Source organism: Yersinia intermedia (genome assembly GCF_900635455.1).
GTDB lineage: Bacteria > Pseudomonadota > Gammaproteobacteria > Enterobacterales > Enterobacteriaceae > Yersinia > Yersinia intermedia.
Map to the genome: position 1 here is coordinate 1,903,159 of NZ_LR134116.1, position 57,671 is coordinate 1,960,829.

Here is a 57,671-nt window from a genome sequence, read left to right on the forward strand (position 1 = left end):
TTTCATTTCACCATAACGCTGCCTCTGCCTTCTTATACCAATTTAGTTATTAATAATGAAAAACCCGATACTCTGGCAGCCAGAGCGCATGCGTTGAACAATTTGCGTGTCTTGGTTGTTGATGATAATCCGACGGCCTGTGACCTGATCAAACAAATGGGGGAATCGCTAAAATGGACCGTTGATGTAGCTACCAGTGGCAATGAAGCACTGCAACTGATGAGACAGCAGCATGATAGTGGTATTACCTACGGGGCGCTATTTATTGACTGGCAAATGCCTGGCTTAGATGGTTGGCAGACCAGCAAATATGTGCGTGAACTGATGCCAGTAGACAACGGTCCTATGATTGTCATGATAACCGCCCATGATCGTGAAATGTTATTACAACGCAGCGAAGAAGATCAGGCATTACTGGACGGTTATCTGGTTAAACCGATCACGGCATCGATGTTGTTGGATTCAGTGATCGATGCATTAAGTGAGCGTAAACAACCTGATATTACGAAACAGGTAATAACTGAACCATCACATCGACTGTCTGGTATAAGACTATTAATTGTCGAAGATAACTTGAATAATCAGCAAATAGCCCGTGAGTTACTTGAGGATGAGGGGGCTGATGTCAGAATTGCCAACCATGGCAAAGAGGCGATTGAGATATTAGAACATCATCCGTCTTTATTTGATCTGGTATTGATGGATTTACAAATGCCGGTGATGGATGGCTACAATGCGACGAAATATATTCGGAAAAGTCTCGGATTAAAGAATTTACCTATTATCGCTATGACAGCCAACGCGATGGCTTCTGATCGTGATGCCTGCCTTGCTGCAGGTATGAATGACCATATTGGTAAACCTTTTGACTTGAACAATTTAATCCAGGTTATACGAAAATACAGTGGAAAAACCGATGTTGCTGCCACGGTTAGCCATATAACCCCTTGCTTGTTATCTGCTGAATTAAAAAATGTTGCGGCAACGGCAGGCATTGATGTGGATTCCGCCATGAATCGATTAGGGGGCGATGTAAAATTATACCAAAAAATGCTATCGCTGCTCAGTGATGATTTGGCTAATTTCCCTACCCAGTTGGAGACATTATTGACTGAAGGCGATTTTATGTCGGCATCTCGTCTGCTACATACTATCAAGGGACTTGCTGCGCAACTGGGGGCAACGGAACTCTCGTTGAGTGCGGGGCAAGGGGAGAAGTTATTTAGCCAGGGTGCGGTACCTACGCCAGATACGATTAATCAATTATTGAGCGAGATGCGAAGTAAAGTATCTGTTATACAATCAGGGTTAATGGTCTTAACTCCAATGCTATCGAATGATAACGCTAATAATGTCGCGGTAGAGGCATTTGATATTCAATCTATTGAGTTAGAAATAAATCGTTTGATACTGCTATTACAAAATTCAGATATGGCTGCGTTAGAGGTGATGAATAAATTAATGATGACGGTTGATAAGCAACTTCATGGACAATTATCTCCCCTTAATGATGCAATAAGCCAACTAGATTTTGCCAACGCTATCAAGTTATGCCAAACCTTGATGGTGAATCTTCCTACTCAGCGAGATAAGAAGATATGACTATAATCCATTCTTTTTCCCAAGATTTGACCTTGAGTTTACCCGGCGCGGGGAAGCCTAAGATCCTTATTGTTGATGATCATCCGATAAATATTCAGATGCTCTATCAAGCATTCTCTTCCGATTATCATGTGTGTATGGCTACCAATGGTAAACAGGCACTCGACGTCTGTATCAGTCAGCATCCAGATCTGATTCTATTGGATATCGAAATGCCCGGTATGAGTGGTTTTGAGGTTTGTGCCAGACTCAAGGCATCGCCAGACACTCAGGATATTCCGGTTATCTTTGTCACTGCGCATATTGATGAAGAAACCGAAACTCGCTGCTTTAGCGAAGGTGCTGTGGATTTTATCAGCAAACCTATTAACAGGAACACTGTTCGGGCTAGAGTGAAAACACACTTATTGCTTAAAGCTCAATCTGACCTATTACGCCAATTAGTTTATTTAGATGGGTTAACCGAAGTACATAACCGGCGTTACTTTGATAAGCAGTTAGATCTGGAGTGGAAACTCTCAAATCGTAACCAAACTCCACTTAGTATGATCATGATTGATGTCGATTTTTTCAAAAAATATAATGACTTATATGGACATCAGGGCGGGGATGATTGCTTGCGGAATATTGCAAAAGTTATCCGGGATGCTCTTCGACGCCCTGCGGATCTGGTGGCCCGCTACGGCGGCGAAGAGTTTGTCTGTTTGCTCCCTGACACTGAATTAGCTGGCGCAATGGAGCTTGCGGAAACTATCAGATTGCAAATTCTTGAGCAGAAAATTCTTCATGCTGGTTCCACTGTTTATCCCTTTGTCAGCATTAGCTTGGGGGTCTGTTGCAAAGAGACTAACAGCACCTGCGCGCCTGAGGATTTGCTGCTGCAAGCTGATTCACAACTGTACCAGGCAAAGAAAAATGGTAGGAATCAAACTTGCGGCGAATTTTTAATGGAATGACAGAAAATTTTTCCCGTAGCCTGAAAGCTGAAAGGGTTAATTACCTACAGAGATAGACTCTCTTCTGTAGGGGGCGAGACTTAGCATCATCGCCTGCGAGTGAGTCTAATCAGCCGAAAAAGGAGGATCTGTTTTACTTTTTCGGTTTCACTGGGCCTATTAAGTCTATTTATTTTGAGGGTATAGCGAATATATGTTCGGGGTGAAGCCGGTGACTAATTCGTCCTGTGCCTGGAATAGTGCAATGATACTTTTTACGACCTCACCACATCGATGGGAGGACCATGCCAGTGACAGTATTGATGGCTGGCGCTCATGGTACACCTGTTTTTGTATCAGTTGCCCATTAGCAAGATACTGCTGGCAAATACTTAGCGGCAGGAATCCAATCCCCGTTCCTCGTAGTTGACATGCCAGTTTGCAACGCATGTCAGGGACAACAATTTCCTGTTGGCCAGCGAGCTTCCAGGCAATCCGTTTTGCTAAATGGCGTGCGGTGTCCTGCACGTTGATTGCTGGATATTGTCGCAACAACCCATCGGGCAGCGGTTGTGTTGCATTAGCGAGTGGATGGTGGGGGGCAATAGCAAATATCCAATCTATTTTACCGATTGGTAGCACATTAATTGTGTTTTCCAATGCTTCACTACCGTTAGCCCCGATCGCTAAATGGCAATCTTCATTCAGCAACGCATCCCACACTCCCATGAATACCTGACGAGATATATGGAATTGGGTAAAAGGGTACTGTGCTTTCAAATGACCTAGCAGGTCAGCGACCACGATAGGGTCGTACAGTAGATTGTTAATAACAATGTTCACCCGATGCTCTGCACCTTGGCTTATCTGGCGTAGTTCATCAGGCATTGAACCCAGCCAATCGTGCCACTGACGGCAACGTTCTAGCAAATATTCTCCGGCAGGTGTCAGGTTTACGCTGCGAGTAGTGCGGATAAACAGTTGCGTACCGATACTATCTTCTAACGTTTTTATGCGGTAGCTAATGGTCGCCGTTGTTTTATGTAGCTTTTCAGCCGCACGAGAAAAACTTTGACATTCAGCTACTTCGATAAATGAGCGGATAGTTTCTTGATCTAGCATGGACTTCCTCTTGTTTAATATAACTAGCAGCGTGTGAGCACGACATTCTGAATAGGTTTTTACCGTTAAAAAAACGAATCGTTTAAAAGTTGTTAACTGATTGTTTGCTTACTTGTCTTTTTTTCTTATCTTACCTATCTATTGATTTAATTGTATTTTATTTTATTCCCCTAAAGAAAATGTGCGTTTGATCTTGTCTTGGAAAATTTTTCCAAAAATTAACTAGAAAATATATTGTGGCTTGATTAAGGTATCTGCATTGAAGACAGAAATTGAATTGGCTCAGTCTGGTTGAGTAACTAAGAATTAAGAATGGGGTAAGCATGGAGTTAAGATTAGAACAACTGACGGCTGAAGCATTTGCACCTTATGGTGATGTGATACAGGTCGAAGGCAATGATTTTTTTCATATTAATAATGGTAAGACCGAACGATATCATGATTTGGCCAAAGTAGAAGTCACTGATGGACGGAGGGTATTGGTCAGTATTAATCGCTCACAACCCTGTGAGATGCCGCTGATCTTTTCCGTGTTAGAAAAACACCCACTGTCATCACAGGCTTTTATACCGATGAACGGGGAACGCTTTATTACTATTGTCGCACTAGGCGGAGATGAGATCCCACTCAATAGTCTGCGTGCTTTTATTACTAATGGGCGGCAAGGCGTGAGTTATCACTGTAATGTTTGGCATCATCCGTTATTTGCCTATGAAAAAGTAACTGATTTTCTAACGATAGATCGCGGTGGAGCAGATAACTGTATCGTTGGGCAATTACCTGAACCGTATCGGATTATATTTTAGGTTGTATCAGTTCTACTATCTGAGCGATATAACCAGATAATTGGGAATACAGGTTAATAACGCTAGTAGGAAATGTCTGACCATGATTATTATAAGGAGGATTAAATCGTAAGCTGCATGATGAAGGATGTTAGGAATGACTGAATTACGCAGAAAGGGCAGGCCGTTGCAAGCTGATACCAGTGCTACTAAAGGAGCACAAGCATTGGATCGGGGGCTTGAAATTTTGCAGTATCTGGCAATCTCGGGTGGTAGTGCGACCGTTTCCATCTTGTCTGACAAACTGGCGCTACCGCTTTCGACCACATTCAGGTTATTGAAGGTTCTTGAGAAGTCGGAGTTCGTATTTCAAGATCCGCAGCTTGGTTGGTGGCACATTGGCATTCAGTCTTTCACTGTCGGATCAGCTTATATGAATGACCTTGATGTGGTGTCAATAGCCGGGCCGTACATGCGACGCCTGATGCGCTTATCAGGTGAAACCGCTAATTTGGCGATCCGTAATAATATGGATGCAGTACTTATTCGGCAGTGCGAATGCCAGGCGATGGTGCGAATGTGTGCTCCACTAGGGAGTCGCCTACCACTGCATGCCTCCGGCGCTGGTAAGGCACTATTGTATCCGCTAGCGGAAGATGAACGGCTGGATCTTATTGTGAATGCGGGCTTGCAGTCTTATACGCCCAAAACGATTACTAGCCTGAATATGTTGGAAAAAGATCTGCTATTGGCGCGTGAGAATGGGTATACCGTTGATGATGAAGAGCACGCTTTAGGGCTGAACTGTGTCGCTTCAGCAATCTTTGATCGTAACAACGATGTGATTGCGGCCATTTCAATTTCAGGGCCAAGTTCGCGGATGAGTGAGGATAGATTTACGGAGTTAGGTGAGCTAGTACGCGATGTTGCTAACGACATCAGCGCTGCTCTTGGAGAGTCACGCAAGAAGGCTTAGTGCTACAGGCTCTCCGTTTTCCTCTTCCTACTCTGAAATCTGAAAAGTTGATGTAAAAGTCCCGTTTATTCAAACGGGATTTTTTAGATTTAATTTTAAGTTGGAAAATTTTTCCATAAAAATTGGAGAGTAAAAATGACGATTATGCGGGCCGTGGATGCAGCTATGTATGTTCTTGAGAAAGAAGGGGTAGATACTGCTTTTGGTGTGCCGGGTGCGGCAATTAATCCCTTCTACAACGCGATGCGAAAGCACGGGAAGATCAAACATTTCTTGGCTCGGCATGTGGAAGGGGCGTCTCATATGGCCGAAGGCTATACTCGCGCCAAAGCGGGTAATATAGGGGTATGTCTGGGGACGTCTGGCCCGGCGGGTACCGACATGATTACTGCCCTGTATTCCGCTTCTGCGGACTCCATTCCAATTCTCTGTATTACTGGCCAGGCACCGCGGGCAAGGCTCCATAAGGAAGATTTCCAGGCGGTGGATATAGAGTCTATTGCTAAGCCGGTGACTAAAATGGCGGTTACCGTACTGGAACCCGCACTGGTGCCACGTGTATTGCAACAAGCATTCCACTTGATGCGCTCAGGCCGCCCTGGTCCAGTGCTGGTGGACCTACCTTACGATGTACAGATGGCAGAGATTGAGTTTGATCCTGATACCTATGCCTCACTGCCGGCGTATAAACCTGCGGCAACTCAGGCCCAGATCGACAAAGCTCTGGATATGCTATGTGCTGCCAAGAAGCCGCTGATTATTGCGGGGGGGGGCATTCATAATGCCGACGCGGCTGATTTGCTCCAGCAATTAGCCGAAATCTGTAATGTTCCCGTGATCCCTACCCTGATGGGATGGGGAGCAATCCCAGATGATCACCCGTTGATGGCAGGTATGGCTGGCCTACAAACTTCTCACCGTTATGGCAATGCTAATTTATTAGATTCCGACTTGGTATTCGGTATTGGTAATCGCTGGGCAAATCGGCATACCGGCTCGGTGGATAAATACACTGAGGGTCGAAAAGTCATCCACATTGATATCGAACCGACGCAATTAGGCCGAGTGATTTGCCCGGATTTGGGGATCGTTTCTGATGCCAAAGTGGCGTTACAAATGTTGGTAGATAGTGCACGTAGGCGCTTTAGTCTGGGAACATTGCCAAATTGGGACGAATGGGGAGCGACGTGCTTGCACCGCAAAAAAACCATGCTGCGTAAGACTCACTTTGACAATGTGCCGGTTAAACCGCAACGGGTATACGAGGAGATGAATCGTATTTTTGGCCGGGATACTTGCTATGTCACGACCATTGGCCTGTCGCAAATTGCTGCGGCGCAAATGCTGCATGTGTTTAAACCACGGCATTGGATTAACGCCGGCCAAGCTGGGCCATTAGGCTGGACTATTCCTTCGGCTCTGGGTGTTTGTGCCGCAGATCCTCAACGCAAAGTTGTGGCGCTATCAGGCGATTACGATTTCCAATTCATGATCGAAGAATTGGCAGTGGGTGCTCAGTTTAAGCTGCCGTATATCCACGTATTGGTGAATAACGCTTACCTCGGATTAATTCGCCAATCACAACGTGGATTCGATATGGATTATTGCGTCCAGCTGTCATTTGAAAATATTAATAATCAAGAAATCGGTGAATATGGCGTCGATCACGTGAAAGTGGTTGAAGGTCTGGGTTGTAAAGCGATCCGTGTATTTAAGCCTGAAGATATCGCCCCGGCATTCGTACAAGCGCAGGAGTTAATGCGTCTACACCGTGTACCGGTTGTGGTTGAAATTATTCTTGAGCGTGTGACCAACATTTCAATGGGGACGGAGTTGGATAACGTCAATGAATTCGAACCTGTTGCTCAGACGCCTGAAGATGCGCCCACGGCAATTGCGCATTTTGATTACCGTTGAGGAGAAATACGATGCCTAAATTTTCGGCAAATTTATCTATGTTATTCAATGAAGTTGATTTTATTCAACGCTTCCGAGCTGCTCGCCAGCAAGGGTTTAGTGCTGTTGAGTATATGTTCCCCTATGGCTATGCCATCGATACGTTGCGTAATGAACTGGCGGAAAATCAGTTAGTGCAGGTACTTCATAATTTACCTGCCGGGAACTGGGAAGCCGGTGAACGTGGTATCGCTTGCTTGCCAGGAAGAGAGGCTGAATTCCGTGATGGTGTTGGGTTAGCGATCGAATATGCCAGAGCGCTCGGTTGTCAGCAAATAAACTGCTTGATTGGTAACCCTGATAGCCGGGTTGATGCAGACATAACGGATTCGCTGGTGGTAACTAACCTTAGCTATGCAGCTAAGGAAATGGCTAAAGAAAATATCCGTTTACTGGTTGAACCTATCAACAAGTATGACATGCCGGCGTTTTATTTAAAGAATACCCATCAAGCACTGGAGTTAATGACTCGTGTCGGCAGCCCGAATCTTTATTTGCAATATGATATTTACCATATGCAGCGCATGGAAGGGGAATTGATTCAAACCATGCAAAGATTACAGGACAAAATTGCCCATATTCAGGTTGCTGATAATCCAGGGCGTAATGAGCCGGGTACGGGTGAAATAAATTATGATGTTATTTTCAACGCACTGGACAACATGGGCTATAGCGGTTGGATCGGCTGTGAATATAAACCAGCCACAACAACGGTAGCGGGTTTGTCTTGGGTGAAAAAATATCAACACTGAGGGAGTTAACATGAAAGTAGGATTTATCGGTCTTGGCATTATGGGAACACCTATGGCGGAAAAATTGATCGCCGGTGGCCATCAGTTGTATGCCAATACCCTAAGTGAAGTGCCAGCGTCATTGTTGGATCAGGGTGCGATTCCCTGTGCTACACCCAAGCAAGTGGTCGATCAAGCTGAGATAATCTTCATTATGGTGCCAGATACGCCTCAAGTTGAAGAGGTATTATTTGGCCCTAACGGCTGCGCCGAAGGCCAGTTGAAGGGGAAGGTACTGGTGGACATGAGTTCGATTGCGCCATTAGAAACCAAAGCTTTTGCCCAACGAGTCAACACCCTTGGAGCCTCTTATCTGGATGCACCGGTTTCTGGTGGTGAGGTGGGCGCTCAGCAGGGTACCTTAACTATCATGGTTGGTGGTGATGAGGCGACTTTTGAACGTGTGAAGCCGCTGCTGATGCTGATGGGTAAAAACATTACCTTAGTTGGTGGTAATGGTGATGGTCAGACATGCAAAGTCGCTAATCAAATCATTGTTGCACTGACTATTGAAGCCGTTTCTGAGGCATTGGTTTTTGCTGCGAAAGCGGGGGCCGATCCGGCACGAGTGCGTGAGGCATTGATGGGGGGATTTGCTGCTTCGCGTATTTTGGAAGTACATGGCGAGCGAATGATTAAACGTACCTTTGCTCCCGGTTTTCGTATTTCTCTGCACCAAAAAGACCTGAATCTAGCGCTACAGGGAGCCAAAGCATTATCACTAAGCTTGCCGAATACTGCGACTTGTCAGGAGTTATTCAATTTGTGTGCTGCTAATGGTGCCAAGGATCTGGATCATTCTGCACTTGTACAAGCATTAGAACTGATGGCGAACCATAAAGTTGCGGGTTAATTAATATCTGACTCTTGCCTGGCACCAACCATATTGGTAAGGCAAGAGTCAGAATAAAGAATGGAGGATATATTAGATTAATTAATATTTTTTAAAAGTGAGTTATTGAAAGTATCGCCGTAATTGACATGCCAGACTCCTCTATCCTCTTGGCTGCATGTCAAAAGTAAATACAGTAGTGGAAAATAAAAAGCATTATTAATAACCAATATTTTTACTTTTCAAATCCGGCTGGGTACGCATGTCCCCTACATGATTTTATATGGCTATTAATAATAAATATTTACATAGCTTATTTAAAATGGATATTAAAAATGAATGATATAGAGGAAAATAAAAGGGAAGTATATCGCAGTAGAGGGTATCCAGAAGATCTGCTTCCTAAAACAAAAGATAAAAAGAACTGGCGGGCGTTTAATTATTTTACATTATGGATGGGATCGGTACATAACGTTCCTAATTACGTCGCGGTAGGCGGGTTCTTCATTCTTGGCCTCTCTACTGTGAGCATTATGGCTGCAATTATTTTAAGTGCATTGATAATTGCATTTGTTATGGTTATGAACGGCGCTGCGGGCTCAAAATATGGTATTCCATTCGCTATGATCCTGCGCGCTTCTTATGGTGTTCGTGGTGCATTATTCCCAGGAATATTGAGGGGGTGCGTGGCGGCTATTATGTGGTTTGGCCTGCAATGTTATGCCGGCTCTCTGGCCTTTCTGATCTTAATTGGCAAATTGTGGCCGGAATTCCTTACCTTAGGCGGGGATTTCAATATTCTAGGTTTGTCGCTACCAGGGCTGATTGCTTTCATTATCTTTTGGGCCGTCAATGTCGCGATTGGTTTGGGTGGTGGTAGTATTTTGAATAAGTTTACCGCCGTACTGAATCCCTGCATTTACATCGTCTTCGGCGGGATGGCGATATGGGCCATATCACTGGCAGGTTTCGATAATATTATCAGTTATGTCCCTGCGAACGTTGTGATGGCTGAGCACAGTGGTTTTATGTTCCTGGTGGTAATTAATGCGGTGGTAGCCGTTTGGGCTGCACCGGCAGTGAGTGCATCTGATTTCACACAGAATGCCAGCAGCTTCCGTCAACAGGCATTCGGGCAAACGGCCGGATTGGTCGTGGCTTATATCCTGTTTGCCGTGGCAAGCGTATGTATTCTGGCTGGAGCCAGTATTCACTATGGTGTGGATACCTGGAATGTGCTGGATATCGTGCAAAAATGGGACAGTCTTTTTGCTTCTGTGTTTGCTGTACTGGTGATATTAATGACGACAATCTCAACTAATGCTACAGGTAATATTATTCCAGCAGGTTATCAGATTGCGGCAATTGCACCTAAAAAACTGACCTATAAAAATGGCGTTATTATTGCCAGCCTGATTAGCCTTATTATTTGTCCGTGGAAATTAATGGAGAATCAGGAAAGTATTTATTTATTCCTGGATGTTATTGGCGGTATTCTTGGCCCTGTTATTGGTGTAATGATGGCGCATTATTTTGTTATTATGCGTCGGGATATCGATCTGGATACGCTGTATACCGAAGATGGAAATTATAAATATTACGATAATGGGTTCAATACTACAGCGTTTGTCGTGACATTGATTTCCGTCATTCTGTCTCTGGGCGGGAAGTTTATCCCACTGTTAGAACCATTATCACGCATTTCTTGGTTTGTTGGCGTTATTACTGCGTTCGTACTCTATGTTTTAATTAAACGCAGAACTATCGCCAATAAAACCGAATATGCCTGATGGAAATAACCGTTATTGTAAGTAAATGAAAATAATATCTTACCTTACCTAGGAGAATAACTATGTCTTTCGATATGATTATTAAAAACGGAACCGTAGTATTAGAAAATGAAGCATTAGTAACCGACATTGCTATTAAAGATGGCAAGATTGCGGCTATTGGCTCGGGGTTAACAGGGAGTCGCGACGTTGTTGACGCCAGCGGTATGGTCGTTGCACCAGGGATGATAGATGCTCACTCGCATATGTCTGAACCCGGTCGCACACATTGGGAAGGCTATGAAACGGGGACTCGCGCATCGGCCAAAGGTGGCATCACAACCATGGTCGAAATGCCGCTCAATCAGTTACCGGCGACAGTAGATCGCGCCACGATAGAAATGAAGTTTTCTGCCGCCGAAGGCAAGTTAACTATCGATGCCGCGCAGTTCGGTGGGTTAGTGTCCTATAACCTTGACCGTTTGCACGAACTGGATGAAGTGGGTGTTGTGGCGTTTAAATGTTTTGTGGCTACCTGTGGCGATCGCAGTGTCAGCAACGACTTTCGTGATGTGAACGACTTCGAATATTTCAGAGGATTACAAACACTGGCGAAGTTGGATCAACTGGTCGCGGTGCATGCAGAAAACGCATTGATCTGCGATGAACTCGGTAGGGAAGCCAAGGCTGCTGGCAAAGTAACGGCACATGATTATGTCGCATCACGGCCTGTATTCACTGAAGTAGAAGCCATTCGCCGCGTGTTGTATCTGGCAAAAGTAGCAGGTTGTCGTTTACATATTTGCCACATCAGTAGCCCGGAAGGGGTGGCAGAGGTTACTCGTGCTCGTCAGGAAGGCCAGCAGGTCACCTGTGAGTCTTGCCCTCACTACTTTGTATTGGATACTGACCAGTTCGAAAAAATTGGCACATTGGCGAAATGCTCACCGCCTATTCGTGATGCAGAAAATCAGCGCGGGCTATGGGATAAGCTCTTCAATGGCGAGATTGACTGTTTGGTCTCCGACCATTCACCGTGCCCGCCAGATATGAAAGCCGGTAACATTATGCAGGCATGGGGTGGTATTGCCGGATTGCAAAACTGTGTCGACATCATGTATGACGAAGCGGTGCAAAAACGCGGACTGCCATTAACCACTTTCGCCAAGCTGATGGCCACCAACGCGGCGGATATTTTCGGTCTGAAGCACAAAGGGCGTATTGCCCCAGGGAAAGATGCCGATCTGGTATTTATTCAGCCCAATAGCAGCTATACCCTGCAGGCAGAAGATCTTGAGTACCGTCATAAGGTCAGCCCTTACATTGGCCGTAAAATCAATGCACGAGTAGCGAAAACTATCTTACGCGGCAAAGTGATTTACGATATTGAAACCGGTGTATCGACGTCTCCTACCGGGAAATTTATTCTGAAACACCAGCAATAATCTCCCCGCTAATCGCCCCTAATATTTTGGGGGCGATTAGTTATGTCGTTTTATAAGGATAGTGTTTTCATGCGCTCAGATGAACGAGAACGTGGCCATTGGCTGTCTGGTTTTCAGTGGTTCTTCTTTATTTTTTGTAACACTGTAGTTGTACCACCTACATTGCAATCGGCTTTCAATTTATCACCTGAAACAACTTTCTGCATTACCCAGTACACCTTTATTGTTACCGCGATTGCCTGCCTGAGTCAGGCATTGTGGGGCCACCGGCGTGCAATTATGGAAGGTCCAACCGGGCTATGGTGGATAACTATTTTAACCCTAACATTGGGTGAGTCAGCTAACGGGACTTCGTTGGTAGAGATTGGTGGCAATCTGGCTGTGGGTATTATGATTTCAGGCGTGGTGACTATTATCATTGGTATCAGTGGATTAGGGCATCGTTTGGCCTCATGGTTTCGCCCCGGCGTGATGGCTGTGTTTATGTTTTTACTCGGCGCGCAACTGATTAATGTATTTATGAAAGGCATGCTAGGTATGCCATTTGGTATTTACAGCGGTCCCGTGACTATCAATCCCGCCACTTTTTCATTGGCGCTGGGGGTCATGATGCTGATGGTAGTGATGATCGTGTTACTCCCCCCCAAACTCGGCAAATATACCTTATTGATTGGCACCATGGTGGGTTGGGCACTGTATTTGCTGTTCTTTACACCTACAGTATTTATTCCTGATGGACAAGGCTGGCTGCTGTTTCCTCTTGGCGAACCCGGCAACCTACACCCAGGAATTATCATCACCACGGTACTGACCGGGGTGGTAAATATCTCCAATAATTTTGGTGCAATTCGCGGTACCGACCAATTCTATCCGAATGAGCAGTCAGAAACGGCGATGTATCGTCGTAGTTTTATCGTATCCGGGTTGATGACTATGGGCGCTGCACCCTTAGGAATTGTGCCATTTTCACCTTTTGTCTCGTCAATTGGTCTACTGACACAAACTCAGGACAGCCGCTTACGTTCTTTCATCATCGGTTGCCTGCTATTTCTGACGATGGGTTCATTTGCTTGGTTGACCCGCATTTTCTGTAGCATCCCATTGACTATCAGTAGCGCAGTCATGCTGGTGTCCTACTTACCACTACTCTATTCAGCCGTTCTGTTTATCAAACAGATGTCGCTGAATGCCAGAAACATATATCGCCTGGCTATTCCCTTATTTTTCGGTGTTTTCTTTATGAGTATACCGACCTCATTTCTTCAAGCTATGCCTGTCCTCATTCGTCCTTTAGTCAGCAATGGCTTGTTGATGGGCATCTTGATTGCATTGTTAGTGGAAAACTTGATTCCGTGGGATCGCATTAAATAACCTGATTAAGGATAAAAGATGAGAATTGTCATCGCGCCGGATTCGTTTAAAGAAAGTATGAGTGCTGAGCTGGCTGCTGCTGCCGTTGAGCGGGGGTTTCGCGAAGTTTTCCCTTTGGTCGAATGTTTGCGCCTGCCGATTGCCGATGGTGGTGAAGGAACTGTTGATGCCCTGATCGATGCTACTGGTGGTCACAAGGTATACGTACTGGTCACTGGGCCGTTAGGGCAAAAAGTGAACGCTTGCTACGGTGTGATCGGCGATGGGGATACCGCAGTGATCGAAATGGCGGCAGCCAGTGGGTTGATGTTGGTTCCTGCGGATAAGCGCAATCCGTTGCAAGCGACCAGTTATGGTACTGGTGAGCTGATACGTCATGCTCTGGATCAGGGGATCCGCCATATTATTTTGGGTATTGGTGGTAGTGCTACGGTCGATGGTGGCATTGGTATGGTGCAAGCATTGGGTGGACATTTCCAACATCGTGATGGCCATGAGTTGCCGTTCGGCGGTGGTGAAATGGCGCAACTGGTCGCAATCGATCTCCACAATTTAGATCCCCGTCTGGCGCAATGCCGATTGGAAGTGGCTTGTGATGTAGATAACCCCTTGGTTGGCTCGCGCGGTGCGGCGGCGGTATTTGGCCCGCAGAAAGGTGCAACACCGGAGATGGTGGCGCAGCTTGAGCAAGGGTTGAATCAATTGGCTGAAGTTATTAAAGCATCAATGGGCCAAGATATTCGGGCGCTGCCGGGCGGCGGTGCCGCTGGTGGTATGGGGATTGCGACAACGGTATTATTAAAAGGTGAATTGAAACCGGGGATTGATATCATCATGGATGCGGTGCAACTAAGGTCGGCATTTGCCACCGCAGACTTGGTTATCACGGGTGAAGGGCGTATGGACAGTCAAACGGCGGGGGGGAAAGCGCCCACCGGGGTTGCGATGTTGGCTAAAGAGTTCCAACTGCCCGTAATCGCACTTGCCGGGGTGCTGGGGGAGGGGGTGGAAGCAGTATATGAGCAGGGTATTGATGCGGTGTTCAGTATTTTGCCACGGTTGGACTCTTTAGACCGTGTACTGGCCCAAGGAGAAGTAAATCTGCAACAATGTGCGCGCAATGTTGCCCAGGCCATTAAAATTGGTCAAAAGTTAGTCAATTAAATAAGTGAAAAGGCCACGCATTTTGGCGTGGCCCACTGATGACATCAAACTTCCACTTATTATATTTCTACGTCGCGGTTACAGTCTTTTGAATAAATATAGCTAAACTCTTCTTTGCCAACGGCATAACCGGCTTGCGGTACATAAGCTGCCATAAAGATGTAATCCCCTTGCTTCACAGGTACCCAGGTATTATCCAGGTTATACACCCCCGCACCGCTGAGAATATAGGCTCCATGCTCTTGTACATGGGTTTCGATATAGCCATGGCTAGCCCCTGGCTTGAACGACAGAATATGCATGTTCATATCAAAACCGATATCTTTTGGTAGCAAATCCTGCAAGATGACGTCGTCCATACCTTCGTAGTGGATCTTTTCCAGATTATTAATGTTATCGCACACAACATGTGCCTGGTAACCATCAATGCGTTGATAGCGACGTTTATAGAGAAAAACTTTACTGCTCTTGCCAGCATTATTATTCGCCAACCGTAACATTACCCCTGCTGGGCAATAGAGATAGCCACCTTGAGTAAGTTCATGTGCCGTGGTATCAGCACTGGCGGTGACACCGCCCTCGATTACATAGACAAAGGTTTCGACCTCATCACCACCAAAACCCTGCTTGTTACCACCGTCATGATGCAGAGTCACCAGATAATCGACAAAACTGGCCCCGAGTTTTGGCGTTGAAAGAATAGTAATATCACAATTGTCAAAACCCGGAATAATATTGCGTACCAAACCCTCTGGCGGGATCAGTGCATAATTATCACGCTTGATAATGGAGCGGGACGAAAGAATATCAGCCGGATAGCCAATCTGGTTAGTAAAGTAGCCCACGGTCATTCTCCTGATTTAACTTTATATAAGGGTGTGCGCCGAACATCGGCGACACCGACTTGCTCAGTGCCAGTCCGGCTGTTCCAGATAGGCTAATTGATAAAGGGTATGCGCCAGAATTTTAACGCCTTCGCATAAATCGCTGGTGGCAGTTCGTTCTGCTGGATTATGGCTAATACCGTCGATGCTTGGCACGAATAGCATTACGGTTGGTACTTGTGGTGCGAAAATTTGCGAGTCATGACCGGCACCGCTGTGCATCAGCCGGGCATTAAACTGATGTGTTTTACACAGTTGTGTCACCCCATTGACTAATGTAGGGTCCATGGGAATAGGGGCTTCATCCATCCACAAATCAATTTCAGCTTTAATACTCATCTCATCACAGATACGGTATATATCGGCTTCCAACTGATGGGTGAAACGTTGTAGTACCTGACTGTCGGTGTGGCGGCAATCGATAGTAAATTGTGTCATTCCCGGTACGACGTTAACAGTGTTCGGTCTAGGGGTGACTTTACCAAAGGTCAGTACGAGCGGATCACCTTCTGCACGGGCCTTAGCGAGAGATTCACAGCAAATACGGCTGAATGCTTCCACGGTGTCTTTACGATAACTCATCGGCGTGGTGCCCGCGTGGTTGGCTTCGCCGATCAGAGTGACATCATAGCGACGTTGACCGACAATGCTGGTGACCACGCCAATAGTTTGGCCTTCAGTTTCTAATACTTTCCCTTGCTCGATATGTAGCTCGACAAAAGCAGCGATGTCACGGCGCGGTGGCTGGCATTCATCCGTGACTGTAAAGCCAGCATCATGCATGGCATCAATAAAATTGATCCCATTGGCATCGCTAAGGGTAGCCACGTCAGTTTTTTTTGCCTGTCCGAGCACATTCTTGCTGCCCCAGAATACATAGGGGAAGCGGCTGCCTTCTTCTTCTGCCAGTGAAATGACTTCCAGGGTACGCAAAGGTTTGCCGTAAGTGGCGTGCAGATAATTAATGGCGATAAATGCTGCTTCAATGCCCCACTGACCATCAAGATTACCGCCATTCACCACGGTATCTATATGCGAGCCGGACATAATGATTTCATCGGGGTATTTGCTTCCTTTAAGCTGGCCGGAGAGATTACCGATACCGTCAAAATGGGCAGTAAGTCCGGCGGTCTCAAATGCAGTTTTTAATGCTTTCTGGGCGGCTACCCACTCAGGGCTGTAAAGTAAGCGCGTCATGCCACCACTGGGGTCAGCACCAAATGCGGATAACCATTGTGATGAAGCCGTTATTTCTTGTTCAAACCGTTTCATTTTTCGTGGTTCCATAAAATAAATGCTTGGTAAGCTGCTCAGGAAATAATTATTTTTTAAGTCAATAATTATTAGCTAAGATTAGCTGGCAAAGGGACTTTTATTATCATAAGAACGCTGATAGATATCGGAAGAAATAAGGTATTGATAAATTTCATCTACAATATCGATACCATTTTTTTCACTTAATAACTCACGGTTACGACTGTTTTGACCTGGATAACAAACCTGTTTAACACCTGGAGCCGGTGTGATTGCATTCAGTTCCTGCATCACCTGGCTGATATTTTTACGGAATACAGCTTCATCGGTAAAATAAGCAGGGTTAAGCACAATATGTAATTGCCCTAATTCTCTGCCTTTGCTGAGATCGTGATACATAGAGCTGACATGTTTACCAAACGGTAGCCCCAACAGCACGCCGGAAAGAATATCCACCATCATCATCAAACCATACCCTTTTGGCCCTGCGATCGGCAATAGCCCGCTAACGGCAAAGGGGTCAGTGGTATTTTTGCCTTCTTTGTCTACCGCCCAAGTATCAGGGATAGGGACATTACGCGAACGCGCATCTAGCACTTTACCCCAAGCCTGTACCGTGGTTGCCATATCGAAGGTTACGATGTCCTCACCCTCAGCGGGAGCCGCAAAGGCGATAGGATTGGTGCCATAATAGACTTCAGCACCACCATAAGGGACGACCATTGGATCTGATTGACATAATGAAATACCAATCATGCCCGCGTGTGCTGCCTGCTGCACAAAATAGGATAATGCACCGCTGTGACCGATACGGCGGACACCCACGACGGCTACGCCAGCAGACTTCGCCATTTCAATGGCATGATCCATGCTCATTTTAGCCGCAACGTGGCCCGCACCATTGTCACCATCAAAGACTGCGCTGCAAGGGCCTGTTGGTGTGAAGGTGAAATTAGGGTGGTTGTTGATCCCACCTTTACTGATGCGCTCAGCGTAGTATTCCACTCGTACCGCACCGTGGGAGTGAATCCCCCTGGCATCGGCGTGTGCTAACACATCGGCGACAATTGCAGCATGGTCTTGACTCAATCCAGCAGCATGAATTTTATTTTGTATAAGTTGATTCAGTTGTGCTTTTGAAACTTTCATACTCAGTCCTTTTGTTACACGGTTTCTACCCTGAGTTTTTCATCTTGTCGCTGACCGTCATGAGAAATTCCTTGGGCATATAAAAACCACCTCTGATAACTAATGTATAAACCCATTAATTAAATAATGTGATCCAGACGGGGTTTGTTTTATTGAATTAAATATTTATTAAATCGACTAATTATTATTAGAAAAATTAAAAAGAAGTATGATGTTATTTAATCTAATTACCATGGTATTGAATGGTAATTTCTAATAATGGAAAAGTGTGACTTTACTCACCATTACACCATTTTTTTATTTGTACTTTAGTCTCAATGATCATGTCTGGCATTTTATTGGAATATTTACTGACCTGTTATTTTTAATAAAAATCAGATGCAGTGTAAAGGAATAAAACTATGGTTCATGCATTTATTAAAAAAGGAAGTTTTCAGGATTCTGTCAGCCTGATGCTTATTTCCCGCAAGCTCAGTGAGTCACCTGGCGTAGATGAAATCTCTGTCATGATGGGTACTCCTGCCAACAAATCGTTACTGGAGGTCACCGGATTTTGGCACCCACAATTTGGAGAGGCAACGCCTAACGATATCTGTGTTGCTATTAAGGCTGATTCTGCCGATCCAGCGATCACCACAGAAATCAGTGAATTATTGGAGGCGGCGCTAAAAACTATCGCCTTGGGACATCATAGCGGCAAAAAATTGCATAAGGCGCGTAGTTGGCGTACTGCGCAAGCAAAACTGCCAGATGCGAACCTGGTACTGATTTCTATTGCGGGTGAATACGCCGCAGCGCTAGCGGATGATGCATTAGATGCTGGTTGCAATGTGATGATGTTTTCAGACAACGTCAGTGTAGAGCAAGAGTTGGCTCTGAAAACCAAGGCCAGCCATAACGGATTAATTGTTATGGGGCCAGATTGTGGTACTGCCAATATTGCGGGTGCCCCTTTGGCGTTTGCCAACAAGGTACCGAAGGGTGTTATCGGCATTATTGGGGCTTCGGGGACGGGCATTCAGGAGCTGACATCGCAAATTACACTTGCGGGTCAGGGGATTTCTCATGCCTTTGGTTTAGGGGGGCGTGATCTCACCGCAGAAATTGGCGGCATCAGTGCACTGACAGCGTTGCGAATACTGGGGGCGGATCCCAATAGCCTGGTATTAGCTTTTGTCTCTAAACCACCTGCACCACAAGTACGCCAGCGGGTAATTGCTGAAATGAAACTCCTCGCAAAACCGGTCGTGGCGTTATTCCTTGGAACAAAAGCGCCAGTCAGCCGGGACGGAAATATCTATTTCGCCGACACCCTTGATGAAGCGGCGCGCTTGGCTGCCATGCTGGGGTATGTGCAGCAGATGGCAGCTCTACAACCCTCGGTCTGTGGTGGCAGTATTGTTGGCTTATATGCCGGTGGCACGCTTGCAGCAGAGTGCGCGATGTTGCTCGCCGAACGACTGGGAGTCACGCTGGATAACCATCACCCTAATGGCCTGATGTTGGCTATCGATGGTCATAAAATCATTGATATGGGCGACGATTTCTACACCCAAGGCAAACCGCACCCAATGATCGATCCCACCACCCGTAATCAGGAAATTGCCCGTTTGGCGGATCAACCGCAGGTCAGCGTACTGCTGCTTGACGTGGTGATTGGTTTTGGCGCGCAAGAAGATCCCGCCTTGTCACTGGTTCAGGAAGTTAAGCGGCTCCGGGAAAAACGTGGTGATGCGCATCCATTGGCTGTGATTGCAACTGTTACTGGTACTGAACAGGACCCACAACAACGTTCTAAGCAGATCGAAACGCTGGTTGCTGCTGACATTGCCGTAATGCCAACACTGCCCGCCGCCGTGATGTTGGCGTACCAATTGGTTACACCTCAACCGATGTTGGAAGTGTTGCCGGAGCCTGCGTTGCTTGCCGGCGTCTCGGTAATTAACGCGGGTTTGCGCAGCTTTGCCGATGATTTGCAAACCAACGAGATTCCAGTCGTGCATTACCAGTGGGGGCCGGTTGCGGGTGGTAATCAGAAATTGGCTAACATACTGAAAAAATTAAAATAAGGGAATGATATGTACACAACAATTGAGCAAGCCAACGCAGCGGTTATCGCTAGGATCCGTGAAGCACGTCCACATTGGCAAAGTGTTGAACTCGCTAAAGATTTGATCCCGCAACTGGCGCAAGGCCGCAAACTGTTGCACGCCGGCCCACCGGTAACCTGGCAAGAAATGAGTGGGCCTGTTCGCGGTGCATGCATTGGCGCTTGTCTATTTGAACAGTGGGCACAGAACGAAGAGCAAGCCTTAGCGTTGCTGGAAAATAATGAAATTGAATTTATCCCTTGTCATAACGTCAGTGCGGTAGGCCCGATGGGTGGCATTACCTCAGCCACCATGCCAATGGTGGTGGTCAATAATAAGGTGCATGGCAACTATGCCTACTGCAACTTGAATGAGGGTATCGGTAAGGTTATGCGTTTTGGCGCATATGGTGCGGATGTGCAGGAACGTTTGCGTTGGATGCGGGATTCATTGGCACCGGTACTGAAAGAGGTATTAGCAGGTGTTGATGGGGGGATAGATCTTACCGCCATCATGGCGCAGGCCATCAGCATGGGTGATGAATTCCACCAACGTAATATTGCCGCTTCAGCATTACTGATGCGGCTGCTGGCACCAAAAATTAGTTTACTCAACCACGACAAAGCTGAGTTAACCAAGGTGCTGCAATTCCTCAGTATCACGGATCAGTTCTTCCTCAACCTGGCAATGGCCTATTGTAAAGCCGCCATGGATGCCGGGGCTGAAATTCAACAAGGAACCATCGTAACGGTGATGACCCGCAATGGCAGTAACTTTGGGGTGAAAATCAGCGGGATGGGCGATCAATGGTTTACGGCGCCAGTAAATACCCCTGAAGGCTTATTCTTCTCTGGCTTTAGTCAGGCGGATGCTAACCCAGATATTGGGGATAGTGCGATCACTGAAACCTTTGGCATAGGTGGCGCTGCAATGGTGGCAGCACCTGGTGTCACGCGCTTTGTCGGCGCGCAAGGGGGGATGAGTGCAGCAACGGATATCTCTGAGGAAATGGCGGAAATCTATTTAGAACGCAACATGATGTTGCAGATCCCAACCTGGGATTTCCAGGGGGCTTGTATTGGGTTGGATGCTCGCCGGGTTGTCGAAACAGGTATTACCCCCTTAATCAATACCGGCATAGCTCACCGTGAAGCCGGGGTGGGGCAGATTGGTGCGGGAACTGTTCGTGCTCCTTTGGGGTGCTTTGAGAAGGCGATTACAGCATTAGCAGCCAAGCTGGGTCTCAGTGATTAACCGCGACAGCAACTCACCAGGTTAATACCCATACGTGCATGGAGGTTTTATGGATATTTACGCACTAGCCGTTAGCCACCATGCCAGCCTGGATTATGGCCGGTTACTCTGTGTTGGGCGCTTTAATAACGCGATAAATTTCCTGACACAGAACGGCCAGTTGCTGACTTTGCATCGTGCGGGGTTAGGTCTGAGCCCGATGGGGTGGGAAATCGCCAGTGATGATTTTGACCATATCACCGATAGATTGCTTCTCATTGATGAATGTCAGTTCAGTCCTATTGGGATTGCGTTAGGTGATCTATGCATACAGCGACACAACCAATTTCTCAATCTGGAATTAGCGATTCATGGTGAGATTAAACTGCCACTGCTGCGGGCGGTGTTAAGTCCGCTCGCGGCAGAGACGGGGCTGTTCGGTCAACTGGGTGATTTAGTTAGCAAGCCGACTGGTGATGAGGTTCGGGAGTTGGAGCAATTTTTCTACCGTTGGCTACGGGGGGAAGTGGTGGACTGGGGCAAAGTGCTGGGTAAAGGGCCCGGTCTGACACCGAGTAATGACGACACGCTATTGGGGATGTTACTGGTTGCTCATCTCGATCACCGGATTGATATAGCACAACTACCACCATTCTTTGCACACGATACTGAAATATATGCACTGACCACGACGGTCAGTGCAAGTTATCTGCAATATGCCGAACGCGGTATTTTCGCAACCCCGTTGCAAGTATTGGCTCAGGGATTATTGGATCCGCAGCATTTACCGCGAGCGGTGCATGGGCTGTTACAGATTGGACATTTCTCCGGGGCAGATACCTTATTGGGAGTATGGCTAGGGGCAAGGGCCATAACTGCTTACCACTGCTGTTCTGACATTTAACATTATGGTGTCGCTATGCTGAATCAGGCATTCAGTAGGGCTACCTTTTACTTTTGGACGGGAATTAACATGGAAACCTTAGTGATTGCTTTAGGCGGTAATGCCTTGTTGCAGCGTGGTGCGGTCTTATCTGCTGAGAACCAGTACAAAAGCATTGCATTAATTGCCGATGCTATTGGTAAGTTGGCAAAGAAATACCGTATTGCGGTTGTACACGGCAATGGCCCGCAGGTCGGATTGCTGGCGTTACAGAATCTAGCTTATCGCGATGTACCGCCATATCCATTGGATATTCTGGTGGCCGAAAGCCAAGGTATGATTGGTTATATGCTGGCTCAACAGTTGGCTGCGTTTCATCCGGCCCAGCCTGTAACCACCTTATTGACACGGATACAGGTGGATGGCAACGATCCGGCCTATAAAGAACCAAGTAAATTTATCGGTCCAATATACGCACCAGAGCAAAAGCAAGAGTTAGAGCAGAAATATGGCTGGGTTATGAAGTTAGACGGTAGCCATTTGCGTCGCGTAGTACCGTCACCAGAGCCGAAAAGAATTATCGATATTGAAGCTATCCATCTTTTGTTGAGTAAAAATCATATCGTCATTTGTAACGGAGGGGGCGGTATCCCTATGGTGGCTGATGATAATGGGCTGGTAGGCAGTGAGGCTGTAATAGATAAAGATTTATCATGTGCGCTATTAGCGGAAGTGTTAAATGCTGATCATCTGGTTGTCCTCACTGATGCAGATGCGATTTATCAAAATTGGGGAACACCACAACAAAGTGCGATTCGCTCTGCAACAACGGAAGAACTGGCACCGATGGCCGTGGCAGACGGTGCTATGGGACCTAAAATCATGGCGGTCAGTCGCTTTGTCAACCGTTCTGGTAAAGTGGCCCATATTGGCGGATTAAAAGATATTGATGCAGTACTTGCCGGGACGGCGGGAACGTTAGTTACACGGTAGAGACCAGGCTACTGCGTGACGTCGTATTGAACATCACTTGCGGCTGCCCCTAGGGCACACTTTCCCCGTTTGGGGCAGTTAAGAGTGAACTTCCACTAATAATCTACTATTTCCGAGCCGCTGATAATATTTTGTTGGCGACATGCAACTATTTATACCAATAACGGTGAGTTGATTAACCCTGTAACCATCACTGCCTTTGGTACAAAAGATGCCGTGTTTTTCCACCGTGCAGTAAATTTTTCCTTGCTGGAGGTCGTGCCACGCCATATCAAGCGTGAAGGGAATATTGAATCAGTGCCGACCTTATTATGCTATTAAAGCGCTTTTTTACGGTGTTTCACCATTATTTCAGTGAGTGTTTGTGCTGTTTATCTCATGTAAAAGCTAAGTCTGTAGAGTAAGAAAATAAAATAACCATGATAACAATATAAAAATCTACATTTAAGCTAAATAAATGCTCGAATATACTTTCTTTAAAACCTTGTTATCATTATGTCATCCTGATTTAGCCAAGGTGTCGTAGCCAATACCGGTTTATCTCATCTTTTTTTGTTCAGGGGCGCAACAGCATTAGCGCCGCATACCGATATTCAGTAAAAATAGAGTTTTCTATGACCGTATGACCGAGGTAACTGACAGTGATTTTATCCTCTGCCGATAACAACCGCGTTTTTTGGGGGCGGGAATTCTATATTTAATCGCTCGATTTAAATCAGTATGCACATATCAATAATAAATTAATTATCGTTATTTATATTTGATTTATCTGTATTAACGCTCCCTTTATTTAATAGTGGGGGGGCATTTATCTGTGGTTAAAACAACCCCACGGCCCGATTGCAGGGGCAAGATGAACAGCAACAAGGCCGCTCTTATCGGCTGCGTTATGCCAAAAGCCTGTTGAGCACCGGCACCGCTGTGGATTTGGCGGCCTACCGGTATTCGACCCGCCACTATTATAGTTTCTCGGATTTCAACAATCTGGGGTATGAACTCAATGACAGTCAGGTGCCCTGGGCTTTAGAGCGTCAGCGTTCCAATTTTCAGATGCGCGTCAGCCAGCAACTGGGGGCTTTGTATCTGTCAGCCTCCCTCCGTTTTTTAGTGCTACTGCCCGTGCGCTGCCAAATATTGCACTTTTGGCAGCGTTCGGAACAGATACATGATGAGTATTTTTGCGCTAATACTTTGCATCAAACCAAAGTATTTCATCGGATCTTTATGGCGCAACCACGTTAACAATATTTTTATTATTTCCATTGTAAGTGGAGTCATCATGAGTATTAAAAATAACAAAAAGTAGTCATGTTTTTTATGGCAGCATCCAATTTTAGTGATGAGCGCAAATTGGGTATGCTTTAACATCCCTGGTTAATATTTAACCGCGAATGTCATCATGATTTGTGTCAATAAAAAATTACACATTAAAAATGTAATATTCTGTATGAATCTTCCGATTACATTTAATGATGATATATTTTGTTATATTGTCAATGGGTATTTTTTTATTATTGTTGATTATAAAAAAATAATATCAACATACAGATTTAAATTTCCACGCCACCCACTCACTTATTCCTTTCTAGATTTTTAGTCTTTAAATTTATCATAATTTAGTTTTTAATCTCGATATTTTGTGTTGTTAACGGCTAATTCGCATAATTCGCGCACTAAAAAATGATTTCAGGCTATTTTGTAAATATTTTTTTTCTTGTACGATTCGTTACAAGTTAGGTGTGTGATTTAGCGTTTATGAGGGAGGCGAAATAACGTGGAATAACAGGTCTATCTATTGACACTTGTTCTTAATAGCTCATTTATCCTTGCGGTGATTATTATTTCAGATGTGAAGTCAATAACTTCATTTCGTCCATTAAATACGGCTGGGATTAATCCCTCGGTTTCTATGGTGAAATTTACTTTGATTAATTAATTTACGGGTTATTTCCTTGGGTGGCGATATGTTTAATTGCACGATAGCGATGATAGAAGATTATTTTCGGTGGGGCATATTTATTTTGCCCGAAGAAATCCTGGCTAAATACCTATTTAAGTCGACGGTTATTTTCACTAATAAATTGAATGAAAAAATCACCAGTGATCAGCAGCGGTCCGCCATGAATAAGTCGGAGGTGCGCAGTAATGTGGCGCTTTTCCCTTAAGTCTATTGATATTCGCAAGGGAATGCGAACTGACGGTGCCGTCAGTCCATCTCCCCCGATGATGAAGAGCAGAGATACGGAGGTTAGTGGGTTTCTGGTGGGGGAGGAGGTGTTGGTGAATGTTCACCACCGTGTTTTGCAGCGCCTCGCTCACGGTGTTGATCGCCAGAGCCAGGCCCACACCGTGAGGCTGGGTGCCACAGAAATGCGGTTACTGGCGTACCTGTTGCTGCATGCCAACGGCAAGGTGGCTACCTATAACAAGATACTGACCACGGTCTGGGTGCATGCCGGGCTGGTGCCGTCTTATCCGCGGCTGTGCCGGGTCATGCAAGGGGTGAATAGCAAATTGTCGCAGTTGGGGTTGTCGAACACGTTTATTCACACGGTCAGAAATCAGGGCTGCTGCATTGAAGGTTACGTTATTACCCCTGTGCACGGTGACATTAAAGGGCCGTTATTCTCGGTGAACACCGGCCGGATGGACGTTGAATTATAACGCAAAGATTAGCAATAACTCCCGCTATCGGGGAGTGCAGTTTCTCTTGTTTATTTTAGTTTACACGGTCCGGCTGCATGGCTGCCCATGGGGAATGTATCAATGAAAGAACCTGTCAGACTATCCATTATCGCCTCATCACTTATGGGGGGGATTATTGCCTTCGGATTGACCCCAGAAATAGGGTATGCGAAGTCCTCAGACACGCGTCTTTATAAGGTGGACAGTCGTACCAGTCTTTATCAGATCGCGCTACAAAACGGTCTGAACTTACGTGAACTGCGCAAGCTCAATAACGGAAATCTGGACACGCGTGATGAGCTGAATGCCGGTGAAAGTCTGTTGCTGCCTGCCAATTCGCCGCTGTTCCCGCCTGAGCCACTCGGCGTCAGAGTCATTATCAGTGATTTGCCAGAGATGGGGATGGGTAATGCCCCAGTACCAATGACAGAAGAAAATGAACAGAAAATAGCCGCAGTGGCGCAGGCAGTTGGGTCCCAGAACTGGAACACGATGACCGGTGACCAGATGAAAAATCAGGCTACCCAGTGGGCGATGGGCCAGGCGAAGGCGCAGGCGGTTGATCCACTCCGGCAACAGGCACAAGACCTGCTCGGCAAATTTGGCAAGGCACAGGTTAATTTAGCCGTGGACGACAAGGGTAGCCTTAGCAAGAGCTCTTTTTCACTGTTCTCGCCTTGGTATGAGAATGACGCCATGGTGGCCTTTTCCCAAGTGGGTATTCATGGTCAGGATGGCCGGATGATCGGCAATCTCGGTGCCGGGGTGCGTTTTGATCAGGGTGATTGGCTGTTGGGTGCTAACACCTTCTTCGATCAGGATATCAGTCGCAATCACAGCCGATTGGGGCTGGGCCTTGAATGGTGGGCTGATAACCTCAAGCTGGCAACCAACTACTATCATCCGTTGTCTGGCTGGAAAGACTCCAAAGACTTTGATGATTATCTGGAACGCCCGGCACGTGGCTTTGATGTGCGCGCTCAGGGCTATCTGCCTGCCTATCAACAGTTAGGTGCCTCCGTGGTTTATGAGCAGTACTACGGTGATGAAGTGGCACTGTTCGGTAAGGACAATCTGCAAAAAGACCCGAGCGCGGTGACCGTGGGGGTGGATTACACTCCGTTCCCGCTGGCCACTTTGAAGCTTATTCATAAGCGGGGACAGCAGGGGAAAAACAATACCGAGGTGGGTTTACGCGTCAGTTACCAGATTGGCACTCCACTGGATAAACAACTGGATCCGGCCAATGTGGCGGCGATGCGCAGCCTGAAGGGCAGCCGGTATGACCTTGTTGACCGTAATAACGATATCGTACTGGAATATAAAGAGAAAGCCTCGTTAGCACTGGATCTGGCTGCGGTGCCAATGACGTTACTGGAGGGTGACATCTACCTGATGCAACCGCTGGTGCGTAGCAAATATAAAATCGTTGGTGTGACCTGGAACGGTGACACGGTGCCGTTGAGTCTGCTGGCCACCGCCGGAGCCACTAACCCACAAGGCTGGCAAATTACCCTACCGGCCTGGGACTCGGCACCCGGAGCCACCAACCTGTATACCCTGTCCATCAGTATTGTGGATGAGCAAGGCCGACAGGCTACCTCTAATCCTGTTGACATTAAGGTAGGTCAGCAACGATCCGGGCGGCTGATGCTGGAAAGTGCGGCTGATGTTCCTGCCTCGGGGCGGGACAGCGATGCGATTAAGGTCGCCGGTTATCTGGTTAATCCGGCAGATATCGGAGTAACGGATAGCCGGCTGGTACCCCATTGGCTGCTGACAGACAAAGCGACCGGTGCCGCTGTACCTCTGGTGACGGGCAGTGCCTGTCCGCTCGATGCTTCCGGTAATCCAGAACCCTGTATTCGCCTCAAGAACACGCAAGTTGAGGTGCGTGATGGCGTCAACTATTACGTACTGGAATTGGTCAGTACCGTAATGGGAACGTTCTCATTACAGGCCGATTTTAATCACTATGGTCGCAGCAATGTTCAGATTGTGACCTTCAGTAATCCAGGGGGGCGCGACAATGTGGCGCGGGCGGAGATTGTCGACTCGGCGGGCACGGATGTGCTGGTCAGTGGTAATCACCCTCAGGTCGGGGTGACCTATACCGTGAAACTGTACAACGCGGCGAATGTGGATATCACCTCGACGCTGCCAGCCGACAGCTTGCACTGGGCACTGGATGGGGCCAATACGGCGGGGTGCGCCATCACCCTGAACAATTTTGATACCGGGGCCACGGGATACAGTTTTACACCGCGCCCTAACGGCAGCAGTAACAGCGGTGTGGCCTGTGGTGATCAGGGCTTTGGGTTGAAAGTGAACTACTAACTTGCCGAAGCAGGCTCATCAGCGAATACAGGGTAACAATGACCATGACAATAAATAAGGGAAAACGCCAGCAGTGGAACGTGGCCGTTCTGGCGCTGGGGATGATAGGCAGTGTATTCACTCCGGTTTGGGCGGGCAGCACGCCGACCACGTCACCTGTCTGGGGGAGTGCGCCGGTATTGAGTGCGATATCCAACGGCCAGCCCCACTCGGTGGATTTCAGCGGGACTTTTGCTACTCCCGGCGAGTTGTCTACCGGAGACACGATAGTGATGACCTATCACTACACCAATGCGGAGGGGGATGCGGATGATTCGCTGTCTACGGTGGCCTGGTACTACACCCGTAATGGCGTGGATGTGCCGATAACGACGATGACCAATGTGGCGGCTGACAACAACGGTACAGGCACCTCGACCATTGTTCTCCCGGCCAGTGCATTGGGCGCCTCGGCCATCAAGGTGGAGTTCTGGGAGCAATCCAAAACGGGTATTCCGCTGCGGGGGCCACAATCGATTCTGGTGCTGGATACCAGCCTGACAGGGGCGGGCGGCGGCGGCGGTACGGTGACGCCGCCCGGTCCGGTCATCTCAGGTACCGGTATCAGTAGCGGGATATTCCTGGCCTCAGACAATCCGGCTGCCGGCAGTGGGGCAATTGATTACTCGCGGTCAACTACCGCCCATCCGAAGGTGGGAGCGACTTATGTCTTCCGGGCTTGGGATGACACCAACGGTAACGGGGTCTGGGATGCGGGCGAGGCTGATCTGACGGCGACCGTGAGCCATATGCAATGGCAACTGGACGGCAGTAATGCTACGGCCGCAGGGGAAAGTACGCCGGTCACGTTATCGGGCCATGCGATAGCGGGGGCCACTACCGACACTTACACCGTGCCGGTGAACAGCGCGTCAAGCTCAGGTGCTACACCCGGAGATCAAGGCTTCAGTCTGAAAGTGGAGTTCAACTGACGGCAAACAGGCATAAATGGCAATTAGTAACAGTACTACGGTACGGGTCATGTTGAGCGTACTGGCACATGGAAATCACACCAGAGAGTGACACATTCTCGATATTTAAGGGCAATATGATGCAAGAAAACAAAAAATTCACGCTAAAAAAACTGGCGCTGGCACTTACCGTCGCTGGTTTAACGATGACCAGCGCCTACGCCATCATGACGCCGGGCACCGGGACTATCCAGGGCATGCCACCGATACTGAAATCCGTGGTCGGGGGCACCGCTCACTCGGTCAAGTTGTCGGCTGCGCAAGCGGTGGCGGGCAAACTGTCTACGGGCGATACCATCACCATGAGCTACATCTATACCGATGATGATGGCGATGGTGATGCATCTAACTCCCACGTCACCTGGTCTTACTTTAAAGGGACTGCCTGGACCGATATTTCATCCGTGAACACCCCAGCCGCGACGGTGGGCGGTACCGGGACCAGTGTCATGGTTATGCCGTCCACCGCAGTGGGTGCGACAAAAATCCGGGTGGTTGTGCAGGAATACTCGGCCTCTGGTGACCCGATGCCAGGGCAAACTATTACTATTGGTGATATCTCCGAGACCAGCCCAGAGAACCCGAACCCGACGGATCCAGGTCCGGTCATTCCGGGTAATAACGTGGTTCCAGCCATTTACCTGGCCAGTGATACGGGCTTCACCACTAACCTTATCGGTTCTACGACCAAACTGAATGTGGGTGCCACCTACGTGTTTAAACTGTGGAGCAGTGATGATACCGCGACACGTACTGACTTGACCCCTGACGTGAACTACAACTGGAGACTGGTTGGCGCCAGTGCTGACACGGTTCCAGTTCCTGCACCAGCCAATGGTTTTGTTACTTCAGTGAAAGATGCCAACTTCACCGTTCCGGTGAACACGGCCCCGAACGGGACACCACTGACCGGCGCGGCATCTGGTGCGCAGGGTTACAACCTGGCAGTGGATTACGTCAACAAGCAGCCATAACCGGCAGAGGACGTGGCAGGGACGCCACGTCATTCGGTTTTTTTACCTCAGCAAGATCAGAAGACCGAATGACTCGTACGCAGGCAGGCCGCTTCAGCGGCTCTGCTTTCATCGATAACGGCGGCGTTTACACACGACAGGGGTTATCTGAACGTCTGCTCTACATACGGGCACTCAGATAGCGACTGTTATTGGCACATTTCAGACCGGCCCGGGAAAGATAAAATGATAAGAAGCAAGACCTACCACACCGACACTGATCAGCAGCACCGGCGGACAAACAGACAAAGGCAATATGGGCGCAAGGTTGCCGTCTCGGTGGTCAGCCTGGTGCTGATTGCAGGCAGTGTAACGTCAACCGCATGGGCCAGACTGAGTCGTAGCGCCGGGCCGATAAATGGCACAGCACCGACAGCGACAGGGCAGTTGCTGGTGATGTTTCCAGACGGTACCACCGCAGTGGCCAACAATGCTACGGTATCTTTATTCCAGAAGCCCACGGATTTTTTGGTTTCAGCATCCAGTCTGAAATTGCAGGACAAGGACGGTGACACGGGATTAAGTACATCCATTAATACTTCTGAGGTTATCTGGACCTGGAAATACAATAATGTGGCATTGACGCAAGCGCAGCTAACGGCTCCGTTCAGTACGTCTTTCCTGGGCAAAAGCCTGACCGTATCGGCTAAGGCACCAGTGACGGTTTCGTCACTCACTGGGGCCCCAAAACAAAATACCCCTGCCACCTTTAACAGTGCAACTTACACCGTTGCGGTGCCTGCAACGCTTCCGGTGGTGAGTGTGAATGGCGCCAGCTTTGCCATGAACTCAGGATTCCCACAAACCGGGTTTAAGGGTGCTACATTCCAGTTTTGGATGAACGGGAGCAGTGCCAGTGACAACAGCAACTATCGCTTTACCAGCGATCCGCTGGCACCGTGGGTCTCAGTAGATGCCACGGGAACGGTCACGCTAATCGGCGAACCTACATCCAAACAAACGGTAAACATCAGTATTGCTGATGGACGCGGCGGCTCTAAAGCGACATACGCGTTCACCATCGGAACCTGGTTCGTCAATAACGGCAGTAACATGAATGATGCGGCGGGGGTCGATAGTTATTGTGCTGGTTTAGGAAAGGGGTACGCCACGCCAAGTTATCTAAAAATGACAAATGCGGCAATAGACGGCTACGGTACTCGTGCCGCAGATGGACGACTCTGGGATGAATGGGGGCCGGTGGGGAATTTTTCTACATCTAATTGGCGCAGCCTCTTCTTTTGGTCCCGTGAGTCGGATGGCGGCGTCAATCGGTACTACGTTCACCTCAATTCGGGTTACTTGCGCGCCTTAGGCGCGGGTACTGGTGCTTTCATGGCGTGTTCGCGGGCCCTTTAATTTTTTCAGTTTTCGTTTTTTAACTTTGGGGGCTTATTACTGTTGTTCTGTGCGGCGCTTATAAAAGGCCGCACAGTGAGCGTCAGTAAACAGTTATTTTTAATAAGACACCTATTTTTGTATGGCACATTTTTTTTCCAGTGCTAACTTTTATAAGTAAGTGAAATCATGACAATGTTCTGACCATGTGTATTTCTTTGTTGTTCACTAAATTCAATAATAATCTTAAATTATGTAATTGCTTGATTTTGCTGGTTTTTAATTGAACGTTTATCTCAATTAGGAAGGAGTCGAAAATGAGTAGAAAGACGATAGATGATTATCGCTCAACGTTATTAGATTCTCGCTTTGGTTCTCAAGCGATCCGTAATATCTCTGAAAGTAAAGTGTTCCCTAAAGAGGAAATGCGTGAGGATATTGCTTTTCAAATTATTAGTGACGAGCTATTTCTTGATGGTAATGCGCGACAAAACCTTGCCACATTCTGTCAGACGTGGGATGACGATAACGTCCACAAGTTGATGGACCTTTCGATAAATAAAAACTGGATTGATAAAGAGGAATATCCGCAGTCGGCGGCGATAGATATGCGCTGTGTCAACATGATGGCCGACTTGTGGAATGCCCCTACGCCAAAAGGTGGGCAAGGTGTTGGGACGAATACCATCGGTTCTTCAGAAGCTTGCATGCTCGGCGGCATGGCCATGAAGTGGCGCTGGCGCAAAAAAATGGAAGCCGCGGGTAAACCCACTAATAAGCCTAATTTTGTCTGTGGCCCGGTACAAGTGTGCTGGCATAAATTTGCCCGTTATTGGGATGTCGAAATACGTGAAATCCCTATGGTTCCGGGGCAGTTGTTTATGGATCCACAGCGGATGATCGAGGCATGCGATGAAAATACCATTGGTGTCGTCCCCACTTTCGGTGTGACTTACACCGGCAACTATGAGTTACCAAAACCCTTACATGACGCCCTGGATAAACTGCAACAGGATACCGGCCTTGATATTGATATGCATATCGATGCGGCGAGTGGGGGCTTTTTAGCGCCGTTTGTTGCGCCTGATATCGAATGGGACTTCCGCTTGCCACGGGTTAAATCAATCAGCACATCCGGGCATAAATTCGGCTTAGCGCCTTTAGGATGTGGGTGGGTTATTTGGCGCGACGCTGCGGCGTTACCTGAAGAGTTGATCTTTAATGTCGATTACCTCGGCGGTCAGGTTGGCACTTTTGCCATTAACTTCTCGCGCCCGGCGGGGCAAGTTATTTCCCAATACTATGAATTCATACGCTTGGGGCGTGAAGGCTATACCAAGGTACAAAGCGCTTGTTATCAGGTGGCAGAATTTCTGGCCAAAGAAATTGCTCCACTGGGGCCTTATGAATTCTATTGTAGTGGTAGCCCGTATGAAGGCATTCCTGCCATTTGCTTCCGTATCAAAGAAGGGGCGAAAGCGGGATATACCTTGTATGACCTTTCTGAGCGCTTGAGGTTACGTGGCTGGCAAGTGCCGGCATTTGCCCTGAATGGGGAGATGTCTGATGTGGTGGTCATGCGTATCATGTGCCGTCGCGGATTCGAGATGGATTTCGCAGGGTTGTTAATCGATGATTTTAAATCCTCACTGAAATACCTGAGTGAGCATCCATCCCTTGGGGGCGAGGCGAGTCAGAATAGTTTTAACCATACCTAAACGGGATAGCGGTTTTTATTCTGATTCTAAACCTTTAGACCCCAAATAATTCGAGTTGCAGGAAGGCGATAATTGAGTGAATTCCCAGGAACGTCGGTAACTACGTTCCTGGGATGAAACGAAAGCAGACTGCGGCTTGAAGTATTACGGGTCGTCATACCCGTAAATAAGGTGGATAAATTATGTCAAATAATAACTCCGGTACTGGTAAACCCGCAGTTCCCGTCAAAAAACTGGGTATCGCGACACTGGCCATTATGAATATCGTGGCCGTTGTTAGCCTCAGGGGATTACCCGCAGAAGCTGAATATGGCTTGAGCTCAATTTTCTACTATCTCTTTGCCGCTGTATTTTTCTTAATTCCTGTCTCTCTGGTGGCGGCGGAATTAGCCACCGGTTGGCCTGAAAAAGGGGGGGTATTTCGCTGGGTAGGCGAAGCATTCGGCCCACGCTTAGCGTTTCTTGCCATGTTTATGCTGTGGATTGAGGTAACAGTGTGGTTCCCAACTGCACTGACCTTTGCCGCAGTATCGCTGGCTTTCATCGGCCCGGAACAACGCTGGGACGAGGCCCTATCTGCCAATAAATTCTTTGTATTAGGAATAGTGCTATTTATTTATTGGCTAGCCACCTTTATTGCCTTTAAAGGAGTGGAGACTTTCGCCAAGGTTTCAAAATGGGGCGGTATAATCGGTACTATTATCCCTGCGGTTATTTTAATTGTGCTGGGTTTTGCTTACTTAATTGGCGGCGGAACACCACAAATAGAATTAGCCTGGGATCAGGTGATCCCTGATTTTACCAACTTCGATAACGTGGTGCTGGCCGCCAGTATTTTCCTGTTCTACGCCGGGATGGAGATGAATGCCATCCATGTTAAAGACGTCGATAACCCCAATAGAAATTACCCCATTGCCATTATGTTATCAGCAGTGGGGACGGTGCTTATTTTCGTCCTAGGGACGCTGGCGATTGCCTTTATCATTCCGCAATCTGATATTAGCCTGACGCAAAGCCTGTTGGTGGCATACGACGATATGTTCAAGTGGGCTCATCTGGAATGGTTGGGGCCGGTGGTTGCTTTTGCCTTGGCAATTGGGGTCTTGGCCGGTGTTGTTACCTGGGTTGCTGGGCCGTCATCGGGTTTATTGGTTGTGGCTAAAGCCGGTTATCTGCCGCGTTGGTGGCAGCACACCAATAAGAATGGTATGGCAACCCATATTCTACTGCTACAGGCGCTGCTGGTTTCCTTGTTGGCGATACTGTTTGTGGTATTACCTTCGGTGCAGGCTGCGTATCAAATAATGAGTCAACTGACCGTTATTTTGTATCTCATCATGTACATGCTGATGTTCAGCGCCGCTATCTATCTGCGTTACAGCCAACCGAATCGTCCACGCCCGTATCATATCCCCGGTGGGGCAATAGGTATGTGGATCATCGGTGGCGCGGGGCTTATTGGTTCAATTCTGGCTTTCGTATTCAGTTTTATTCCACCCAGCCAAATCTCGGTGGGCAGCCCAACAGAATATGTCGGTATTCTGATAGCGACCACGCTGTTCTTTGTCATATTGCCATTCTTGATTTATATCGTCCGCAAACCTCACTGGCGTGATGCAAATAGCGACTTTGCACCATTTACCTGGCAAGCGGAAAATGGTCACCCAGGGATCCCGACCACCTCGGCGACACATACCAGTGATGTTACCGCTGCGGCAGCAATTAAAGCGCCGGGCGCGAACACACCAAAAAGTTAGCAACCTTCCTCTCTGTATACAGGGTGGCTTCGGCCCCCCTGCTCAATAATATTAAGTGTTGGAGTCAGTCTTATGACTATTGACCTCGCTCGTTTGAATCAAGTCGTTAAGGATGTCTATTCGCGCTATTCCACACTCGCCGGAGGGGAGAATGCCAGCTATATTCCCTATCTGGCGAGCGTTCCCAGTCAACTGGCTGCGGTGGCCATTGTCACTGTTGATGGCGATATTATTTCGCAAGGTGATGCTGATTTCCGCTTTGCCCTGGAGTCAATTTCGAAAGTGTGCTCTTTAGCTCTGGCGTTAGAGGATATTGGCCCACAGGCAGTACAAGACAAGATAGGTGCAGATCCCACCGGTTTACCTTTTAACTCTGTGATGGCATTGGAACTGCATAACGGTAAGCCATTATCACCGCTGGTGAATGCGGGGGCGATGTCCACGGTCAGTGCAATTAAGGCCAGCAGTCGGGAAGAGCGCTGGGCGCGTATTCTGGATATTCAACAGCAGTTAGCTGGGGCACCCATTGCGCTTTCGGATGAAGTTAACCATTCAGAGCAAACCACCAATTTTCACAACCGGGCCATTGCCTGGTTACTTTACTCGGCTCAGACCATGTATTGCGATCCCATGGAGGCCTGTGACGTCTATACCCGGCAGTGCTCAACATTACTCAATACCATTGAACTGGCAACGATGGGGGCAACCTTTGCGGCAGGGGGCATCAATCCTGTGACCAAAAAACAGGTGCTAACGTCTTCAAATACGCCGTTTATTTTGGCTGAAATGACCATGGAGGGGATGTACGGCAGTTCGGGGGATTGGGCGTATACCGTAGGGTTACCAGGGAAAAGCGGTGTCGGTGGTGGAATATTGGCGGTAGTGCCAGGTGTTATGGGCATTGCGGCATTTTCACCACCGCTTGACCCCGTAGGCAATAGCGTCCGTGGGCAAAAAATGGTGGCATCGGTGGCTCAGCAGTTGGGATATAATTTGTATAAAGGCCATTAATAATCGCATCGCGACTAACTTCTTCTGTATTTTTTGCGATTGTTAGTCGCCTTGTCGAGTAGGTTGAACGTGCGGTGATTATTCGTACCCTTGCACCAGTTCGGGGGAGGCGGGGATGCAGCAGGCGTCTTAAATTTACCACTCGCACCTGAATGATAGACAAAAAAAACCCTTACCAATCTCATTTGGTAAGGGATGCCAATTCGGCCAACACCAGGGAAAACATTATAACCGTTTATTAATCATACGATTAATTTGAGTTAGTGAAATGACTTAAGTCAAGTTTATCAAAATTACATAAATATGGTTAATGTTTATCTGCGTCTGGGGGCATTTATTCATCGCAAGGGGCAAGTATTAGCCGAGTGGGCTAATTATTTGTTTGATTTTTAAACGCTGAGAAAGGCGACGAGGAGATTACAGCCATCTGAATGTAAAGGCATCCAGATGGCGGGGTAAAACAGATCTGCGGGACTAAAAGTCCCCTGGTGTTGGCGAAAATATATTCTTTTGGGACTGACTTTCTTAGCGTCTGTGCGCTAATATAGTAGTTCTATAATATTTAAAGCTAATTATTTAAAGCAAAAACAGTCTAGTAAACATAGGGCTATAATAATAGCTAACCTTAAGTCTAGTTTGCTAAACTATCCTTTAGTCTAGGTTTGTTGTTCATTATAATGCTAGCCAGTGGTGTGTTAAGAACATTGTAAGGTTATCTTATACACTGATTTCTATTGAAAATAATGTGATAAAATTGTATTGTTGCGCAGTGCATATAGCAAATTTGGTCTGTTATGATAATTGATTATTTTGATAATGATAGTATTAATGAAGACATAAAGAACTATATTCAAAGAAGAATAAAAGCTTATGGCGACCTCCGATATTCTTATTTGGTAATGAATAAGAAAACACCATTACATCCGACTATTATTTCAAACTACCCAATGGATTGGGTACAAACATATAAAAGAAACAACTATCACCTTATCGATCCAGTCATTTTGACGGCCAAAGATAAAGTTGCTCCATTTGCCTGGGACGATAATTCTGTTATTAATATAAAATCAACCGACTCAGCCGTGTTTAACCTTGCCAGAGAATATAATATTATTAACGGTTATACATTTGTCCTTCATGATAACAATAATAATATGGCAACGCTGAACATTTCCAATGGAAGCGATGACAGCATTTCGTTTGATGAGTCTATTGAGACCAACAAAGAAAAAATTCAAATGTTGCTTATTCTGACTCATGATAAAATGCTGGGTCTTTACCATAAAAATAACAATAAAAACAATGAGTTGAATGGAGTTGGTGGTGAGAGGGAAATTTTTTCTCCCAGAGAGAATGAAATTTTATATTGGGCTAGCGTTGGTAAAACATACTCAGAAGTTTCCATAATATTAGGAATAAAAAGGAGTACAGTTAAGTTCCATATCGGTAATGTCGTCAGAAAGCTCGGTGTTTTAAATGCCAAGCATGCGATAAGGCTTGGCATAGAATTAAAATTAATTAAACCTATTTAACTATACCAGGCACGGCCAGTGGCCAGGTTTCAAGTATATGAGACTCAACGTGATGCGTCCGGCGTATCTTCTTTATTAATTGTTTTTGGCTATCAATGTCGACACCCAAATGCAAAAGATAAATAACCTCGTTTTTCTCTGACTCACCTTGGTTTAAAACGGTAATATTCCACCCGGAACGCTTCAGTAATATATACATCCCCCGGCTGACGACCGTCAGTATACCGTTGTAATTACGGCTTCTGGCATAATTAACCATTGCTAAGAAGAGTAGTAGGCTCAAAGGGCTATTATTGCCAACCATGTCTCTGGCTAATTTTTTTTCAACAAAAAAACGGCTGGATTCTATAAAACCATCAACAGGTAAGTCAATGTCGGAAAAATAAGGTGCGAATGGTCCTGTCACCATTGTGGGATATTTCATTTCAATAAATCTGACACTGCAAACAATAGTATCTTCTATTATTCCTAATATATAGTTTGTATTCTCATCGTCATATTGGTCGCTTTCTCTGCCATCAGTACAGGTTACTTTCCAATCTAAGCGATCTTTAAATGTTATTTTTCTAAGCGTGAAGATCTCGTCTAACTTTCTTTCAGGCATACTGTCAAAGTTTACGTTAAATAGTTTTAACATAATGAAAACCAACGTTTATTTAATCAAACCAGCATCGTACACGATCTCTGTCCGTTAGTGCAAACATTGAACGAGGTTAGGCAACGCCATGAATAGCAGGCAAATGTCAGCATCACCGAACAATTATTCTACAAATAGTAAAAAGGCAAGTTATTCATTTTTGATGGCAAGGTTCAATAGGTGTGATACCAAGGCACAAGCTAGATATTTTTAAGAGAAAAGTGACATCCGACGGGACTTTTCAGCAGGAAATAGTTATAACGAAACATCATTCCATTTTTGATTGAAAAGGATGTTCACGTGGACCGCAGTCCTGCACTTTTTACCAATAAGAAATTTGTCTTCCTCGTGGCGACCTTCTGTTGCCTTCTTTGGGGCAGTGCCTACCCCGCGATTAAAAATGGCTATGCGCTGTTTCATATCGCACCAGATGATATTCCGAGCAAGATGGTGTTTGCTGGCTACCGTTTTTTATTGGCTGGGTTAGTCTTACTCATTTTTGCTATTGCCAGCGGAAAAGCTATTGGCCGCCTTAAAAAGGGCCAATATAGGCAGATTGTCATTTTAGGGCTAACACAGACGACATTACAGTATGTTTTTTTCTACATCGGGCTGGCATATACCACTGGGGTGAAAGGCTCAATCATGAATGCGACAGGGACATTTTTCAGTGTCATATTGGCGCATTATATTTATAAAAATGATCGGTTATCATTTAATAAAATTATTGGCTGCACACTGGGATTCGCTGGCGTGATGGTGGTGAATTTTGGCTCCGACTTGATGGATTTTAATTTTTCACTGATAGGTGAGGGGAGTGTGGTACTGGCGGCGTTCATCCTTTCTGCTGCCAGTATTTATGGTAAGCGTATTTCGCAAACCATGGATACCACGGTGATGACAGGTTACCAACTTGCCATCGGTGGTTTAGTGCTGACGCTTGGTGGTTATCTATTTGGTGGCAATTTGAGTGATATTGGCTGGCGGGCCTTATTGTTATTAGCCTACTTAGTGCTGCTGTCATCGGCCGCTTTTGCACTCTGGAGCTTGTTACTCAAATATAATCGGGTCGGTATGGTTGCCCCGTTCAATTTTCTTATCCCAGTCTCAGGTGCGGTTCTTTCCGCCATTTTCCTCAATGAGAGCATTTTAGAATGGAAAAATGCCCTTGCGTTGGTATTGGTTTGTGTAGGGATCATCCTGGTTAATCGGATAAAGCAGAGTAAAGCGACAATAAAGCAAAGTTATTAATATGAGGGATGTATTAGCCCTAATTTAACATTAGAGATTATGGCTAATATAACCAAGTGGCTGATCAGAACGGGAGACATTACTCAGCCAGATATTGGCGCAGTGTATTGAGTAAATGATCGAACACGACGCGAACTTCCGGGATATTGCGCAAATCTTCATGCATCACTACCCAAAATTCCAATGGATACGAGAATTCTTGTGCTAACACTCGCACCAACCCAGATTGACGCGCTATGGGTTCATGGCAGGCACCGATACCCAAACCGCTGCGTATTGCCGCCAATTGGGCCAAATGGCTGTCAGTGCGTAAGCGGTATTGATGCGGTGCAAAATCCATTCCCTGCTTACAAAAAACCTCGATATCATGGAGGTTACGATCAGGGCCGATCAACGCGTGAAGTGCTAATGCCCCGATGCTGTGCGGTATTCCATAGCGCGTAAGGTAATCTTCAGTGGCATATAACCCGACCTCGCAATAACCGGCTCTTTGTGCACTAACTGGCAATGCTTTAGGCCGTAAGGTTCGTATTGCAATATCGGCCTCCAGGCCGGGTAATCCTTCTATTTTGCTGCTTAGACTTAATTCCAATAGCAGGTCAGGATAGTGCAGGCGCAGAGGCTCCAAGCGTTGTGGCAGGATCTCAACGCCAAGTAACTCGCTGGTGGCAATGCGCACAGTGCCTTTGGCTGATCCAATATTGGCAGAGGCGGCTCGCACTAAGGCTTCGGCAGCGGCGGCCATTTCCACTACATGGGGCAATAGGACTTGAGCTGTTTCTGTTGGGATTAATCCGCTGGGCGTGCGAATAAACAATTTTTGCCCAAGACTTTGTTCCAACGACTCAATGTGTCGGCGGGTTGTCGGTTGCGAAACATTCAGGCTCCGTGCCGCGGCAGATAAACTGCCTTCACGCATAACGGCCAAAAATGTACGCTGGTTATCCCAATCAGAAGGCGCTAGGTTCATAAAATTTATACTATCAGATGGTTATAAATAGACAATTCCATTGCGTTCCCGCTATACGGTATCATCCTCACCCATAGCAACATTAGGCTTTATTGGTAACAATTTTAACCCCGACTCGACTTACCCGATCTGACTCCATTTCGGCAATCGTCCAGGTCAAGCCATCCCACTCAATCTGATCGCCGATAACCGGCTCCCCACCAAATAAGTAGAGCACGAACTGACCCAATGTTTGCTGTTTGTCGATACCGGGTTCCAGATTAAGACCATAAATCTGAGAGATATCGTGGAGCTTGGCATCCGCATCCAGGATAAAGTCACCAAAGAAGCGTTCGTCCAGTTGGATATTAGGGGACTGGCTAAACAGTTTCCCTAACGCGGGCAAGTCATGTTCCTGGCCGATAACACACAAGATATCACCTTCTTTTAGACGGGTACTACCAGTAGGGTGCAAGAGGTCTTTCCCACGAAATAATGCTGCAATACGCGTTCCTTTCGGCATTTTTAAATCACGCAGCGCGGCACCGATACACCACTTATCACAACTCAACTGGTAAATGAACTGCTCCCACTGGTTGTTCATATCAATATCTAAACCAATGCGCGAAACCGGTGCCAATGCAGGGGGAACCACCAGTTTGGTTTTACGTGCGGCAAATGACAGGCTGGTGCCTTGTAGCAGCAGTGATACCAACACAACAAAAAAGGCTACATTGAAAAATAGGTTCGCATTGGGAATGCCCGCCATCATCGGGAACACGGCCAGAATAACCGGCACCGCACCGCGTAAACCCACCCAGGAAATAAAGATGCGTTCACGCAGATTAAAGCTTGGAAATGGCAGTAAACCAATGAACACCGACAGCGGCCGAGCGAACAAAATCATCCACAATGAGAGGAGCAGGGCCGGAATCGCTATCGGCAACAGATCACTTGGATTGAGTAACAGGCCCAATACCAGGAACATCCCAATTTGGCTTAGCCACGCCAGTCCATCGAAAGTTTGTAATATGCCGGATCGGTTACGGATAGGGCGGTTACCCAGTAACAACCCGCAGAGGTAAACAGCCAGAATACCGCTTCCGTTCATGGCTGTTGCCAATGAGAAAACCAGAATCCCACCACTGACTGCGAGCAAGGGATATAAACCATTCGCCAGTTCTATTCGGTTAATGAGCAGCAGCAGTAAACTGCCACCGCCTAATCCGATGATAATTCCCAGACCAAACTGTTGAATCAAATGCACCAGGAACATCCAACTGAGACCCGTTTCGCCTGCGGAGATCATGGCAATCAAGGTAACAGTCAAAAACACCGCCATGGGGTCATTGCTACCTGATTCGATCTCCAACGTGGCACTGACGCGTTCGTTTAGACCTTTGCCGCCGAGCAGAGAGAATACCGCGGCGGCATCGGTTGAGCCGATAATTGCGCCAATGAGCAACCCCTGAATAATATCTAAATCAAACAACCAGGCGGCGGCCATGCCTGTCAGGCCCGCGGTGATTACGACGCCGACGGTTGCCAAAGAGAGCGCAGGCCACAAAGCAACGCGGAACGATGAGGCTCGGGTGCGCATCCCGCCGTCTAGCAGGATCACGGCTAACGCCAGGTTACTGACCAGATACGCCGCCGGGTAGTTATCGAAAGCAATCCCACCAATACCGTCTGTGCCTGCCAACATACCTATGGCTAGAAAGATAACCAAAATTGGGATGCCAAGCCGGGAAGATAATGAACTGAGTAAAATACTGGCTCCCACCAGCACTGCGCCGATCAAAAAAAGGCTGTTAATTGCGATGGCATCCAAGGTGGGAGGTCTCCTGATTTAATGCGAAAATAAAGGAATAACAAGCCAAGGTTATAATAAAATTATTATACACAGATTTGTCTCATCTGATGCGAAGAGATGACCTAATTCAAGGTGTTAAATCGGTATTTCTTTTGAACCATGGCTTGGTGGCATTTACTCACTTGAATCATTGATTTGTGTAAGTTTATCGGGATGTGGATGTTTGCAGTTGCGCTATGCACCAAGGATATTGCGCCTATATAGCGATTAAAATCATGAGGATAAAAGATAGGTCGCTCACCTTTAATTGCCCAGAGGGGAATCAAGGGTGAGCGTTGGTTCGTAAAACTAATCGCGGTTAAGTGCTGCCAGAGCCCTTCTCAGCGCTTCTGCTGTCGGTGCTTTTTCCTGTTCAGGAAGATTATCGACAGAAAACTGTGAAAGCTCATTAATTAATACGCTGCGATCTTTTCCGGTGATCGCGCTGTCCAGTGCTCCGCTCAGGCGGCTAACCAAAGCAAACAAGGTAGCAAACTCGGTGACTGCGGCAGCATCCGACGTGGGATTATTCTCAGTAGATTCTTGCTTTTTCATCACAATTCCTCTTTTTGTTGTCACTGCAAGTGAAACAAATCCTGATAAGGAATCAACAGGATAGTTGCTCTGAAAGCAGAGCACGCAGTGAGGCATTAGCCATCCCGCCATCTACATGATGGTTTCACAGTGTAGCCGTTTTATCGCTTAAGCGGTATGTCGATATTCATATCGCTTAGCAATAACATTATTCGCTTGAGTAATAATTTGATTGCACTGTTTGCTGCTGTGGTTTACCAGAAAATAAGAATTTCAGCAGCGGAATTCGGCGATGAACCTCATACAACATAAATGAAATCAAGCAAACAAATGCCATACCCAACACGAAACCAAGGGCATTGTTGTCAATTTGCGGCGTAATGAATGCACCATAAATTAAGGTCAGCGGATGATGCACCAGATAGATGAAAAGTGAGGCATTAACCAGATAGGTGATACGTGATGAGGGATAATTGAGTAACCGATGCCCAAGCGAGTAGACCACATTGATCATGGTGACCCCCATCAATGCCTTGATGATAAGATCCAATTCAAAGGAGAAAAATGCAGCAGTATTAATATGTTGGTTTACCACATATGCGATAAATAACAGCACGGAGGCTAAAAATGCGCCGGGTGAAAAGGTAAGAAATACCTGTTTAAGTGGCGGATAGATAAAGCTGTAAGCGCCCAATAGAAAGAACGGCAGATAAAACAACGTCTCCATAACGAAGAAATTGAAGATGCTATTAAAGAGTATTTCAGGGTTAAGGAGAAATATTATTCTACGAATAATTGCGTAGATTAATACAAAGCCAAACAAGGATAGTGAGACTTTTCCTATATTATTCATTCCTTTTATCAACCGGGGAACTGACTGTGAGTTATTCTTGATTTCCTTGAATAGATAAAAACAGAGTGTCGTCAGCAGCGCGAGAGTTAACAAAAACCATAAGTGTGAAACAACTTCCCAAATAGCAATATTTATTTTTTGATAAATTGTAAATGAATTCCAATCTTGTAATTTAGCAGTATAATTTTTGAGTAGATAAAATTGTGGCAATGTTATTAATGGGATGGCCGCCAGTAAAGGAATAACCACCCGCTCCAGGCGGACCTTAAGCCAGCGCTGGCGCTCATAGCGCTGATATAACATGAATGAAAAATAACCGGAAATAACAAAGAATACCTGCATGCGAAAGGCGTGAATGAAATCATTTAGCAAGGTAAATACTTGTGAAGGATGCGTACTGTTCACCGCCCAATGATGACTGGAGTATATAAGAGAAAGATGAAAAGGAATGCCGAGTAACATCAAATAGGCGCGGATAGCGTCTAGAAAGTACTCCCGTTGGTTAGTATTTTTTTTCATACTTATTCACTATTTGTTATCGAAATTAGAATAACGCGCCGGTTCTACCCATGGAGTTGTTTTTATAGTAAACGTTTATTGATAACAATATACGTTATTCAATGGATCACTAAGGCGAGAAACACTACTATAAGGGTTAATAATTTTCCATAGCGTATTTTAGCCAGGCAAGATAGTCTGGTGGCTTAGCCACCGGTTTAAACCGTCAATCGTCAGCATAACTCAGGCGTTTACGCTAACCTGAGTTTATCAGCACGGTATGCGGAATAAATCGTCAATAATTTGGCTGTTATGATTTAAGCACCCGAACAGGGGGAGATGTGCGAGTTAATATTTTGTCAAACATTAATAGAATGTCTAAAGGGTCACGCGCGAACAGCGTTAGATGGCTGGGGGTCACTCTCTTGCTGTCATTATTCACTTCTCAGGCAATGGCTTTCTCGTTAGATGATGTGGCTAAACAGGCACAGACATTGGCAGGTAAAAGCTTCGAGGCACCAAAAAGCAATCTTCCATCGCAATTTCGTGACATGAAATTTGCTGATTATCAGCAGATTCAGTTTAACCATGACAAATCGTATTGGAGCAAGCTGGATACGCCCTTTAAGTTAGAATTTTATCATCAGGGTATGTATTTCGACACGCCGGTGCAGATTAACGAGGTCACTGCCACCAGTGTAAAACCTATCAGTTATAGCCCGGATTATTTTAATTTTGGTTCGGTCAAGCATGATGCTGAATCAGTGAAAAACTTAGGTTTTGCTGGTTTTAAAGTGCTTTATCCGATCAATAAAGCGGATAAGAAAGACGAAATCGTGAGTATGCTCGGTGCCAGCTATTTCCGTGTGATTGGTAAAGGTCAGGTTTACGGCCTTTCCGCGCGCGGGCTGGCAATTGATACGGCATTGGCCTCTGGCGAGGAGTTCCCGCGTTTTCGCGAGTTCTGGATTGAGCGGCCTAAACCCAATGACAAGCATCTGGTTATCTATGCTTTGCTGGATTCTCCTCGTGCCACCGGTGCTTACCGTTTTGTCATTTATCCGGGGCGCGACACCACTATTGATGTACAGGCCAAAGTCTTCCTGCGCGACAAGGTTGAGACGCTGGGAATTGCACCATTAACCAGTATGTTCCTGTTTGGGCCAAGCCAGCCGTCAGGGGTGTTGAACTATCGTCCTGGATTGCATGATTCCAATGGTCTTTCTATTCATGCTGGTAATGGTGAATGGATTTGGCGACCGCTGAATAATCCAAAACACCTGTCGGTCAGTACCTATACGGTTGAAAATCCTAAAGGATTTGGTCTGCTACAACGGGGTCGTGAATTCTCACAGTATGAGGATTTAGACGATCGCTACGACTTGCGTCCGAGTGCCTGGGTTGAGCCGCGTGGTGATTGGGGCAAAGGTAAAATTGAGCTGGTGGAGATCCCAACTGCGGATGAAACCAACGATAATATCGTGGCTTTCTGGACACCCGATGTGTTGCCAGATGCAAAAACATCGCTCGATCTGAATTACCGCCTGCACTTCACGCGCGATGAAGAGAAATTGCATTCGCCGGACGTGGCCTATGTCAAACAGACCTTGCGTTCAACCGGTGATGTGAAACAGTCGAATCTGATTCGTCAACCTGATGGCAGTGTCGCGTTCCTGGTTGATTTTGTCGGTCCGGTGCTGAAATCACTTGATGAAAATACACCGTTAGCTTCGCAGGTCAGTATCAACGATAACGGTGAATTGATCGAAAACAGTGTGCGCTACAACCCAGTGACTAAAGGCTGGCGTTTAACATTGCGGCTGAAAGTTAAGGACGCAAAAAAACCGATAGAAATGCGCGCTGCGCTGGTTAACGGTGATAAAACCCTGACTGAAACCTGGAGCTATCAGCTACCTGCCGATGAATAAGTCAAATCAATCTCCTGTACAGGATTATATTGCGGACTTGCCCCTGACTGCTCAGCAGCAAGAGGCGCTGCGTGATGCTTTACCTGAAGATGTATTACTCGATAGCACTCCTGACGCGATGCAGCATTTACATCAGCAACTGGCGGCCAGTGCGCCACAAGAGGGGGTTTTTAGCCAGGAAGACAGTGCGTTGGCATCAGTCAATGCGCGTTTGCGTGCGGCGTGGCCGGATGCCTTGGTGAGAGGGAAACAACTGGAGCCAGATTGCGAAGGGCGCACGGTCATTAGTGCTATGCCGCCCATCAAACGCACCAGTATGGCCCCGCAGGCATGGCGGACCAATCCGGTGGGGCGTTTTTGGGATTCATTATTGGGGCGCAGCACTGTGTCACGGGCGCAAACCCATGAACAGGCTCTTGCCGAGAAGAAATGGCGCAGCGTAGGTTCCTTACGCCGCTATATTTTGCTGATACTGATTGTGTTGCAAACCACCATTGCGACCAGTTATATGAAGACCATTCTGCCTTACCAGGGCTGGGCGTTAATCGATCCTTTCGAGATTTGGCAACAAAACTGGCAGGTTTCGGTAATGCAATTGCTGCCTTACCTGCTACAAACCGGCATTTTGATTCTGTTCGCCGTGCTGTTTTGTTGGGTCTCTGCTGGGTTCTGGACCGCGCTGATGGGCTTCCTGCAATTGCTGATTGGTAAAGATAAATACAGCATATCCTCTACTATCAAAGGCGATGAGGCACTAAATCCAGCTCACCGGACTGCGCTGATTATGCCAATTTGTAATGAGGACGTAGAGCGAGTATTTGCGGGGTTACGTGCTACTTATGAGTCGGTCGCTGCCACGGGTCAACTCGAACACTTCGATATTTATGTGCTGAGTGACAGTTATGACCCCGATATCTGTGTGGCAGAGCAGAAAGCCTGGCTGGAGCTGTGTCGTGATGTCGATGGGCATGGGCGCATCTTCTACCGCCGCCGCCGCCGCCGGGTTAAACGCAAAAGCGGTAATATCGATGACTTCTGCCGCCGTTGGGGCAGCCAGTACAGCTATATGGTGATTCTGGATGCCGATAGCGTGATGAGCGGTGAGTGTTTGACTGGATTGGTGCGGTTGATGGAAGCCAATCCAAATGCCGGGATTATTCAATCTGCGCCGAAAGCCTCAGGGATGGACACGTTATATGCCCGTATCCAGCAATTTGCCACGCGGGTCTATGGTCCGCTGTTTACGGCTGGTTTACATTACTGGCAGTTAGGCGAGTCCCATTACTGGGGTCACAATGCGATTATTCGGGTTAAGCCCTTTATCGAGCATTGTGCACTGGCACCGTTGCCTGGTGAAGGTTCGTTCGCCGGCTCTATTTTGTCGCATGACTTTGTGGAAGCGGCATTAATGCGCCGTGCCGGTTGGGGCGTGTGGATTGCCTATGATTTGCCGGGTAGTTATGAAGAGCTGCCACCTAATTTGTTGGATGAGCTAAAACGAGACCGCCGTTGGTGTCATGGGAATCTGATGAATTTCAGGTTGTTCCTGGTTAAGGGCATGCATCCGGTTCACCGGGCTGTGTTCCTCACGGGGGTGATGTCATATCTGTCTGCGCCGTTGTGGTTTATGTTCCTGGTGTTGTGTACTGCTTTGCAGGCAGTGCATACCCTGATGGAACCGCAGTATTTCCTGCAACCGCGCCAATTGTTCCCGGTCTGGCCCCAGTGGCGGCCCGAACTGGCAATTGGTTTGTTCTCCACCACCTTGGTATTACTGTTCTTGCCAAAATTGCTCAGTATTATTTTGATCTGGGCAAAAGGGGCGAAAGAGTACGGTGGGGCGCTGCGTCTATTGCTGTCGATGCTGGCTGAAATGTTGTTCTCCGTGTTACTGGCCCCGGTGCGTATGCTGTTCCATACCGTGTTTGTGGTTAGCGCCTTCCTCGGTTGGTCTGTGCAGTGGAACTCACCACAACGTGATGATGATGCCACGCCGTGGAGTGAAGCTATGGTTCGTCACGGTTCACAATTGTTACTGGGGCTAGTTTGGGCCGGTGGCGTGGCCTGGCTGGATCTGCGCTTCTTGTGGTGGTTATCTCCGATTGTATTTTCGTTGATACTGTCACCGGTGGTCTCGGTGGTTTCCAGCCGCCGGACATTGGGGATGGCCAGTAAGCGGGCTAAATTGTTCCTGATCCCGGAAGAGTACAATCCGCCACGGGAATTGTTGGCAACGGAAGAGTACCTGGAGCTTAACCATCAGCGGGCGCTCAGTAATGGTTTCTTGCATGCGGTGATGAACCCATCGTATAACGCGCTGGCCAGTGCGATGGCGACAGCTCGCCATCATACCCGCGCGATTATCGAGCAAGTGCGTGCCGAACGGCTAGCACTGGCGTTGGAAGCCGGGCCAGATAAATTGGCTAAATTACAGCGTCTGGAATTACTTAGCGATCCGGTGTTGATTTCGCGTTTGCACCAGCAAGTCTGGCAGCAACCGGAGCAGTATCAGATTTGGAACGGATATTATCGCCAACTTGCGCATAATATGAAGGCGTTTCCAGCAGCGAAGTAACAGTGATGTGAAGTAACGGTAATATTGAGTAAAAACGGGCGTACATTATGTATTGCCCGTTTTTTTATTGCCATTAGCACGGTCTGAAAGGTGATAACGTATTAGCTAATACTGAATGGCGCTTTAACACCCTCTATTCTTAACATTATCCAGACTGAGCCCTAACCGTTGTTTATGTAGCGTTATGATAAGCTGTGCGTCGCGCTGAACCTGAAGAGTAACTGTGTGACTGCTATCGTTAAACTGACTTATCGTGCTATTAGCATGGCCCGCATGGCCCGCATGGCCCGCATGGCCCGCATGGTTATGCTGGGGATCGGTATTATGCTGTTATCCGGCTGTGGCAGCATTATCAGCCGTACAGTGCCGGGGCAGGGCCATGGGCACCAATACTATCCAGGCGTGCAATGGGATATGCGTGAGGGGCCATGGAAATATGTCACGGTGATAGATGTTCCTCTATCAATGATCGTTGATACCTTCATGCTACCAATTGATGCACGTCATGGCCCCTATGAGTAACATCATGCGCTGGTAGCAAAAATCAGCAGTTGGTAGTGTTGTTGCTGGCAAATGAATTCAGTTATCGGCGTCATATGTAACCCTTTGACATGGGCTGCTAATGAGTGCGGATTGTCGTTGTTAACAAATGCAGCCCCCACATCAAAGTCATTGCGGGTATGGTTTTTAACGGCGGCAAACAGTTGACTCAATACCCCGTTGCCACGCCAGCGGCTATCAATACATACCGGCCCGTACAGAAATACCCGTAATTGTGCTAATGGCTGGCCTTGATACTGTTGATGGCTCATGGCTTCCAGCATGGCATCAACCACCGGTGGTCGTGGTTGTTTATGCGTGTGGGCCAAACAGACAAAGCCGGCGATTAGCCCATCATCAACTGCAACCAGAACCCCCAAATCCTGATTAATCGAATCCAGTTGCTTTTCATCCATTTGTGACACAATAAAACCCTGCTGGCGCTGCTCTGGACTTAAGTTTTCTGGGGTATTTTGTCGCTGCAACTCTAATATAGCCGGGTAGTCTGCAGGTTGCGCAGGTCTTATTTTCATGTTTAATCTCTAGGTTCAAATGTGTTATCAGGAGAGAGTCGATGCCATCAAAAGCAGTGAGGTTACCCGATACCCACGTAAGTAAACCGCCGTCAGTATTACCGAAAACCTCGATAATGCGTGTTGCCAGACCCACAGATAATCTTAAGTTAATCAGTGAGATGTACTGCCGTGGGCTAGGCTTTAACCAACTGGGCCATTTTGCTGATCATCAGGGATTTGACGGTGTTATTCTCGGACATCCACATCACACTTATCATTTAGAGTTTACTCATCATCGCGGTGTTCGGGTAGGGGCGGCACCGACGCAGGACAACTTATTAGTATTTTATATACCGGATAAAGCGCAATGGGTTGTGCAGTGCCAGCAGATGGCGGCGGCAGGTTTTCGCGAGGTCACGTCTTATAATCCTTATTGGGATGTCAGCGGCAAAACGTTCGAAGATAGCGATGGTTATCGTGTGGTGTTACAGCAACAGGAATGGCAGTTGTAGAACAAAACCCGCCACCAGGGCGGGTTTGCGTGAGCAGGGGTTGCAGTACAGGCATCAGGCCGCTTGTTGGCCCTGAGTATTATTCATCAGCCGGCGAATAGGCACGATAAGTAATATCAGCACTGCCGCACAGATAACCAATGCTATTGAGCAACGGGCGAACAGCGTCGGCAGCATATCAAGCTGGTCCGCTTTAACGTGTCCACCAATCAGGCCTGCGGCCAGATTACCCAGAGAACTAGCGCAGAACCACAAGCCCATCACCTGGCCGCGCATTCTGTCTGGTGCCAGTAAGGTCATGGTCGCTAAACCGATCGGGCTAAGGCACAGTTCACCCAGCGTCAGCAGCAAGATACTCATTACTAGCCACAGCGGCGAAACACCGGCACCACCACTGCTAAGCACATGCTGTGCGGCATACATCATCACGGCGAAACCAGCCGCCGCGCATAAGATACCAATGACAAATTTGGTGATACTGCTGGGTTGAATTTTCTTCTTCGCCAATGCAGGCCAGCCCCAACTGAATACCGGCGCCAACAGAATAATAAACAGCGCATTGATTGACTGGAACCAGACCGTTGGGATCTCAAAGCCCATAAACATACGGTTAGTGTAATCATTGGCAAACAGATTGAATGAGGTTGGTTTCTGCTCGAAGGCTGACCAGAAGAACGCCGCAGACACTAACAGAATGAAGCACACCAATAGGCGAGCGCGATCTTTACGGCTCATATTGGCAAAGGCAAACAGATAAACGAAATAGAGTGTTACTGAGGCCGCAATAACATAGACCAATAAGCTGGCGATCAATACTGGGTTTATCGGGATAACCCCTTGTGATATCAGGGTAATCAGCACTGCCACTAGCACCATAATACCTGCAACCCACTTGCCAACCCCTTGACGCTGATTGGTCGGTTTATTCCAGCTTGAGTCTAGCCCAACCTCTGCGTCATAGCGCTTCATCGCTGGGATAGCAAAACCACGGAAAATAACCAGTGCAACCAGCATACCAATACCGCCGATACCAAAACCCCAGTGCCAGCCATGGGATCGCAGCAACCAACCGGAAAGCAGCGGCGCGATAAATGACCCCATATTGATACCCATATAGAACAGTGAGAAACCACCGTCGCGGCGGGCATCACCTGGCTTATACAGTGTGCCGACCATGACGGAGATGCAGGTCTTGAACAGACCGGTACCCAGCACGATAAACACTAAACCGATAAAGAACAGGTTGTTGCCGAAGAACGCTGATAGTGCAATTGATAGATGGCCCAGTGCAATCAGGATAGAACCATACCAAACAGCACGTTGTTGACCGAGCCAGTTATCAGCCAGCCAGCCGCCGGGTAAGGCTGCCAGATACATGCTACCGGCAAAAATCCCAACGATAGCAGAGGCTTGCTCACGGGGCAGGCCCATACCGCCGTCAAAAACGGTGGCCGCCATAAACAGAATTAACAGTGGGCGGATGCCGTAGAACGAGAAACGCTCCCACATTTCAGAAAGAAACAGGCCGCTAAGTGGATAAGGATGGCCAAAGAACGTGCGGCCGCCTTCGGAGTTAACAGAGGTTTGCATAAAGTCTTCCCATAGAATCGCCGTTAAAATCGGGCGAATAAACCATCATCGAATGCTCCCCCCTTTGGCACTGCGGCCGATTATCAGGGTTAACACTCGTTAGCGTAGTATTTAACGCAATAATAACGTCATTTTTTGCGGTCTATCGGGGTTATATCGTATTTTTAGATGAAAAGTCGACACGCATCGCATTTCTTAGCGTTATATTTCTGGCTTTTGCGCTATTTCGCTACAAAAAATCAAGACTGAATTTCATGAATGAATATTATTATTGATATTATTTATCAATGAGTTGGGTTGGATTGTTGTGTTTTTCTTATGTGTGTTGGCAGCAGAGTGAAAAATTTATGAATAAAAACACAATAAACTGCACTTTGGCATCAGATTAGCCATTAGTTGGTTATTTGTAAGTACATCTCTTGGGGGCTTTGGCTGAAAAAGAGCTGGGATATCTGCGCTTTTATCGCGAGAACTTGCGCGGTTTTGGGCGGCGTCTGCGGTGTGATTGGTTCAGCTATCTTGCTGTTGTTGCACCTCACGTTGCCGTGCTTTTAAGGGCTGGCGCTGCAAGCACCAGTAAGAATAGATGGCGTTAAATAGCACGACTAAGGCAGTCACACAGAATACGGCGCGAAAACCATAGCTGGCAGAGACCGCAGCACCGAGTAGTGGGCCGCTGACATTGCCGACATCACGAAACGATTGGTTATAACTGAAGATCCGCCCAGCGACTTGATTGGTGCAGTTATAAATCAGTAACGTTTGTACCGCAGGGAGCAATGCACCATCTGTTGCCCCCAGCAAGAAGCGCAAAATACCCAATTGCAATGGGGTCTGCACGAAAGCCATCGGGATCAGGATAAGTACTGACAGTGCCAGCATAGCAATCAGAATGCGTTCTGGGCCGATTCTATCGCCCAGTTTTCCTAATCTTGGCGCGCTCATCAATGCAGCAACCCCTGGAACCGATGCAATCATGCCACTGACGAAAGCCAAATTATGAATATCACCGGCCAGTTCGCGCACATACAACGTCAGGATCGGTGCAATTGAACCGGTAGCAATCTGGATGATCATGGTGGTGACAAACAGGCTCAGGATGAGCTTCGGGTTCTTCAGGGAGTTAAAGACTTGTCGCCCGTTGAGCATGTCTTTTTTCAGCACCGGTGCAAACTGTTCTCTGACATACAACCAGGTCAGGGCAAAACAGAGCAACAACACCGCCGCAGTAATAAAGAATACCGGTCTCAGGCCATAGTTATCTGCTAACAGCCCACCGATCAGTGGCCCGATTAATGCACCGCTCACCCCTCCGGTTGAGAGTGTCCCCAAAGCCCAGCCACTCTTGTTGCGCGGTACTTGAGTGGCGATCAGCGCATTGGCATTTGGGATAAAGCCCCCCAGTAGCCCCAGCAGCGCACGTAGTGCCAGGAACTGCCAGATATTTTGCGCCATACCCATTAAAACCATCACGATCCCCATGCCTAACGCCGAGCGTAACAGCATGATTTTCCGGCCTTTGCGATCAGCAAGACTCCCCCAGAAGGGGGCGGCAATAGCAGAAAACAGAAAAGTGATACTGAACACCAGACCGGACCACATATTCAATGACTGGTGACCGCTCACGCCTAACTCTTCCACATACAATGGCAAGAATGGCATGATCAAACTAAATGCAGCACCCGTTAGAAAACAGCCTAACCAGGTGACAAATAGGTTTCTTTTCCAGTTAACAGGTTGTGGGGCTGAGGCCATAAATTACCGATTAAGCAAGTGATTGCTTTGCGTCTCTTTATTCGTCAGTAGGGCGTTTGGAGGGGCGGCAAAGCACGAGAAGAAGATACTTAGCCTGATAAGTATGCGCTCATAGTGCAGTGACATCAATGAGATAAATGTTAGTTTTTATAAAATGGAAAGGCGGTCTGAAATGAATGGATATAGTTATTCTATTGGGTAATAACACTGGGGTTGCGGCATTAGCACGATGTGGCAATTGGCACAGAAAACAGGAAAAACCACCCCGCCAAAGGCGAAGTGGTTGGTATTACACTCACTATTTAGCGCCAGTGTTTAGCGGTAAGCTTCATTTTTAGTCACGGAATAACGGCCACTGCCCAATAACATGATGGCTACGCCACCCAGGAAATACATGGCTTCGTTCTCTAAACCCCAGGCACCGACCTGAGTCAGCGTAAAGAATTTAGCGGTACCTACCATTAATACTGCCACTAGCAGGTTAACGGCGTAAACGAATGCCGCAGGGCGGGTAAACAGGCCAAGAATAATCAGCAGTGGCGTAACAATTTCACCGATGTAAACGCCATAAGCCACAAATCCAGGAATCCCCTGCGCTTGCAAAGAATCAGCAATCCAACTGGTGCCATGCTGAATTTTTGCCACACCATGGAACAACATCAAAATACCAAATGTAAGGCGCAATAAGAGTTTGCCCCCATCTTGGTGGTTAGTTAACCGCGTGAACCAGAGATTTAGGCTTGCCAACATGTGTATATCCTTATTAAAAAAGAAAATAACCGGATAATAACTAGGATTAATTACGCTAAGTATCGTCAGATAAATCCTATTTGCCTAGTGGATAAATCTGACGAAGTGTATCAAAAAAATTGATATAAATTAATTCTCATTATCATTAGTAATATTCTATTTATGAATAAGTCATGCTATTCATACAATGAAGGTGCGCCTTCTGGTCGGGTCTTAAAACGCCGGTGTAGCCACATATATTGGTCAGTGGCTTGGGCAATCTCTTTTTCGACCACTTTATTCATAAACGCAGCCGCTGCCACTTCATTATCTAACGGGAAGTTCTCTACTGCGGGTTGTAACAGCAGTTGATAACCTTTGCCATTAGGTAAACGACGCGGCGTGAAAGGAATAATTGCCGGTTTACCCATGCGTACCAGCAGGTAAGTCCCGGTGGTAGTTGCCGCTTGATCGACGGCGAACAAGGGCACAAATACGCTACTGCGCGGGCCGTAATCATGATCGGGTGCATACCAGATAATTTCGCCTTGCTTTAGGCTGCGGATCATTCCTTTCAGATCTTTGCGATCTAACATGGCTTTATTTGAACGCATCCGGCCCCAGGTCTGCATCCAGTCCATGGCTTTATTATCATGCGGTCGATAGACACCGATGCCTGGATTGTAGATACCGAAGATGCGAGCACCCAGTTCCAGCGTAAGAAAATGCAAGCCGATCAACAAAACCCCTTTGCCTTCCTCGCGCGCTTGTTGAATGTGCTCTAGCCCGCTAACGCTACACCAACGCTCAATGCGCCAATTCGGCCAAAACCAAGCCATGCCCGTTTCAAATAACCCCATCCCTACCGATTCAAAGTTCTTAACCAGCAGTTCATCGCGTTCAGCCTGCGGCATATCGGGAAAGCACAATTCGAGATTACGTTGCGTTATCCGTTTACGCCGCTTGAGAAAACGCATCGAAAAGCGGCCAAGGTTGGTGCCCATGACATAGATAACTGGGTAGGGGAGCAACACCAACAAGTAGAGGATGCCAAGGCCAAGCCAGGTTAGCCAATAACGAGGGTGTAGCAGTGAGCGTTCAAAAGAAGGAGCTTGCATATCTGTTCTCAGCATTATTGTCATTCAGCCAGACAGTTAACTGTTTACTCTTGATAGCGGACATGTGGTTCTTTAACGAACCTCAATAGGCAGTTGCCGGTCATCCATACCAACGTATTCATCTGTCATTTAAGGTAGTCTATTGTGGCATTTTTAGTGGCTTACAGGAAAAAAGACCGCACCAAAAGATCATTTTTATGTCTTTTTGTTAAAGATTTCAGCCGTTAAATCACACATTTGATGGTTAATTAACCATAATTGAATTTATCTATTTGATTGGATTCAATAAGCTGACTAACTCCGCCAGACTGTTAACTGCCATTTTTTCCATCACTTTAGACCGATGCACTTCTACTGTTCTGACGGATACACAGGCTTTATCGGCGATATCGCGATTAATTAAACCCTGCATAACCCATTGTGCAATCATCTGTTCTCTTGGTGTCAGCGAGGCATAACGCAGTTGTACCTGTCGCTGTGCTGTCAGCCGCTCTGTGTGCTGCAAGCCCTGTTGCAAGGCTGCAATCAACGGTGCAGTCGCGACCGGTTTTTGTAAGAAATCAACCGCTCCCAGTTTCATTTGCTCAACCGCCTGCGGCACTTCCCCATGGGCAGTAAGGAAGATGACGGCCAGCGTGCTGTCTCGCTGGCGCATCCGGGTATAAACTTGCGTACCATCCAGCAGTGGCATACGAATATCCAGTAGTAATACACCAGATTGATATAAATCAGCCTGTGCCAGGAAACACTCACCGTCATGCCATACTTTCACTTTGTAACCCAGGCTTTCCAGCAAAAAACGGCAAGCATCGGTAACGGCAATATCGTCATCAAGTAGATGAATCAGTGACAAAAGTAAGCTCCTTGCTTGGGTTAAGCGGCAGTGTCAGGGTAACACGTAGCCCGATCTTGCCATTGGTGGCCATGTGGTTAAGCAGGGCCAGACTCCCGCCCTGACTACTGACCAATCGCTGGCAAATCACCAGACCGAGACCGAGGCCATCACTTTTGGTGGATCGGAACGGGGTAAAGGGCTGATTGAGCTGTGCGGCCGTCAGGCCACCGGCATCATCTTGCAAAATCAATGTCGCCACATCGGCTTGCTGATAAGCACTGAACCATAATTGGCGGGCGCCAGCCTGCAAACTGTTTGTGATCAGATTACACAATACCTGATCGAGCAGCGTGGGCGGTAAAAGTAGCGCTAATGATGCCTCGATATCGGTGTGCAGTTCACAAGGTTGCGGCTGTCTGGTTGCTGCCAGTAACTGCCAGAGATGATCAACCAAAGCAGGCAGTGGTTGGCGGATGGCGGGGCTATGTGCGGTGGGCTGTTTCCCCACCCATAACCGCAAGTTAGCAATGGTATCAGCTCCCCGTCGGGCCTGATGGCTGATTTGATTCAAAATGGGCAGCAATGGGTGATCAGCCAGCTCTCGTTGCAGGCGAATAGCGCAGCCATCGGCATAATGCTGAATAGCGCTGAGCGGCTGATTCAGTTCATGGGCAAACCCCGATGCCATCTCACCAAGAATACTCAGGCGCTGAGCTTGTTCCAACGCACTTTCCCTGACCCTAAGTTGTTGGTGAAGTTGCTCCAACTGCTGGCTGCGGCGGCGTACCAGAAAAGCTACCCAGATATGATTGGCGGCGAGCAATAACAGAATCACCGCAATGGCGGCAATTAACAACCGATGCTGTTGCGCCCAAGCAAGGATCTGTTGCCAGAACTGCGGCTGCTGGGGATGTTGATTAACGGAACGCAGCAAACTTTCGACCTGACTGGTGGAGGAGGGCGCACCCCATTGTGGCGTTTTGCCATCATCGGGGCTGAGCAAAATCCGCGTAACATTATCGGCTAGCTCATCCGGCACTTGGGATAAGGCCGCAAACGACCAATTCGGATATAACTCGGTGCTGCTCAGACATGGAATGGCGGTTTTCTTTGCCAATAGCGGCTTAAAGTCTGCGACACGTACTAATCCTTCCTGCTGCATATCCTCCAGCAGGCAAGTGGGCACGATAGCGGCGGAGATAGCGCGATCTCGCAGCAGATAGATTAGCGCATCCACGGGGAAGCCAGAAAAATGCAATTGAAAATCCTGTTCAGGTTGCAGCCCTGTATCCCGTAGCGCTTTGTATCCCAGTAAGTAACCGCCAAAGGCATGAGGAGAGACGGCCCCCACGCGTTTGCCGATCA

46 protein-coding genes (2 of these 46 only partly in view) are annotated in these 57,671 nt (G+C 47.3%); 30 read left to right on the top strand and 16 right to left on the bottom strand.

Annotated elements, in window-relative coordinates:
• Positions 1–1,602: the end of a CHASE domain-containing protein gene (locus tag EL015_RS08655; RefSeq protein WP_005184528.1), read on the top strand. 2,964 nt of this gene lie to the left of the window's left edge; the window shows 1,602 of its 4,566 coding nt (coding positions 2,965–4,566); the start codon falls outside the window, past its left edge; its stop codon occupies positions 1,600–1,602.
• Complete coding sequence (locus EL015_RS08660; protein WP_042568195.1) at positions 1,599–2,558, top strand: diguanylate cyclase; 960 nt, start codon at positions 1,599–1,601, stop codon at positions 2,556–2,558. The genes EL015_RS08655 and EL015_RS08660 overlap by 4 nt, the downstream gene beginning before the upstream one ends.
• A 165-nt stretch (positions 2,559–2,723) precedes the next feature.
• Here EL015_RS08660 and allS read toward each other — a convergent pair whose 3' ends face one another.
• Entirely contained in the window at positions 2,724–3,659 is a 936-nt protein-coding gene (gene allS / locus EL015_RS08665) for an HTH-type transcriptional activator AllS (protein WP_005184526.1), read from the bottom strand.
• A gap of 323 nt (positions 3,660–3,982) precedes the next feature.
• Between allS and EL015_RS08670 the strand changes: the two genes are divergently transcribed.
• The 9 genes from EL015_RS08670 (at position 3,983) to EL015_RS08710 (ending at position 14,748) form a co-directional block, all read left to right on the top strand.
• Positions 3,983–4,465 carry an ureidoglycolate lyase gene (locus EL015_RS08670; protein WP_005184525.1) on the top strand — a complete coding sequence of 161 codons (483 nt, stop codon included), beginning with the start codon at positions 3,983–3,985 and terminating at the stop codon, positions 4,463–4,465.
• A gap of 136 nt (positions 4,466–4,601) precedes the next feature.
• Positions 4,602–5,420 carry an HTH-type transcriptional repressor AllR gene (gene allR / locus EL015_RS08675; protein WP_032906130.1) on the top strand — a complete coding sequence of 273 codons (819 nt, stop codon included), beginning with the start codon at positions 4,602–4,604 and terminating at the stop codon, positions 5,418–5,420.
• Positions 5,421–5,555: 135 nt separating this feature from the next.
• Entirely contained in the window at positions 5,556–7,337 is a 1,782-nt protein-coding gene (gene gcl / locus EL015_RS08680) for a glyoxylate carboligase (protein WP_032906128.1), read from the top strand.
• An 11-nt stretch (positions 7,338–7,348) separates the two neighbouring features.
• Entirely contained in the window at positions 7,349–8,128 is a 780-nt protein-coding gene (gene hyi, locus EL015_RS08685) for a hydroxypyruvate isomerase (RefSeq protein ID WP_032906126.1), read from the top strand.
• 10 nt (positions 8,129–8,138) lie between these two features.
• On the top strand, positions 8,139–9,020 hold the full coding sequence (glxR, locus tag EL015_RS08690) for a 2-hydroxy-3-oxopropionate reductase (protein ID WP_005184521.1): 882 nt from the start codon (positions 8,139–8,141) through the stop codon (positions 9,018–9,020).
• A 314-nt stretch (positions 9,021–9,334) separates the two neighbouring features.
• The gene (locus EL015_RS08695) at positions 9,335–10,789 is read left to right on the top strand and encodes an allantoin transporter (protein WP_005184520.1); all 1,455 of its coding nucleotides are present in this window, start codon (positions 9,335–9,337) and stop codon (positions 10,787–10,789) included.
• Positions 10,790–10,851: 62 nt separating this feature from the next.
• On the top strand, positions 10,852–12,213 hold the full coding sequence (gene allB, locus EL015_RS08700) for an allantoinase AllB (RefSeq protein ID WP_005184519.1): 1,362 nt from the start codon (positions 10,852–10,854) through the stop codon (positions 12,211–12,213).
• A gap of 69 nt (positions 12,214–12,282) precedes the next feature.
• Complete coding sequence (locus EL015_RS08705; RefSeq protein ID WP_005184517.1) at positions 12,283–13,584, top strand: uracil/xanthine transporter; 1,302 nt, start codon at positions 12,283–12,285, stop codon at positions 13,582–13,584.
• Positions 13,585–13,602: 18 nt separating this feature from the next.
• Entirely contained in the window at positions 13,603–14,748 is a 1,146-nt protein-coding gene (locus EL015_RS08710) for a glycerate kinase (RefSeq protein WP_005184515.1), read from the top strand.
• A gap of 59 nt (positions 14,749–14,807) precedes the next feature.
• Here the strand turns inward: EL015_RS08710 and allE are convergent, their stop codons facing one another.
• From allE to allD, 3 genes are all read right to left on the bottom strand, one after another.
• Positions 14,808–15,593 (bottom strand): (S)-ureidoglycine aminohydrolase, encoded by a 786-nt coding sequence (gene allE, locus EL015_RS08715; RefSeq protein WP_032906195.1) that lies wholly within the window; start codon positions 15,591–15,593, stop codon positions 14,808–14,810.
• 63 nt (positions 15,594–15,656) lie between these two features.
• On the bottom strand, positions 15,657–16,904 hold the full coding sequence (gene allC, locus EL015_RS08720) for an allantoate deiminase (protein WP_032906122.1): 1,248 nt from the start codon (positions 16,902–16,904) through the stop codon (positions 15,657–15,659).
• 81 nt (positions 16,905–16,985) lie between these two features.
• Entirely contained in the window at positions 16,986–18,035 is a 1,050-nt protein-coding gene (allD, locus tag EL015_RS08725; RefSeq protein ID WP_005184502.1) for an ureidoglycolate dehydrogenase, read from the bottom strand.
• 401 nt (positions 18,036–18,436) lie between these two features.
• On the opposite strand from allD, the gene fdrA reads away from it, so the two are divergent.
• The 14 genes from fdrA (at position 18,437) to EL015_RS08795 (ending at position 37,635) form a co-directional block, all read left to right on the top strand.
• The gene (gene fdrA, locus EL015_RS08730) at positions 18,437–20,104 is read left to right on the top strand and encodes an acyl-CoA synthetase FdrA (protein WP_005184500.1); all 1,668 of its coding nucleotides are present in this window, start codon (positions 18,437–18,439) and stop codon (positions 20,102–20,104) included.
• A gap of 9 nt (positions 20,105–20,113) precedes the next feature.
• A complete protein-coding gene (locus EL015_RS08735) occupies positions 20,114–21,379 on the top strand; it encodes a YlbE family protein (RefSeq protein ID WP_005184499.1) in 1,266 nt (421 codons plus the stop codon).
• A 49-nt stretch (positions 21,380–21,428) separates the two neighbouring features.
• Positions 21,429–22,262: an oxamate carbamoyltransferase subunit AllH family protein gene (locus tag EL015_RS08740; protein ID WP_005184497.1), complete on the top strand. Its 834-nt coding sequence runs from the start codon at positions 21,429–21,431 to the stop codon at positions 22,260–22,262.
• Between the two features lie 69 nt (positions 22,263–22,331).
• Entirely contained in the window at positions 22,332–23,234 is a 903-nt protein-coding gene (locus tag EL015_RS08745) for a carbamate kinase (RefSeq protein WP_005184494.1), read from the top strand.
• 840 nt (positions 23,235–24,074) lie between these two features.
• Positions 24,075–24,476 carry a fimbria/pilus outer membrane usher protein gene (locus tag EL015_RS08750; protein WP_126286782.1) on the top strand — a complete coding sequence of 134 codons (402 nt, stop codon included), beginning with the start codon at positions 24,075–24,077 and terminating at the stop codon, positions 24,474–24,476.
• A gap of 1,038 nt (positions 24,477–25,514) precedes the next feature.
• The gene (locus EL015_RS08755) at positions 25,515–25,898 is read left to right on the top strand and encodes a winged helix-turn-helix domain-containing protein (RefSeq protein ID WP_158505865.1); all 384 of its coding nucleotides are present in this window, start codon (positions 25,515–25,517) and stop codon (positions 25,896–25,898) included.
• Positions 25,899–26,000: 102 nt separating this feature from the next.
• Entirely contained in the window at positions 26,001–28,256 is a 2,256-nt protein-coding gene (locus EL015_RS08760) for an inverse autotransporter beta domain-containing protein (RefSeq protein ID WP_032905883.1), read from the top strand.
• Between the two features lie 44 nt (positions 28,257–28,300).
• Entirely contained in the window at positions 28,301–29,227 is a 927-nt protein-coding gene (locus EL015_RS08765; RefSeq protein ID WP_226719322.1) for a SinI family autotransporter-associated protein, read from the top strand.
• 116 nt (positions 29,228–29,343) lie between these two features.
• Positions 29,344–30,240 carry a SinI family autotransporter-associated protein gene (locus EL015_RS08770; RefSeq protein ID WP_226967842.1) on the top strand — a complete coding sequence of 299 codons (897 nt, stop codon included), beginning with the start codon at positions 29,344–29,346 and terminating at the stop codon, positions 30,238–30,240.
• 225 nt (positions 30,241–30,465) lie between these two features.
• Positions 30,466–31,638 carry a hypothetical protein gene (locus EL015_RS08775; RefSeq protein WP_005183337.1) on the top strand — a complete coding sequence of 391 codons (1,173 nt, stop codon included), beginning with the start codon at positions 30,466–30,468 and terminating at the stop codon, positions 31,636–31,638.
• Between the two features lie 296 nt (positions 31,639–31,934).
• The gene (gene gad / locus EL015_RS08780) at positions 31,935–33,335 is read left to right on the top strand and encodes a glutamate decarboxylase (RefSeq protein ID WP_005183332.1); all 1,401 of its coding nucleotides are present in this window, start codon (positions 31,935–31,937) and stop codon (positions 33,333–33,335) included.
• Between the two features lie 182 nt (positions 33,336–33,517).
• Entirely contained in the window at positions 33,518–35,092 is a 1,575-nt protein-coding gene (gene gadC, locus EL015_RS08785) for a glutamine/gamma-aminobutyrate antiporter GadC (protein WP_005183330.1), read from the top strand.
• Positions 35,093–35,164: 72 nt separating this feature from the next.
• Positions 35,165–36,103: a glutaminase A gene (gene glsA, locus EL015_RS08790; protein ID WP_005183326.1), complete on the top strand. Its 939-nt coding sequence runs from the start codon at positions 35,165–35,167 to the stop codon at positions 36,101–36,103.
• Positions 36,104–36,897: 794 nt separating this feature from the next.
• A complete protein-coding gene (locus tag EL015_RS08795; RefSeq protein ID WP_005183323.1) occupies positions 36,898–37,635 on the top strand; it encodes a helix-turn-helix transcriptional regulator in 738 nt (245 codons plus the stop codon).
• On the opposite strand, the gene EL015_RS08800 is transcribed toward EL015_RS08795, so the two are convergent.
• The gene (locus EL015_RS08800; protein ID WP_032905880.1) at positions 37,628–38,272 is read right to left on the bottom strand and encodes an acyl-homoserine-lactone synthase; all 645 of its coding nucleotides are present in this window, start codon (positions 38,270–38,272) and stop codon (positions 37,628–37,630) included. The genes EL015_RS08795 and EL015_RS08800 overlap by 8 nt on opposite strands.
• Before the next feature lie 300 nt (positions 38,273–38,572).
• On the opposite strand from EL015_RS08800, the gene EL015_RS08805 reads away from it, so the two are divergent.
• On the top strand, positions 38,573–39,523 hold the full coding sequence (locus EL015_RS08805; RefSeq protein WP_032905879.1) for a DMT family transporter: 951 nt from the start codon (positions 38,573–38,575) through the stop codon (positions 39,521–39,523).
• A 79-nt stretch (positions 39,524–39,602) separates the two neighbouring features.
• Here EL015_RS08805 and EL015_RS08810 read toward each other — a convergent pair whose 3' ends face one another.
• The 4 genes from EL015_RS08810 to mdoC all read right to left on the bottom strand — a co-directional run bounded on the left by EL015_RS08810 (position 39,603) and on the right by mdoC (position 44,230).
• Positions 39,603–40,493 (bottom strand): LysR family transcriptional regulator, encoded by an 891-nt coding sequence (locus EL015_RS08810; protein ID WP_005183317.1) that lies wholly within the window; start codon positions 40,491–40,493, stop codon positions 39,603–39,605.
• Between the two features lie 82 nt (positions 40,494–40,575).
• Positions 40,576–42,303, bottom strand: a complete 1,728-nt coding sequence (locus tag EL015_RS08815; RefSeq protein ID WP_005183316.1) for a potassium/proton antiporter — start codon at positions 42,301–42,303, stop codon at positions 40,576–40,578.
• Between the two features lie 330 nt (positions 42,304–42,633).
• Positions 42,634–42,879: a hypothetical protein gene (locus EL015_RS08820; protein WP_032905878.1), complete on the bottom strand. Its 246-nt coding sequence runs from the start codon at positions 42,877–42,879 to the stop codon at positions 42,634–42,636.
• A 187-nt stretch (positions 42,880–43,066) separates the two neighbouring features.
• The gene (gene mdoC, locus EL015_RS08825) at positions 43,067–44,230 is read right to left on the bottom strand and encodes a glucans biosynthesis protein MdoC (RefSeq protein ID WP_005183314.1); all 1,164 of its coding nucleotides are present in this window, start codon (positions 44,228–44,230) and stop codon (positions 43,067–43,069) included.
• Positions 44,231–44,583: 353 nt separating this feature from the next.
• Between mdoC and EL015_RS08830 the strand changes: the two genes are divergently transcribed.
• From EL015_RS08830 to EL015_RS08840, 3 genes are all read left to right on the top strand, one after another.
• A complete protein-coding gene (locus EL015_RS08830; RefSeq protein ID WP_032905908.1) occupies positions 44,584–46,137 on the top strand; it encodes a glucan biosynthesis protein G in 1,554 nt (517 codons plus the stop codon).
• The gene (gene mdoH / locus EL015_RS08835; protein WP_032905877.1) at positions 46,130–48,712 is read left to right on the top strand and encodes a glucans biosynthesis glucosyltransferase MdoH; all 2,583 of its coding nucleotides are present in this window, start codon (positions 46,130–46,132) and stop codon (positions 48,710–48,712) included. Before EL015_RS08830 ends, mdoH begins: the two co-directional genes overlap by 8 nt.
• Positions 48,713–48,994: 282 nt before the next feature.
• On the top strand, positions 48,995–49,234 hold the full coding sequence (locus EL015_RS08840) for a YceK/YidQ family lipoprotein (protein ID WP_186379803.1): 240 nt from the start codon (positions 48,995–48,997) through the stop codon (positions 49,232–49,234).
• A gap of 2 nt (positions 49,235–49,236) precedes the next feature.
• Here the strand turns inward: EL015_RS08840 and EL015_RS08845 are convergent, their stop codons facing one another.
• Complete coding sequence (locus EL015_RS08845) at positions 49,237–49,785, bottom strand: GNAT family N-acetyltransferase (protein ID WP_032905876.1); 549 nt, start codon at positions 49,783–49,785, stop codon at positions 49,237–49,239.
• A gap of 116 nt (positions 49,786–49,901) precedes the next feature.
• Here EL015_RS08845 and EL015_RS08850 point away from each other — a divergent pair, with 116 nt between their 5' ends.
• Positions 49,902–50,279: a VOC family protein gene (locus EL015_RS08850; RefSeq protein ID WP_005183306.1), complete on the top strand. Its 378-nt coding sequence runs from the start codon at positions 49,902–49,904 to the stop codon at positions 50,277–50,279.
• Positions 50,280–50,333: 54 nt separating this feature from the next.
• Here the strand turns inward: EL015_RS08850 and EL015_RS08855 are convergent, their stop codons facing one another.
• From EL015_RS08855 to ttrS, 6 genes are all read right to left on the bottom strand, one after another.
• A complete protein-coding gene (locus EL015_RS08855) occupies positions 50,334–51,869 on the bottom strand; it encodes a peptide MFS transporter (RefSeq protein ID WP_005183303.1) in 1,536 nt (511 codons plus the stop codon).
• A gap of 510 nt (positions 51,870–52,379) precedes the next feature.
• A complete protein-coding gene (mdtG, locus tag EL015_RS08860) occupies positions 52,380–53,624 on the bottom strand; it encodes a multidrug efflux MFS transporter MdtG (RefSeq protein ID WP_005183299.1) in 1,245 nt (414 codons plus the stop codon).
• A 315-nt stretch (positions 53,625–53,939) separates the two neighbouring features.
• Positions 53,940–54,374 carry a DoxX family protein gene (locus EL015_RS08865; RefSeq protein WP_032905874.1) on the bottom strand — a complete coding sequence of 145 codons (435 nt, stop codon included), beginning with the start codon at positions 54,372–54,374 and terminating at the stop codon, positions 53,940–53,942.
• 176 nt (positions 54,375–54,550) lie between these two features.
• Positions 54,551–55,471 (bottom strand): Kdo(2)-lipid IV(A) acyltransferase, encoded by a 921-nt coding sequence (locus EL015_RS08870; RefSeq protein WP_032905904.1) that lies wholly within the window; start codon positions 55,469–55,471, stop codon positions 54,551–54,553.
• Positions 55,472–55,739: 268 nt separating this feature from the next.
• On the bottom strand, positions 55,740–56,324 hold the full coding sequence (ttrR, locus tag EL015_RS08875) for a tetrathionate respiration response regulator TtrR (RefSeq protein ID WP_032905873.1): 585 nt from the start codon (positions 56,322–56,324) through the stop codon (positions 55,740–55,742).
• Positions 56,302–57,671: the 3' portion of a tetrathionate respiration histidine kinase TtrS gene (ttrS, locus tag EL015_RS08880; protein ID WP_005183286.1), read on the bottom strand. The gene runs 391 nt beyond the window's last position; the window shows 1,370 of its 1,761 coding nt (coding positions 392–1,761); its start codon lies off the right edge, out of view; its stop codon occupies positions 56,302–56,304. Before ttrS ends, ttrR begins: the two co-directional genes overlap by 23 nt.

Excerpts from the sequence above, each read along its gene's own strand:
- allD (WP_005184502.1), bottom strand. The coding sequence starts at position 18,035 with ATGAAAGTTTCAAAAGCACAACTGAATCAACTTATACAAAATAAAATT.
- allS (WP_005184526.1), bottom strand. The coding sequence starts at position 3,659 with ATGCTAGATCAAGAAACTATCCGCTCATTTATCGAAGTAGCTGAATGT.
- EL015_RS08670 (WP_005184525.1), top strand. The coding sequence starts at position 3,983 with ATGGAGTTAAGATTAGAACAACTGACGGCTGAAGCATTTGCACCTTAT.
- hyi (WP_032906126.1), top strand. The coding sequence starts at position 7,349 with ATGCCTAAATTTTCGGCAAATTTATCTATGTTATTCAATGAAGTTGAT.
- EL015_RS08710 (WP_005184515.1), top strand. The coding sequence starts at position 13,603 with ATGAGAATTGTCATCGCGCCGGATTCGTTTAAAGAAAGTATGAGTGCT.
- EL015_RS08865 (WP_032905874.1), bottom strand. The coding sequence starts at position 54,374 with ATGTTGGCAAGCCTAAATCTCTGGTTCACGCGGTTAACTAACCACCAA.
- EL015_RS08735 (WP_005184499.1), top strand. The coding sequence starts at position 20,114 with ATGTACACAACAATTGAGCAAGCCAACGCAGCGGTTATCGCTAGGATC.
- EL015_RS08850 (WP_005183306.1), top strand. The coding sequence starts at position 49,902 with ATGCGTGTTGCCAGACCCACAGATAATCTTAAGTTAATCAGTGAGATG.
- mdoC (WP_005183314.1), bottom strand. The coding sequence starts at position 44,230 with ATGAAAAAAAATACTAACCAACGGGAGTACTTTCTAGACGCTATCCGC.
- EL015_RS08775 (WP_005183337.1), top strand. The coding sequence starts at position 30,466 with ATGATAAGAAGCAAGACCTACCACACCGACACTGATCAGCAGCACCGG.
- EL015_RS08830 (WP_032905908.1), top strand. The coding sequence starts at position 44,584 with ATGTCTAAAGGGTCACGCGCGAACAGCGTTAGATGGCTGGGGGTCACT.
- EL015_RS08870 (WP_032905904.1), bottom strand. The coding sequence starts at position 55,471 with ATGCAAGCTCCTTCTTTTGAACGCTCACTGCTACACCCTCGTTATTGG.
- allR (WP_032906130.1), top strand. The coding sequence starts at position 4,602 with ATGACTGAATTACGCAGAAAGGGCAGGCCGTTGCAAGCTGATACCAGT.
- fdrA (WP_005184500.1), top strand. The coding sequence starts at position 18,437 with ATGGTTCATGCATTTATTAAAAAAGGAAGTTTTCAGGATTCTGTCAGC.
- mdoH (WP_032905877.1), top strand. The coding sequence starts at position 46,130 with ATGAATAAGTCAAATCAATCTCCTGTACAGGATTATATTGCGGACTTG.
- EL015_RS08820 (WP_032905878.1), bottom strand. The coding sequence starts at position 42,879 with ATGAAAAAGCAAGAATCTACTGAGAATAATCCCACGTCGGATGCTGCC.
- EL015_RS08770 (WP_226967842.1), top strand. The coding sequence starts at position 29,344 with ATGATGCAAGAAAACAAAAAATTCACGCTAAAAAAACTGGCGCTGGCA.
- allC (WP_032906122.1), bottom strand. The coding sequence starts at position 16,904 with ATGAAACGGTTTGAACAAGAAATAACGGCTTCATCACAATGGTTATCC.
- gcl (WP_032906128.1), top strand. The coding sequence starts at position 5,556 with ATGACGATTATGCGGGCCGTGGATGCAGCTATGTATGTTCTTGAGAAA.
- EL015_RS08705 (WP_005184517.1), top strand. The coding sequence starts at position 12,283 with ATGCGCTCAGATGAACGAGAACGTGGCCATTGGCTGTCTGGTTTTCAG.
- gadC (WP_005183330.1), top strand. The coding sequence starts at position 33,518 with ATGTCAAATAATAACTCCGGTACTGGTAAACCCGCAGTTCCCGTCAAA.
- EL015_RS08760 (WP_032905883.1), top strand. The coding sequence starts at position 26,001 with ATGAAAGAACCTGTCAGACTATCCATTATCGCCTCATCACTTATGGGG.
- EL015_RS08855 (WP_005183303.1), bottom strand. The coding sequence starts at position 51,869 with ATGCAAACCTCTGTTAACTCCGAAGGCGGCCGCACGTTCTTTGGCCAT.
- EL015_RS08810 (WP_005183317.1), bottom strand. The coding sequence starts at position 40,493 with ATGAACCTAGCGCCTTCTGATTGGGATAACCAGCGTACATTTTTGGCC.
- glxR (WP_005184521.1), top strand. The coding sequence starts at position 8,139 with ATGAAAGTAGGATTTATCGGTCTTGGCATTATGGGAACACCTATGGCG.
- mdtG (WP_005183299.1), bottom strand. The coding sequence starts at position 53,624 with ATGGCCTCAGCCCCACAACCTGTTAACTGGAAAAGAAACCTATTTGTC.
- EL015_RS08845 (WP_032905876.1), bottom strand. The coding sequence starts at position 49,785 with ATGAAAATAAGACCTGCGCAACCTGCAGACTACCCGGCTATATTAGAG.
- glsA (WP_005183326.1), top strand. The coding sequence starts at position 35,165 with ATGACTATTGACCTCGCTCGTTTGAATCAAGTCGTTAAGGATGTCTAT.
- EL015_RS08765 (WP_226719322.1), top strand. The coding sequence starts at position 28,301 with ATGACAATAAATAAGGGAAAACGCCAGCAGTGGAACGTGGCCGTTCTG.
- EL015_RS08660 (WP_042568195.1), top strand. The coding sequence starts at position 1,599 with ATGACTATAATCCATTCTTTTTCCCAAGATTTGACCTTGAGTTTACCC.
- EL015_RS08800 (WP_032905880.1), bottom strand. The coding sequence starts at position 38,272 with ATGTTAAAACTATTTAACGTAAACTTTGACAGTATGCCTGAAAGAAAG.
- EL015_RS08745 (WP_005184494.1), top strand. The coding sequence starts at position 22,332 with ATGGAAACCTTAGTGATTGCTTTAGGCGGTAATGCCTTGTTGCAGCGT.
- EL015_RS08740 (WP_005184497.1), top strand. The coding sequence starts at position 21,429 with ATGGATATTTACGCACTAGCCGTTAGCCACCATGCCAGCCTGGATTAT.
- EL015_RS08840 (WP_186379803.1), top strand. The coding sequence starts at position 48,995 with ATGGCCCGCATGGCCCGCATGGTTATGCTGGGGATCGGTATTATGCTG.
- EL015_RS08695 (WP_005184520.1), top strand. The coding sequence starts at position 9,335 with ATGAATGATATAGAGGAAAATAAAAGGGAAGTATATCGCAGTAGAGGG.
- allB (WP_005184519.1), top strand. The coding sequence starts at position 10,852 with ATGTCTTTCGATATGATTATTAAAAACGGAACCGTAGTATTAGAAAAT.
- EL015_RS08795 (WP_005183323.1), top strand. The coding sequence starts at position 36,898 with ATGATAATTGATTATTTTGATAATGATAGTATTAATGAAGACATAAAG.
- gad (WP_005183332.1), top strand. The coding sequence starts at position 31,935 with ATGAGTAGAAAGACGATAGATGATTATCGCTCAACGTTATTAGATTCT.